The organism is Mesorhizobium sp. WSM4989 (genome assembly GCF_029625795.1).
Lineage (GTDB): Bacteria > Pseudomonadota > Alphaproteobacteria > Rhizobiales > Rhizobiaceae > Mesorhizobium.
On record NZ_JARTVN010000001.1, the window covers coordinates 1,821,524 to 1,877,681 of the forward strand.

Here is a 56,158-nt window from a genome sequence, read left to right on the forward strand (position 1 = left end):
TATCAGGACCGCGACCGCGCCAGCCATGACGTACGCGAAATCGCCAGCGCCCATGTCAGGGCGATCGAGGAAAAGGTGCGCGAACTGCAGTCGATGCGCGCGACGCTGCAGAAGCTGATCCACGCCTGCCACGGCGATGACCGGCCGGACTGCCCGATTTTGGATGACATGGCGGGGGCGGCGTGAAGTCGCCGAGCCGGAGCTAGACAAGCGGTCGGGTGATCGTCGTGGAATTCCCGTCATTGGAAGCTGCCAAGGCCTGCTATGACGACCCGGCTTACGAGGAAGCGAAGCGGTTTGCGCTGCAGGCGTCGAACCGCGTCCTGCTGATCTTCGAAGGGGATCTGGGGGAGGCTGGATGAGGCGCTCTACAATGAAGCGTCAATCATCGGCATTAACTGGGCGATCACCGATTGGCCTGTAACGCTGATTGCGTTCGGCTTAGGATTTTTTTGGGGTTCATACTGCGGATGCAGCAGGGTAGCAACACTCTCAAGTGTTGCGGTGGTCTGTGAAATATATAACCGCCCGCGCCTTTCGCCCTCGTTTAGGTGGGCGACGGAGTTGCCCGGGTCCGTATTATCTGGGCCGAAATAGCGCCATTTGATTTCGCCTGTGACGCCATATTTGGTCTTTATCCTGCGCACTTCGTCTGCAATGCCATGCCATTGGGCCTCATGCATGATAAGACCGGCTATGACAAAATAGGGCCTATTGCCCACGCGGCAGGGTTTGGGCGGGCTACCACTCTCGTCAATAAAGCAAAGGTGCATTCTGCAATGTCAGGCAAACCCGCTGAAAAGAGTCAAGTTGAGAAGTTCCGCGAACTGGCGCGGGAGATCGAAACCGTCGATTCCGAAGAGCCGTGAACGCGGCGATTAAGAAAGTAGCAAAGTCCCCGCCGCCGCCTAAGCACGACGAGAAAGCGGGAAAGAAGCCTCGCTAGCCCCTTGGTCGTCATCATAAGACTTCCACCAAGTGCCGCGCAGGATGCTGGCGATATCCCGATCCTGTGTGGGGTGACGCATCCGGTGAGGATCGAGCAACGGTTCGGTTTCTATGAGCCGCCGTCGTGAGCGTTCGATATACTCTCTCGATCTGGCGATTAGAATGCTGTCCTGATTGGAATAAAGCGCGCGATGGGGATTGTTGGGAGACATAGCGTGGCTCCGGTCTTATGCAGACGGGAGCGCTAGATCGCTGTCTCTCAGCCGCCGATGTCCGTTGGGTCGTTACCGGCGATAGTGGTCAACATACCGGAACCCAATTCGGTTCCCCAATTAATTGTGCGTCTGGGTCTGTCAAATATACAATAGGCGATTATCTGGTTGACAAACCAAGAGTGCGATAGGAATATAATCCGGGACAGGCCGGCATTCATTAGGACTCGCGAAATTGGTCGTGTAGAGATATAAATCCCCCGTTTGCGGGGAATTGTCTTCGCCCCCGCTTATGTGAGGGCAGCATGGCGAATTCAAAATCCTTGTCGGCGATGGATGCCGAAATCATAAAATCCGTGTTCCACAAAGAGGTCCGGGAGAAGAAAACCCCCGAGAGCCAGTGGCGTGATTTTGCCGCGCAACTCGTCCAATCCTATACCGGCTCTCAGTTCGTTGACCCCGACATGCTCGAATGGATCATGCGCAAGCCCTAGCGGCGCTTACCTTACGTTAGCGGGCGCTAATATCGTGAACGAATGGTGAATACCCCCAAAAGGCGGCTCGTTGGAGTTTACCTTTGAAGGTATCGTTCATTGACATTTAACCGTTGTAGGGTCATTTAGATGGGAACTAGATCGGTCTAGACCGGTTTTAGATGCACTTAGAAAAGGAGGCACCTATGCGATACGCAGTTCCTGCGCCCGTTATGCAGGCGCCTCAAACTCTTGAAGCTCGTCCTCAGAAGGACGTTGACGTTCGCGCTCTTGCGATCGCCTCAATCAAGAAGTTTCCTAGGATTCTGGCTAAGCTCGCAGAGTGAACGAGCCTAACTGGCTTACAAGCCAAGACATTATCGATATAAACAAGCTTGTTGTCGCGGAGACAAGGGAAAATCATGCCCTTGTCCTCCGCGATAATCTTGATGGCGCGGTGGCTAGGCCCCGGCAAATCCATGCCTACGAATCTCACGACATGCTCGACTTGGCCGTCGCGCTTATGGTCGCGGTCGCGCGAGCCCACGTGTTTGAACAGGGGAATAAGCGAACAGGCTTTATCGCAGCGGACGTTTTCCTAAAGGCAAACGGCTACCATTTTACAGAGGACTGGGATTACCTAGCTTCACTGCTGATTGATGTGGTTGAGCACCGCGCTCAAGAGCACGATCTGATTGAAGCGTTGGTACTTTTCATCGAACCATTTCCCTGATCAACCTGGGTCACTTCTCACGCTTCCGCCGCGCCAGTTCCTTTATCTGCTCATTGGTGAGCTTGGGCGCATGGGCGATCTTGCCTAGAGCGGACTCGAAGGCTTCGTCGGACTGGTCCGTTCCAAGTTCCCGCGCGGCTTTGCGAAACTTCTCGACTTGCGATTCCTCCGCCCTTGGGGCGGGCTTCTTGGTCACTGGAAAGCATCTCCCTTGTCGCTGTCGTCCTCATAGACCAAATCAAAGCTATTTTCGAGGATTTGAAGCCAAAGCTTTCGCTTCGCCTTTGGCCAATGCGACCCAGCCGGGGGAAGCCTGCCGATCAAGCCACGGATGATTGGGTCGATAGAGGGCGGCTCATTCCCATTGCCGTCATCACCGCCCCCGGCTCGCCTTTCTTGAGGCGGAACTGATGTCGAACGTTCTGCTGCTACGGGCGCTGATTCCGAAGCGGCGGTCTGTTCCATGCGAGGACGCACGAGGCGGTCTTTTCCGCTATCAGAGAAGCCCGCATATTGTGCGGAGCGTTCGAACGCTTGCCGTGCGCGGTCGGTTTGTTTGGCCGGCACTCCCAACGTCTCCATTTCCCTTTCGAGCGCCTTCATCGGAGGCAGATTATGCCCCCGAAATTTTTCATAAATCTGATTGTAGAGGGGTACGGCCAAAAACGCCTCGACGCGCGCTGACCGTTCCGTTTCTGGCGCGACGATGCGCTTACCAATGTCGGACAGCCGAAAAGCGCTGCGGCCATCCTTCTCGACTAGTGCAAATGTCTTTGCCGCGCCAGTCTTCATGCGGAATGCTCCGCTAAGGGTTTGGCCCATCTCGGCGGCTAGTTCGTCCTGATCGCAGGAACTGAAGGCGCACCGGCTGTAAATAGCTCGGGCCACCTCTACCGCTCCCTCAAGCGATACGTAGGGGAAATCGATCAGGGACCGCTCACGCTTACTCTTGTCGTCGCCAGCTTCGCGCGCCGCGTTGGCTGCCTCGCTGAAATCAACCTTCTCGCCTGTCATGGAGACACCTCGCGCCTTCTAGATGGGCGGGACATTAACAGAACATGTCTCCCTGCGCAAGTTGGGCGCATAACGAACGCGCAAATCGAAGAGGCGCGATTGCAAAATCCCGAATCGTTCGTTATACGTGTTGGCGCCTACAAGCGGGCCAACATGATTCATGGAGGATAGGCAGTGAAGAGAACTAGTAGCCCCTCGCGCCACGGTCATCGGCGCTTGAGGGGAGACTAAGGAAAGGCCGCCAAACCGACTGCAGCGGTGAGGCGGCCCAGATGACCAGCAGTCGAAAAGGGCGGTAGAGGCCCGCGACCACTAGAGCGTCACAGCCTAGAATCGCATCTCTGCCGCCTCTTTTCAAGGCCCACGCTCTGAAAAGAGGGTGTTGCGATGGTATGGGTCAATCCCTACACGCGCTTCCGTTTCGGACGCATCGAATCCGTCTGCGGCCATTTTCGCAGCCGATAAGACGGCGCTAGCGGCGTAGCCGCCTAGCCGTTCCGATCAACCAAACTGCCGGGGACTAGATCCCCGGCTTTTTCTTGCGGTGCCTTGCATATCGCCAGAGCGGCAATTCGAGTTGCACCGGCTTGCGGTAGTGTCGTCGCTTATCGTCAAGCAGGTCTGCGATAGGTGAGGCGCTTACCGGCGACACCCTTCAAGGCGATGAAAGCGCGGGTGCCGTCATCGACGCCAAGCGCGACGCGGTTCGAATAACGGAAATCGAATTCGGCCAGATAGCGGTGCAGGTGGTGTTCGCTGCAATGCTGATAGACGCCCTTCATGCCGCGCTTGAAGATCGAGAAGAAGCCTTCGACGGTATTGGTGTGGACGTTGCCGCGAACGTATTCGTCCTTGGAATGCGTGACGAATTCATGCGAGGCGAAATCCTGGCTGGCGCGCCGATAGATACCACTCTCGTCGGTCATCAACGCGCTTTCCTTGGCGATGTTGGCGCGAACGATAGGCATGACATTGCCCATGCGGGCGGTATCGACATGGAAGGAACGGGCCTTGCCGCCGCGCTCGACAAGCGTAACGACCGTGTTCTTGTGCGCGCTGCCGCGCTTGACGGGCGAGCCCTGCAAACGACCGATATACGTCTCGTCGGCTTCGACGGTCTTGCCGCCGCCGCCCATCGGGGAAAGCTCGCCAGAGGCCATGGCAAGGCGAATGCGATGGCAAAGGAACCAAGCGGCCTCATAGGTGCATTCGAGTATGCGGTGCATCTGGTGGGCGCTAATGCCCTTCTTCGAGGCGCACATAAGGTGGATAGCCTGGAGCCACTTGGTGAGCGGCAGATGGCTTTCCTCGAAGATCGTGCCCATACGAACGGTGAACTGCGAACGGCAAGCGCTGCACTTGTACAGGCCATGACGCTCGACGCCGTTCGGGTTCTTTTTGGAGGGCTTGGTGCGGACGCCCTTCAAAGCGTAGTGGCGATCAACGCTACCGCACTTCGGGCAAACGGGACCGTTCGGCCACAGTATGGATTCGACATGCTCGAAAGCCTTGGCTTCGTCATGGAATTCGGGGCGGGACAGAACGGACATAGCGATAACTCCTTGGAATCGTTATCGCAGTTCCATTTGGGTTTGTCAACCAGATAATCCCCATACAATATCGGGTTCAAACCGTGAACAAAATCTGGCATGGTGCTTGCCATGCCTATCGTTTCCGCGATTCCCCTCAACCCGCTGATCGACGGCCGCCAGTCGGAGCGCGCCATGCTGGTGCGGCGCGGCGTGCAGCGCCTGCTCACCCAAATGGGCGCGCATGTGCTGCCGGAGCTATCCCTGGCCACCGGCCGGCGGGCCGATCTTGTCGCGCTGACCCGGCAGGGCGACATCTGGATCATCGAGATCAAATCCTCGATCGAGGATTTTCGCGTCGATCGCAAATGGCCGGACTACCGGCTGCATGCCGACCGCTTCTTCTTCGCCACCCATCCCGGCGTGCCCGCGGAAATCTTTCCGGAAGAATGCGGCTTCATCCTCTCCGACGGCTATGGCGCGGAGATCTTGCGCGAGGCGCCGGAGCACCGCATCGCGGCCGCGACGCGCAAGGCATTGATGCTCAGGATCGCCCGCGCCGGCGCGGCGCGGCTCTTGGCGGCGGAGCTTGCCGGCGTGGCGGTGCCGGCGCTGGATGGCGAGAGTGAATAGCACCCATGTCCTCGCCCCCCGCGAAGGCGGGGAGAGGAACGGGGCATTGCGGTCTGGCCTACTCCACATCCTCTTCCGCCCCACCCGTCGCTGGCGCCATCAGCAGCACCGCCGCGCCGACCAGCGCGGCGATCAGCGAGCCGGCGAGGATGCCGACCTTTACCGCGTCCTGAAGGGCCGCGTCATTGGCGAAGGCGAGCAGGCCGATGAACAGGCTCATGGTGAAGCCGATGCCGCACAGAAGCGAAATGCCGATCATGTGCAGCCAGCCGGCATTGGCCGGCAGGTCGGCGAAGCCCAGCCGGATGGCGAGAGCCGAGGCGCCGAAGACGCCGACCAGCTTGCCGACGACGAGGCCGGCGGCGACGCCCAGCGTCAGAGGCTCGACCAGCGCGGCAACGCTCAGGCCGCCTAGCGAGACGCCGGCATTGGCGAAGCCGAAGATCGGGATGACGATGAAAGGCACGAGCTTGTGCAGGCCGTGCTCCAGCCGGTGCAGCGGCGAGTGTTCGACGTCGTGACCGATGCCGGGCGAACGCTCGAGCGGAATGGTGAGCGCCAGCGCCACGCCGGCAAGCGTCGCATGCACGCCCGATTTCAGCACCAGCACCCAAAGCAGCGCGCCCAGCACGAGATAGGGCAACAGGTTCATCACCCGCATGCGGTTGAGCACGATCAATACGGCGATGACCGCGAAGGCGGCGCCGAGATAGGCGAGCGACAGGCCGCTGGTGTAGAACAGCGCGATGATGATGACGGCGCCGAGATCGTCGATGATGGCCAAAGCGGTAAGAAACACTTTAAGCGAGGCCGGCACGCGGCTGCCGAGCAGCGACAGCACGCCGAGCGCGAAGGCAATGTCGGTGGCGGTGGGGATCGCCCAGCCGGAAAGCGCCGCCTGGTTGTCGCGGTTGACCAACACATAGACCAGCGCCGGAAACACCATGCCGCCGGCCGCGGCGATGCCCGGCAGCACGCGGCGCGGCCAGGTTGAGAGCTGGCCGTCCAGCATCTCGCGCTTGATCTCCAGCCCGACCAGCAGGAAGAACACCGCCATAAGCCCGTCATTCACCCAGTGCGAGACGCTGAGCGGACCGAGATAGGCGTGGAGGGCGGCGAAATAGGTTTCGGCGAGCGGCGAGTTTGCGACGATGAGCGCAAGGGCGGCGGCCGCCATCAGGATGATGCCGCCGGCCGCCTCGCCGTCGAGGAATTCGCGAAGCATCGATTTCGGCCGCTCGTCGCGCATGCCCCCTCCGTCACATGGCCCGCCGGCCGGTGTCCTTCGCGATGATGCTCAAACGCGCACGACGGGGCAAGCAATGGACCGGTCGGCCACCGTCGCCCTCCTTGCAAGCGCCGGCGCCGCCCCTCACCTGCCTGCCGGCATCCTCTCCCCGTATGACGGGGAGAGGGGCGCTCTCATCGCGGTTTTCGCCAATCGCCAGCGTTGCTAGGCGGCAGCCAGCGCTGCCTTCGACACTCGCCATCGGCAGCACCGTACGCGCGTTTAAGCAGGTTACCGCGGCGCCCGCTTTGCCAGAATCCGCTGCAGGGTGCGCCGGTGCATGTTGAGCCGGCGCGCGGTCTCGGAGACGTTGCGGTCGCACATTTCATAGACGCGCTGGATATGTTCCCAGCGCACGCGGTCGGCCGACATTGGGTTTTCCGGGGGTGCTGCCCGCTCGCCCGCGGTGCGGGTCAGCGCGGCGAAGACGTCGTCGGCATCGGCGGGCTTCGACAGGTAGTCGACAGCGCCGAGCTTCACCGCCGTCACCGCGGTGGCGATGTTGCCGTAGCCGGTCAGGATGATGGTGCGGGAATCGTCGCGCTTCTCGCGGATGGCGGCGACCACGTCGAGGCCGTTGCCGTCGCCGAGCCGCATGTCGACCACCGCATAGGCCGGCGGGCGGGCGCGCGCCTTGGCGACGGCCTCTTCCACGCTTTCCGCCGTCTCGACCGCGAAGCCCCTGGTTTCCATGGCGCGGGCAAGCCGGGTGAGAAATGGCTTGTCGTCGTCGACGATCAGCAGCGAGGTGTCCTCGCCTTCTACCATTGCGCCGGTGGGTTCTTCTGCGCTCATTTGCGTCAGCATCCTACTGCCTTACTTTTACGCAGATACAATTCTGCAACAGCAATGTCCAATTTTTACACCCGGCAACAAAGCTGCCATGCGCCAAATGCATAGGCTCACGCATTGTCGAATGCGGTGCCCGGGGCATGCTCGGGATTGAGGAAGACGCCGCGAGGCCAGGTGATCTGCACCACCGCCCCCTCGCCGAGCCCGCTCGAATTGCGAAAATCGATCGTCGCGCCCGAGCGCTCCAGCAACGTCTTGGCGATGAAAAGCCCGAGCCCGAGGCCGCCGCCGGCCTCTGTCCCCTGGCGCGTCGACATATAGGGCTCGCCGATGCGGTCGATGATTTCCGGCGGGAAGCCCGGCCCGTCGTCAATGATCGAGAAGGAGACCTCCTCACCGTCCCAGTTCCAGCTGACGGTGACCGTGTTCTTGGCGAAGTCGACGGCGTTCTCGACCAGATTGCCGAGCCCGTAGATGACGCCGGGGCTGCGCTGCCCGACCGGCTCCGGGCCGATGCGCTCGCCGGGGCGCAGCCGGATCGAGATGCCGAAGTCGCGGTGCGGCGCCGTCACTTCCTCGACCAGCGAGGTCAGCGGCAGGCGCGAAAGATGCGCCTCGCCTTCCGAGGACAGGCTGGTCAGCCGCTTCAGGATCTCGCGGCAACGCTCGCTCTGCGAGCGCAGCAGCTTCACGTCCTCGCTGAATTTCGGATCTTCTCCCAGCGCCTTTTCCATTTCCTTGGCGACGACGGTGATGGTGGCCAAAGGCGTGCCGAGCTCATGCGCGGCGGCCGCCGCGAGGCCATCGAGCGCCGAAAGATGCTGCTCGCGCTGCAGCACCAGCTCGGTGGCGGCGAGCGCGTTGGCGAGCAGGCGTGCCTCGGCCGCGACGCGGAAGGCGTAAATCGCGGTGAAGGCGATCGAGGCGAACACCGCCATCCACATGCCGGCGACATAGATGAAGGGCATCGACAGCGGCGCGCCTTCGTACCAGGGCAGCGGCAGATGGAAGAACACAAGCAGCGTGGCCGCCGCGATGACCAGCGCGCCGAGCACCGCGGTGAGGCGCAGCGGCAGTGATGCGGCGGAAATGACGACGGGCACCGAGAGCAGGACCGAAAACGGGTTGGTCAGGCCGCCGGTCATATAGAGCAGGCCGGCGAGCTGCAGGCTGTCGATGGTGAGGATGACGAAGGCCGAGAGCGGGGTCAGCCGATGCGCCGCGGGATAGCGGAAGGTGAGCCAGAGGTTCATCCAGGCCGAGCAGGCGATCAGCGCGAAGCACAGCGAGACCGGAAGCGGGAATTTCAGCCCGTAGCCGACGACGAGCACCGCGATGCTCTGGCCGACAATGGCCAGCCAGCGCAGGCGGATCAGCGTGTTGAGCCGCAGCCGCTGGCTCTGCTGGGAATCGGGCGCGCGCAAAATATTGATCATCGACTTACGATTATAGCCGCAGGAGGGTGAGCGCTAGTAGCGCTGTGACTGCGACTTGACCGGTCAGCGGCCGTTGTTTCGGTTCACCATCATGAGGGCTTGATGATTGGCCTAGGCCCCTCGCGACTTCGTCATCCACGGGCGGAGCGACGCGAAGCGGAGCGCAGGCCCGAGGAGATCCATTCCGTGACTTCGAAGTTTTGCGATGGTTCAGAATTCTGTTCCGCTGCATTTTACGGTCAAGGTAACGGAATGGATCCTCGGGTCTACGCGCGTCGCTTCGCTCCTTGCTCCGCCCGTGGATGACGAAGTGATGGGCGTTTGCGCCAATCGCCAACGCACGTTGCCCACTAACGCGAATGGCCCGCCGAAAGCGGCACGAACCTATGTCCCGCGCGGCTTGGCGCGGCTGGTGGCGGCCGCCAGCAGCGGGTTTTCCGGCCAGACATGCTTAGGATAGCGACCGCGCATATCGGTGCGCACATCCGCCCACGAGCCGCGCCAGAAGCCGGGCAGATCGCGCGTCGTCTGGATCGGGCGATGCGCCGGCGACAACAGCTCCAGAGTCAGCGGCACCGTACCGCCCGCGACCGAAGGATGGCGATCGAGGCCGAACAGCTCCTGCACGCGGATCGCCAGCACCGGCCATTCGCCGTCATAGCGGATCGGCACATGGCTGCCCGAGGGCGCGTCGAAATGGGTCGGCGCCAGCGCGTCCACCTCGCGCTGCAGGTCGTGCGGGACCAGCGACATCAGCCCCGCCGCAAGCGCCGTCGGCCTGATCGCCGCGAAGGAGGCCTCGCCGGCAAGGAAAGGCAGCAACCAGTCGTCGAGACGGTCGAGAAGCGCCTGGTCCGAGACGTCGGGCCAGGGAGAACCGAGGCCGCGATAGAGCCAGCCGAGCCGCTGGCGCAGCGTTTCCGCCTCCTTGCCCCAGTCGAGCAGCGACAGGCGGTGCTCGCGCAGGGCGTCCAGCATGGCCCGATCGGCCTCGGCACCGGAAGGTGCGGGCAGCATGCGCTCGGAAAGGGTGATGGCGCCAAGGCGAGCGGTCTCGCGCACGCGCACGACGCGGCGCTCGCGGTCGAAACTCGTCTCGCGCTTCGTCTCGATGCGGTCGGCAAGCGCGGTGCGGATAAGGGCCTCGTCGACGGGCGCGGCGGCGGTGATACGGGCATTCTGCGCCTTGCCCTGCAGATCGGCGACGACCAGCCAGCTCTCGCCGGCAAGCGGATCGGCAGCATCGACCATCGCGCCGGAACCGTTGGCGAGCACGAAGCGGCCGCGCTCGCCGCGGGCTCTGGCGACACGATCCGGCCAGGCATGGATCAGCAAGGCGCCGGGCGCGGCTGGCGAGTCTGCCCTTGCCCCGCCTGCCTGCTTGGCCAGGCGTGCGGCAAGTTGCCGGGCGGCACCGGCGCGCGGCGATTTTTCGGCGCGGAAGCGGATCAGCCGCCGTTCCAAATCTGCGCTGTCGCCGCCAAGCCCGCGCTCCGTCAAAAGCACGGCAAGCATCGCCGCTTCCTGCGCCTGCCCGATCTCAGCCGCTTCGGCCACCATGTGCGCGAGCCGCACGGGCACAGCGAGCTTGCGCATCGCCGCGCCCGCCTCCGTCAAGCGGCCGGCGTCATCGATTGCATGCAGCGCTTTGAGCAACACCCTCGCTTCGTTGAGCGCCGGCGCCGGCGGCGGGTCGAGGAAGGACAGGCTCGACGGATCGGCGACGCCGAAAGCGGCGCAGTCGAGCAACATGCCGGAAAGGTCAGCCTCGAGGATTTCCGGCGGTGTGAAGGCGGGCAGCGCCGCCGTCTGCTCGGCACGCCACAATCGGATGGCGACGCCCGGCTGCGTTCGTCCGGCCCGGCCGGCCCGCTGATCGGCGGAAGCCTTGCTGACGCGCACCGTTTCCAGCCGGGTCAGGCCGCTTGCCGGCTCGTAGCGCGGCAGGCGCGACAGGCCGCAATCGATGACGACGCGCACGCCGTCGATGGTGATCGAGGTCTCGGCGATCGAGGTCGCCAGCACCACTTTACGGCGGCCAGGCGACGCCGGCTTGATCGCGGCATCCTGCGCCCTGTTGTCCAACCGGCCATAGAGCGGAACGATGTCGGTATCGGCACCGAGGCGATCTTCTAGCCGCTCTGCGGTGCGCTCGATCTCGCGCTGTCCGGGCAGGAAAGCGAGCACGCTGCCCTGCTCGGCGGCTAAAGCCGAGCGAACCGCCTTGGCCATCGCGTCCTCGACCGCCATGCCGGCCGGCCGCTCGTCATAGCGGATGTCGACCGGGAAGGCGCGGCCCTCGCTTTCGACCACCGGCGCCCCGGCCAGTAGTTTTGCGACGCGCGCGCCGTCGAGCGTCGCCGACATCACCAGCAGGCGCAGATCCGGCCGCAGCGCGCCCTGAACATCGAGCGCCAGCGCGAGGCCGAAATCGCCGTCGAGCGAACGCTCGTGGAATTCATCGAAGATTACCGCCGCAACGCCGGGCAGTTCGGGATCGTCGAGGATCATGCGCGACAGCACGCCTTCGGTGACGACGAGGATCTTTGTCCGCGCTGAAGTGCGGTTCTCCATGCGCATCGCGTAGCCGACTGTACCACCCGGCTCCTCGCCGACAAGCTCGGCCATGCGACGGGCGGCGGCGCGGGCTGCCAGCCTGCGCGGCTCCAGCAGCACGATCCTGCCTTCGCCGAGCCAGGGCGCGTCGAGCAGCGCCAGCGGCACCAGCGTCGTCTTGCCGGCACCGGGCGGCGCCACCAGCACGGCGCTGTTGCGCCCGGCGAGCGCCTCGCCGAGCACCGGCAGCACGGCGGATACCGGGAGTTCCGGCAAAATTCCTCTGTTCATGGCGTCCGCATATCAGCGGCCACGGTGAGCGCGCAACCTGTCCCGGAATTGCCTAAAGCCTGGTGCGCGTGAACGGGTTCCAGCGCACGGTGCCCAGCCGTACCTCCTCGCGAACCATGGTCAGCAGGCCCGAGGCGCCGAGCACTGCAAGGCCGGCCAGCGTCAGCAGGTCGGGATCTTCCTGGAAGAACAACGAGCCCAGCACCACCGCCCAGACGATCTGCGAATAGTGCGTCGGCGCGATCCGGTTGGCAGGCGCGTATTTGGCCGCGAGAAGCTGCAACAGCTGACCGCCGGCGGTGAAGGCGCCGGCCATGACCAGCCAGATCAGCTGCCTGCCATCCGGCAAGGTGAAGGACGTTGCCGCCACGCCGAGGCCATTGAACAGCAGGCCATAGCCGACAAGCACGCCGAGCATCGTCGTGCGCTTCTCCTGCTGCGCCAGCGACCGCATCAGGATGACGCTGGTAGCGGCAAGAAAGGCGATGGCGAAGGCCGCGAGGTGGCCGAGATGAAGTTCGCGGAAACCCGGCCTGACGACCAGCATGACCCCGGCAAATCCGGCGACCACGGCAAGCCATCGCCACGGCCCAACCTTCTCCCTCAGGATGAGAGTGGAGAGGATGGTGACGAACAAGGGCGCCAGGAAAATCAACGCGTAGACTTCCGCCAGCGGGATGGTGGTGAAGGCATAGACGCTGAGCACGCCCGATGCGATGCCCGCCCAGGCGCGGGCCTGCACGGCCCAGGGCCGGCTGGTGCGCCAGAAGTCGCGCCAGCGCTCATCGGCAGGCCTTGTGAAGAACAGGAAACAGCCGGCAAACAAGGTTACGAAGAAGCCGATCTCGAAGACGGTGAACTGCCCGCCCAGGCTCTTGATGACGGCATCGCTCCACGAATAGCTTGCATAGGCGATGAGGGCGAGCAGGATTCCGTTCGGCACGTTCCAATTCCGGGAGAAAAGAAGTGAAGATACTGGCGCTGGGGGCTCATCCCGACGATATCGAGATATTCATGTTCGGTACGCTGGCCGCCTATGCCGCGCTAGGCGCAGAGCTGACTTTTGCGATAGCCACGGACGGAGCCAAGGGCGGCACGGGCGATCCGAAGGCGCTTGTCAAAGCGCGGCGCGAGGAAGCGACCGAGGCGGCCACCCTGCTCGGCGTCACACCGCGTTTCCTCGATTTCCCCGACGGGGCGCTGGTTGCGGATGCCGCATTGATCGGCACACTCAAGGCGCTGATCGGCGAGGTGCAACCCGACCTCGCGATCACGCATGCGCCGAACGACTATCACGGCGACCACCGCGCGCTGTCGGATGGCGTGCGCATCGCGGCGTCCTTCGAGGTACCGGTGCTGCATGCCGACACACTGGGCGGCACAGGTTTCTCGCCGTCGCATTACGTCGACATTTCCAGCCACTGGGACCTCAAGGCGCAGGCCATTCTCGCGCATCGCTCACAGGGGCCCGAGCATTATCTCAACGGTGCACGCATGCAGAACGCGTTCCGCGCCGGCCAATGCAACGGCGCGCCCGGCGCGCTGGCCGAGGCGTTCCGGTTCGAGCCCCTCTTCCCCTTTGCCGACATCCGCGAGCTGCTGCCTCCGGCGCCGCGGATCCGGCCGGTCACGGTGGGCCCGAAGACCGTCAGGTAGCCGGCTGAAGCACGAGCCGCCAAGCACCAACAGTTATTTCCCAACGATTTCAAGCACCGCTTTCGTCATGCTGCGGCGCAGCAACGAATTCGCTTGCGTTGTTTAGTAAAAAGAGCATCACTAAACAAATTACTAAACATCGGCGACGCGGCGCGCGCCATGTTCAGGCCCTCGGAGGAGCGAGGTTGAGGCTTTTGAAACCGTCATCCGGACGCGTTTCGCAAATGGGAGGTAAGGCATGAAATCGACCTTGAAACTGGCGTTGGGACTGGCCTCGGCGGCACTCGCGTCGACCGCCGTCTCGAACGCGGCGCATGCGGAAGACCTGACGCTTTGCTGGGCGGCCTGGGATCCGGCCAACGCGCTCGTGGAACTGTCCAAGGACTTCACCAAGGAAACCGGCATCGGCATGAAGTTCGAATTCGTGCCGTGGACCAACTATGCCGACCGCTTCCTTAACGAGCTCAACTCACACGGCAAGCTCTGCGACCTGATCATCGGCGACAGCCAGTGGATCGGCGGCGCGGCCGAGAACGGTCATTACGTCAAGCTGAACGACTTCTTCGACAAGGAGAAGATCAGCATGGACGACTTCGTGCCGGCGACCGTCGTCGGCTATTCCGAATGGCCGAAGAACACGCCGAACTACTGGGCGCTGCCGGCCATGGGCGACGTGGTCGGCTGGACCTATCGCAAGGACTGGTTCTCGCGGCCGGAACTGCAGAAGGAGTTCAAGGAGAAATATGTCTGGGACCTCGCCCCGCCGACGACCTTCGACCAGCTGAAGCAGATCGCCGAGTTCTTCCAGAAGCGGCAGATCGACGGCAAGACCGTCTATGGCGCCTCGATCTACACCGAGCGAGGCTCGGAAGGCATCACCATGGGCGCCATGGACGTGCTTTACAGCTACGGCTTCCAGTATGAGAACCCGAAGAAGCCCTATGAGATGGACGGCTTCGTCAATTCCGAGAAATCGGTGAAGGGGCTGGAATTCTACAAGGCGCTCTATGATTGCTGCACGCCGCCTGGCGCCTCCAACAGCTACATGGGCGAAGGCGTCGATGCCTTCAAATCCGGCCAGGTGGCAATGCACATGAACTTCGCCTTCACCTGGCCCGGCCTGCAGAAGGACGAGAATGTCGGCGGCGACAAGATCGGTTACTTCGCCAATCCGAAAGGTCCCGACGGCGACCAGTTCGCGCAGCTCGGCGGCCAGGGCATTTCGGTGGTTTCCTACTCCGACAAGCAGGAATCGGCGCTGAAATACATCAAGTGGTTCGCCAACAAGGACGTGCAGGCCAAGTGGTGGTCGCTCGGCGGCTATTCCTGCCTGAATTCCGTCGTCAAGGATCCGAAGTTCCCGTCCAGCCAGCCCTATGCGCAGGCCTTCCTCGACTCCATGGCGATCGTGAAGGACTTCTGGGCAGAGCCGAGCTACGCGCCGCTGCTGCAGGCCTCGCAGAAGCGCTTCCACGACTATGTCGTCGCCGGCCAGGGCTCGGCCAAGGATGCGCTCGACGGCCTCGTCAAGGACTGGACGCAGATCTTCCAGGACGACGGCAAGATGTAAGGCTCCTCCCGAGCAGGTGCGTCCCGTGCCGCCTAGGCACGGGACGCAGTTCAGATAAATTCCAGCGCCGAGGCTGACCAGTGACCGATGCAGGACTAACCATGCTCAATCGGACTGCGGACAACGCTGCACGGGCCACACCCGGGCCGTTGGCCAAGAAGATCCGAGGCATCAGCGACAAGGGCCTCGCCTGGCTGTTCATTTCGCCGACGATCCTTCTGCTTTTAGCCATCAACATCTTCCCGCTGTTCTGGGCGATCTACCTCTCCTTCACCAATTACCGCGCCAACCGCCCGAACGAAGTGGTCAAGAATCTCGGGCTTTCCAACTACAGGCGCATCCTCGGCGACCAGGATATCTGGATCGCGATGCAGACGACGGCGCATTTCGTCTTCTGGACCATCCTGCTGCAGACGGTGATCGGCTTCGCGCTTGCCTGGCTGATCGACCGGAAATTCCGCGGCCACGCCATCTGGACCACGATCATCCTGGTGCCGATGATGCTGTCGCCGGCGGTGGTCGGCAATTTCTGGCGCTTCCTCTACGAGCCGCAGATCGGACTGTTCGCCTACGCCGTCTCGTTCCTCACCGGCATCCCGCCGACGAATGTCCAGATGCTGTCCAATGTCGAGCTGGCGCCATGGGCGATCATCATCGTCGACACCTGGATGTGGACGCCTTACGTGATGCTGATTTGCCTCGCGGGTCTGCGTTCCATCCCAGAATACATTTATGAAGCGGCCGAGGTCGACCGCGCCTCCAACTGGCGGCAGTTCTGGTCGATCACCCTGCCGATGGCGCTGCCCTTCATCATGCTGGCGGTGCTGTTTCGCGGCATCGAGAACTTCAAGATGTTCGACATGGTCAACCTGCTCACCGGCGGCGGACCGGGCTCGACCACCGAGGTCGCCTCGATCACGCTGAAGCGGCAGGCCTTCGAAAGCTGGCGCACCGGCTATTCCTCGGCCTTCGCCATCATCCTGTTCGTCGCGGTGTTCGGCCTTGCCAACATCTACGTCAAGGCACTCAACAAGGTGAAGCAGAGATGAGCCTGACCACCGCCCATTCCGTCGTCGCACCTTCGACGAACTCGAAGCGGATCGCCGGCGTGCTCGTCGTCGGCTACGCGCTGATCTCGATCGTGCCGCTCTTGTGGATCTTCGCCACCAGCTTCAAGACGCCGCCGGATTCGATTGCCTATCCGCCGAAGATCGTCTTCCAGCCGAGCATCGAAGGCTACTGCAACCTGTTCACGACGCGCACTAGGCAGACGCCGGAATATATCAACGCGCTCGGACCGGCGACCGGCTTCTGCGACGAGACGGTGCGCAAGCGAAACATGGTGATCGCCGGCCCGTCGAACTTCCTGCCGCGCTTCGTCAACTCGCTGATCATCGCCTTCGGCTCGACCTTCTGCGCGGTGTTCCTCGGCACGCTCTCGGCCTATGGCTTCTCGCGCTTCAAGGTGCCTTTGGCAGACGACCTCCTGTTCTTCATCCTGTCGACGCGCATGATGCCGCCGATCGCCGTCGCGATCCCGATCTACCTGATGTACCGCGAGCTCGGCCTCTCCGACACCGCGCTCGGCATGATCCTGCTCTACACCGCGGTCAATGTCTCGCTGGCGGTCTGGCTGCTCAAGGGCTTCATCGACGAGATCCCGCGCGAATACGAAGAAGCGGCGATGATCGACGGCTATACGCGGCTGCAGGCCTTCTGGCGCACGGTGCTGCCGCAGGCGACCACCGGCATTGCCGCGACCGCCATCTTCTGCCTGATCTTTGCCTGGAACGAATATGCGTTCGCCGCGCTTCTGACCTCCGGCACGGCGCAGACGGCGCCGCCCTTCATCCCGACCATCATCGGCGAAGGCGGCCAGGACTGGCCGGCAGTCGCCGCCGGCACGACGATATTCCTGGTGCCGATCCTGATCTTCACCATCCTGCTCCGCAAGCAATTGCTGCGCGGCATTACCTTCGGCGCGGTGCGCAAATGAGCACGATCCAGCCTGCAAAACGCAAATCGCGTTGGCCCGTCTGGGCAAGACGCGGCCTGATGGAAAACATCGCCACGGCGATCATCGCCATCGGTTTCCTGATGCTGTTCCAGTCTTTGGCGCTGTCGCTCTACAGCTATTCCTTCGTCACCATGCTCGCCGGCACCGCCATGTTCATCGTCGTCTCGAAATTCCCGGAATAGAAATGGCCGAGATCCGTGTTCAGAACCTGAGGAAAGCCTTCGGCGAGTTCGTTGCCGTGCAGGATTCCAATTTCGTTGTCGAGGACGGCGAGTTCTTCGTGATGCTCGGGCCGTCGGGCTGCGGCAAGACGACGACGCTCCGCATGATCGCCGGCCTCGAACTGCCCACCGGCGGCAAGATCCTGCTCGGCGGCGAGGACGTCACCATGCGCCGGGCGCGCGAGCGTGACATCGCCTTCGTCTTCCAGCTCTTCGCGCTCTATCCGCATATGAATGTGCGCAAGAACATCGGCTTCCCGCTGCTGGCGCAAGGCATGGCGTCGGCCGAGATCCGCGCCCGCGTCGAGGAGACCGCGAAGCTGCTGCGCATCGACCACCTGCTCGACAAGTCGGTCTCCGGTCTTGCCGGCGGCGACCGTCAACGCGTCGCGCTCGGCCGCGCCATCGTCAGGCGACCGAAATGTTTCCTGATGGATGAGCCGCTTGGAACCCTCGACACCGAGTTCCGCGATTTGATGGTGCATGAGCTGCGCGAGCTGCACAACCGCATCCACGCCACCACCGTCTATGTCACGCACGACCAGATGGAAGCGATGTCGATGGCCGACAAGATAGCGGTGATGAACCACGGCGTCATCGAGCAGTTCGGCAGCCCGCGCGAGATTTACGACCGGCCGGCCACGATGTTCGTCGCCGATTTCATCGGCTCGCCGCCGATGAACTTCTTGCGCTTCGGCGGTGGGCTCGCGAAGGGTGCGAAGGAGATCGTCGTGCAGGGCGCCAGGGTGACGGTCCCGGAAGTGCGCGAGGATATTGCGCCGGCCGACATGGCGCTTGGCATCCGCCCCGAGCACATCCGCTTCGATGATGCTTCGAAGCTGCGCGGCGCGATCTACGGCACCGAATATCTCGGCACCACGCAGATCGTCGCGGTGGAGACGGCTGACGGCATCATCAAGGCCCGGGTGCCGGCCGGAATCCATCTAAATACGGGCGAACAGGTAGGGCTGGCATTGAGCAGCACGCGGCTGTCGCTGTTCGAGAAAGGCACTGGACGCGCGGTGAAAACCGCCATGTACGATCAGGCAGTGGAGGCGCGCCATGGCTGACGTCCAGATTCAGGGTGTGACCAAGAGCTTCGGCGAGACAGTCGCGGTCAGCGATCTCGACCTGCAGATCAAGGACGGTGAGTTCGTCGTGCTGCTCGGGCCGACCGGCGCCGGGAAGACGACGACGCTCAGGCTGATCGCCGGGCTCGAGCGGCCGGACAGCGGCACGATTTACATCGGCGGCCATGATGCGACGGCGCTGTCGCCGGCCGAGCGCGATACGGCCTTCGTCTTCCAGCAATATTCGCTCTACCCGCATCTTTCGGTCTTCGACAACCTCGCCTTCCCGCTGCGCTCGCCGGCGCGGCGTTTTCCGGAGGAAGCAATCCGCCGCCGCGTCGAGGAAGTCGCGCGGATGGTGCGCATCGACCACAAGCTCAACAACCGCTCGACCAGGCTTTCGGGCGGCGAGATGCAACGCGTCGCCATCGGCCGCGCGCTGGTGCGAAAGCCCTCGATCTATCTGATGGACGAGCCGCTGTCCTCGCTCGACGCCAAGCTGCGCGCCGATCTCAGGCTCGAGCTGAAGCGCATCCAGTCCGAGCTCGGCGCCACTATGCTCTATGTCACGCACGACCAGATCGAGGCGATGACCATGGCCGACCGCATCGGCATCCTTTCCGAGGGCGTGCTGGTGCAGATCGGCACGCCGCGCGCGATCTATTCCGAGCCGGCAAACCTTCATGTCGCGGCTCGCCTCGGCCAGCCGGCGATCAACCTTCTGCCGGCAGGGTTGCTGCCCGACGGCGCCGCGCCCACCGGTACGACGACGATCGGCGCGCGCACCGAACATCTCGCGATCGAAAAGGCGGCGAACGGCCATGCCGACGGCGTCGTCGACTGGGTCGAGCATCTCGGCGACCAGAACCATCTGCATGTCACGGTGGGCGCCAAGAAGCTGGTGACGCTGACCGATCCCGACACGCCGCTCGCAAAGGGGGACAGAGTGACGATCCGCTATCGCTCGCCGCTTTATTTTGGGTCGGACGGTCAAAGATTGATGTAGCCGGCGCATCCGCACTTTTTGACGACCCGCAGATACGGACTGGACGAAATCCATGAAGCACTTTTTCAACCGCAAGGACTCGATCGTTACCGAAGCGCTGGACGGTTATCTGGCCACTGCCGGCTCCGGGGCGCTGGCGCGGCTCGACGGCTATCCGGAGATCAAGGTGGTGTTGCGCGCCGACTGGGACAAGGCGAAGGTCAGCGTCGTTTCGGGCGGCGGCGCGGGGCACGAGCCGTCGCATGCGGGCTTCGTCGGCGCCGGCATGCTGACGGCGGCTGTCTCCGGCGAGATCTTTGCTTCGCCGAGCGTCGAGGCGGTGCTGGCGGCGATCCGCGCGACGACCGGGCCGGCCGGCTGCCTGCTGATCGTCAAGAACTACACCGGCGACCGCCTCAACTTCGGCCTCGCCGCAGAAAAGGCCCGCGCCGAGGGCTTCGCGGTCGACATGGTGATCGTCGGCGACGACATCGCGCTGCCCGACATCGCACAGCCGCGCGGCATCGCCGGCACGCTGTTCGTGCACAAGATCGCCGGACATCTTTCCGAATCCGGCCATGACCTAGCCTCGGTCGCGGCGGCAGCGCGGGCGGCGGCGAAGGACATCGTTTCGCTCGGCATCTCGCTCTCCTCCTGCTCGATCCCCGGCCAGACCCACGAGGACCGCTTCGGCGCCGGCGATGGCGAACTCGGTCTCGGCATCCATGGCGAGCCGGGCGTGGAGCGCATAACCCTGCAGAGCGCCAGTGCGCTCGTCGCCATCATGGCCGACCGCCTCGCGGCCCGGCTCGATGCCGGCAGCCGCTATGCCTTGCTGATCAACAATCTCGGATCGGTACCGCCGCTCGAAATGTCGTTGATCGCCAATGCCGTGCTGGCCTCGCCGCTGGCAAAAGCGGTGACGCTGACGATCGGTCCCGGACATCTGATGACCGCGCTCAACATGAACGGGTTTTCGCTGTCGCTGATCAGGCTCGAGGCGGAGCGCGAGGCGGCGCTGCTGGCGCCGGTCGGCCCGCATGCCTGGCTGCCGGCCAGGCCGGTTCGCCCGCCGGTCGTGGTGGCCACAGCCCAGCCGGCAGGTCGCGACATCGCCAAGGCGGCCAGCCGTGACGCCGGCGCCGAGCGGCTCATTGCTGCGGTCTGCGAGAAGCTGATCTCGCTCGAGGAGGCTCTGAATGGCCTCGACGCCAAAGCCGGCGACGGCGACACCGGATCGACGGTGGCGACCGGCGCACGCAGCGTGCTCGACCGCGTCGACACGCTGCCGCTTGCGGACAAGGCCGCAACGCTCGCCACAATCGGCGATACATTGGGAACTTCTATGGGCGGTTCCAGCGGCGTGCTTTTGTCGATCTTCTTCACGGCTGCCGCGCAGTCGCTCAACGGCGGCGCGCCGCTCAGCAAGGCGCTGCTCGCCGGCCTTGACCGCATGACCTTCTACGGCGGCGCGAAGCTCGGCGACCGCACAATGGTCGACGCCCTGGAGCCGGCTCTGAAGGCGCTCGACACGAACGGGCTGGAGGCGGCTGCTTCGGCCGCGCGGAGCGGCGCGCAGGCGACGGCGGCGATGCAGAAGGCGAAGGCCGGTCGCTCGGCCTATATCGGCCGCCAGCTTGACATAGCGGATCCGGGCGCGTTTGCAGTTGCCGAGGCGTTCGCGGCCGTGGTGGCCATGTTCGCCCCGGCGTGAAGGACAGGCGATGGCCGCATCCGATTTCTCACAATTGATCGCGGCAACTACGGATACGATCGCGGCGCATGCCGACGAGCTGACCGCGCTCGACCAGGCGATCGGCGACGGCGACCATGGGCTGAACATGAAGCGGGGCTTCGAGGCGGTGCGCGCCGAAAAGGCCGCAATCGCGGCAAAACCGCTGCCGGACGCGCTGAAGGCGATCGGCACCAAGCTGGTGATGACCGTCGGTGGAGCCTCCGGGCCCTTGTTCGGTACTCTGTTCATGGCGCTCGGCAAGGAACTGTCCGGCACGCCCGACCGCGCCGCGCTGACAGCGGCGCTGGGTAAGGCGATCGAGGCGGTTTCGGCGCGCGGCAAATCGCAGCCGGGGCAAAAAACGATGCTCGACGTGCTGCAGCCGGTGTATGAGGCACTGGCGCAGGGCAAGACGGCTGGCGCAATCGCAGACGCCGCCGACAAGGCGGCCGAGGCCACCGTGCCGATGAAGGCCTTGCGTGGGCGCGCCTCTTTCCTGGGGGAGCGCTCGATCGGGCATATGGACGCCGGGGCGCGGTCGACCGCGCTCTTGGTGCGCGCAGTCGCTGAAGCAATCGAGGGTTCTTGATGAGCAATGTCGGTATCGTCATCGTCTCGCATTCGCCGCTGGTCGCCGAAGGCACGGCCGACATGGTGCGCCAGATGGTGGGCGACGAAGTGCCGCTTGCATGGTGCGGCGGAAACGGCCATGGCGGGCTGGGCACCAGCGTCGAGGCGATCATGGGCGCGATCGAAAAGGCCTGGTCGGAAGCGGGCGTCGCCATCCTGGTCGATCTCGGCGGCGCCGAGACCAACAGCGAGATGGCGGTGGAAATGATCGGAGAGCCGCGCTCCCGCAGAATAGTCGTCTGCAACGCGCCGATCGTCGAGGGCGCGGTGATGGCGGCGACGGAATCTTCCGGGGGTGCCTCGCTCAAGGAAGTGGTGGCGACGGCGCATGAATTGTCGCCGTCGTGAGTGAACGGGAATCGACTGAATGTCCGCATCCGCCGAAGCCACGGTTCTGATCACCCACGAGGTGGGCCTGCACGCGCGCCCTTCGGTGAAGTTCACCAAGCTCGCCAAGTCGTTCGCGGCCGAGGTGGAGGTGGCAGTCGCCGCCAACGGCCCCTGGTTCGATGCCAAGAGCATCGTCAAGGTCATGGCGGCCAAGGCGCCGAAAGGAACCGTGCTGCACATAAGGGCGCGAGGCGACGGCGCAAGCAACGCGGTCGAAGCGCTGGTCGGCCTGGTGCAGCGCGATTTCGACGAGGATGCGGATCATGCCCGCTCCGCTTGAGCCGGGTCTGCCGCCCTCTCAATCCGCAAGGAATGCGGGCCATGCGGATTGAGGGCATCCCTGCCTCTCCCGGCTACGCCGAAGGGCCGCTGTTCAACCTCGACCGTCCACCGGCTGCTTATGTGGCCAAGGCGAGCGAGGCGGAGGAGAAAGCAGCGCTGAAGGCGGCCATCGGCAGGGCGGTGAGCCGGCTGACCTCGCTTGTCGAGACGGCCGATGGCGATGCCGCCGGCATCCTCGAATTCCACATCGCCATGCTGGAGGACGTCGCGCTGAGCGCGCCCGCCTTCGCGGCGCTCGGCTCCGGAGAGCCGGCCGACGCTGCCTGGCGGCAAGCACTGGATGCCGAGATCGCCGGCTATGAGGCGTCCGACCAGGACTATTTCCGGGCACGCGCCTCGGACTTGCGCGACATCCGCGACCAGGTGCTGCGAGCGCTGAGCGAGGATAGCGAGACCGCGGCGCCCCTCGGCGCCATCCTCTATGGCCTGGACATCGCGCCGACGCGTTTCCTCGAAACCGACTGGAGCAGAGGCGGCGGCATTGCGCTCGAGGCCGGCAGCACCGCCAGCCATGTCGCCATGCTGGCACGCTCGCGCGGCGTGCCGATGGTGGTGGGGATTGGTGCCTTTGCGGACGAGCCCACCGGAAACGCGCTGCTCGACGCCGAGCATGGCGGCATCGTGTTCTCGCCCTCGCCGAAGGAGATCGAGGCGTTCCGGCAATCATCCTCCTCCTTCGCGGCGCGACAAGGCCAGGCGCAGACTTTTCTCGCCCAGCCGGCGGCGACCAAGGCCGGCACGTCGGTGCGGGTGCAGGTAAACATTGCCTACCCTTCCGATGTCGACGGCATCGACATTGCGACCTGTGATGGCGTCGGGCTCATGCGCACCGAATTCCTGTTCGGCAAGGCCCTGCCGGACGAGGAGACACAGTACCAAGCCTACCGCAAGGTGCTGGAATGGGCCGGAGAAAAACCGGTGACCATCCGCACCATCGATGCCGGCGGCGACAAACCGATCCCCGACTTCACCGTCGAGGAGACCAACCCGTTTCTCGGCCTGCGCGGTATCAGGCTGTCGCTGGCGCGGAGCGACATCTTCCGGGTGCAAATCCGGGCATTGCTGCGCGCCGCCGTACACGGCAATCTGAAGGTGATGTTTCCGATGATCGCCATGGCCGAAGAGTACAGGCAGGCCGCCGCGTTGTTTGCGGAGGAAGAGGCCGCTCTCGTGTCGCGCGGTGTTGCGCACAAGCTGCCGCCGCTGGGCATCATGGTCGAGGTCCCTTCGGTGGCCATCGCGCCGGAGGCTTTTGCCGACGTTGCCTTCTTCTCGATCGGCTCCAACGACCTGACGCAATATGTGATGGCAGCCGCGCGTGACAACGCCGCCGTTGCACATCTCAACGCTGTCCGCCATCCGGCTGTGATGCGGCTGATCGCTTCGGTCGCGGCCTTCGGGCGCGAGAAAGGAATTCCGGTCAGCCTCTGCGGCGATGCCGGCGGCGATCCGGCCGCCATTCCGGCGCTGATTGAGGCCGGCCTGCGCGACCTATCGGTGGCTCCGGCGCAACTCGCCATGGCCAAGGCGGCCATAGCGGACGTTCCGGTGTAAGCACAGCATGGCCAAGCCTGCCAAGATACAAGAAGCCGGCGCGGAAGACGCGATCCGCGCGTATAAGACCATCCTGTCGCAAGTCATCGACCAGCGGCCTTCCGGCATGCGCCAGCGACTTGCCGATGCGCTCGGCAAGCATCGCAGTTTCGTCACGCAAATCTCCAGCCCGGCCTATTCGATCCCCATCCCGTCGAAGCATTTGCCGGCCATCTTTTCCGTCTGCCATTTCAGCCCGGCCGAGCGCGACCAGTTCCTGGCCGCCTATCACCAGGCGCATCCGGGCAAGCTGCCGGCGGCTTCGGGTCCGCGCAAGACGCGCCACGTCTCGCTCATCGTGCCGGATTTCGGCGACGACAAGCAGAACGCAGCGCTCGACCGAGCGATCAACGAATTCATCCAGAAGATCACCAGCATCGCCGGCAGGGGCAGCGGCTGAGCGATCTCTATTCGGGAGGACTGCCATGAAGAAGTTTCTGAATTCGGTGGACACGGTCCTCACCGAAAGCCTCGATGGCTTCGTCGCTGCGCATTCCGACATCCTCGCGATCGGCGACGAGCACAAATTCGTTCGCCGCAAGACGCTGAAACCGGGCAAGGTGGCGCTGATCTCGGGCGGCGGCTCGGGCCACGAGCCGCTACATGGCGGGCTGGTTGGCCATGGCATGCTGGACGCCGCCTGCCCCGGCCAGGTCTTCACCTCGCCGACGCCCGACCAGATGCTCGCGGCCGCGCAAGCCGTCGACACCGGCGCCGGCTGCCTGTTCATCGTCAAAAACTATGAAGGCGACGTGATGAATTTCGACATGGCCGCCGAAATGTCGGACGGCGTTCTGCAGGTGGTGACCAATGACGACGTCGCGGTCGAGAATTCATCCTACACCACCGGTCGGCGCGGCGTGGCCGGCACGCTGGTGGTGGAGAAGATCGTCGGCGCCGCGGCCGAGCAAGGCATGCCACTGCCCGAGCTCAAGGCGCTGGGCGACCGCGTCAACGCCGCGACGCGCTCGATGGGCGTGGCGCTCACCAGTTGCACGGTGCCGGCTGCTGGCAGGCCGACTTTCGACATTGGCGACAACGAGATGGAATTCGGCGTCGGCATCCATGGCGAGCCCGGCCGGCGGCGCGATGAGCTGAAGAGTGCCGACGCCATCGCCGAGGAGATCTGCACGGCAATCCTCGGCGATCTTGGTGACCGCGCCAGGGGACCGGCGCTTCTTTTCGTCAACGGCTTCGGCGGCACGCCGTCGATGGAGCTTTATTTGATGTACAACAACGCGCGAAAAATCTTTGAGAAGAGAGGCGTGACGGTGACCCGCTCGCTGGTCGGCTCCTATGTCACCTCGCTCGACATGGCAGGCTGCTCGATCACGCTGACGATGCTCGAGGATGAGACGACGGCGCTTTGGGACGCCCCGGTGCACACGGCGGCGCTGCGCTGGGGGATGTAGCGTCGCGCGGGCTTTTCTGCGACCATGGTCGCCTGTTGTTCGAGATATTGCCCGGTTGATGCTGCTCCCGCTTTCGCCTGCCGAAGAAAAACTGCTGCTCGAATTTGCCGATCCGGAGGCGCCGCCCGAGCGGGGCGGGGCCCTCTCGGCAAGCAGCCTCATTGCGCTGCTCGCCAATGCCGAGTTCCACGGCGTGCTGTCGATCATGCTGCGCAAGCTTCGGGAAATCGGCGAGGCCGATCTGCCGAACGATGCCGCCCTGCGGCAAAAACTCTCCGGGCTTCGCGATCAGGCGACACTGGCGACCGGGCAGTCGATGCTGCTGCAATATCACGGCGACCGCATCATGAAGGCCTTGGCCGCGAAAGGCGTTGCGGCTCGCATCGTCAAGGGCCCGGTGTTCGCGCGCAAGCTTTATCGCCATGCTGCCGATCGGCCGTTCACCGACATCGACATACTTGTCGATCCGGCCAGCATCGGCGAGGCCAACAACGTGATCGCCGAATGCGGCTTCACGCTTGGCAGCGGCGAGGTCGAATCGCATGAGTTGCAGGAGTTCAAGTGGCTGGAGAAGGAGAACTCCAGTCTGCTGATCGAGCTGCACGGCAATCTGGTGCATGACACCGGCATGCGGCGGCGCCTGTCGCTCGGCTTCCGCGAGTTGCAGATCATTGACGGCGGCGAGGCCGACACGCCGGCGTCGCTGCTCACCATCGCCATCGTTCATGCCGCCGGAGGCCACAAATTCCACCGGCTGCAGCTCTGTATCGACGTGCTGCAAGGTGTGCGCGCTCTGCAATCGCCGGAATCCGAAGCGCGCCTTCTCGATGCCGCGCGTATGACCGGCATCGAACTCGAGCTGGCGACCGTGCTCAATGTGACCGGGCGGCTGTTCGACGAGCCGCGCGCGATCGCCCTTGCCAACCGCATCGAGCCCGATCTGTCGATACGGCTCGCCAAATGGCTGATCACCGGCAACATGCTGATCAGGGTCAATTCGCGGGACAAGATGCGCTCGCGCCTTAGCCGCGACGCCTTCCGCTGGGTCCAGCGGCTTGCCCGGCCAAGGCCCAATCCGGCCTGAAGGCCCGTTTGGAGATCTACTCCTCCACCGCGCCGCGGATCAGCCCCGCTGCATCGGCCGGGCTCGAGCCGACTTCCAGGGTGAAAGTGGGGACGGCCCTGACCAGTGCCGCGATCGACGCCATCCGCCGTTGCTGCATCGGCAACAGGCCGGTCAGGCCGGTCCTGACATTGTCGGTGGCAAGCGCGACCATCGCATCGGTCCTGGCCAAGCGCGTGAGCCGGGTGTGGCCGTCGGTCGAGCGCGCCAGATGCAGCAGCGCCGAGACCGGCCTGGGACGGACGTCCTCGATGCGAATGATCTCGGCGAGACGCTCCAGCGAGACGGCCTGCTCGCCCTCGGCGTCCCATCTGTCGCCAAGGCAGGGCGAGAGGAATGGCAGCATCGCCGCGGTGTTGCGATGGATTTTCACCTTGCGCGGCATGCCCCAGGCCAGGGTGCCTTCAGATGTTGCGCCGAGGATCATCACATCGTCCGAGCATAGGCCGAAGCCCTGCGATGCCAGCGCCATTGAAGTCGTCGACTTGCCAGTGCCGCTTGGCGCATGGATCAGCACGAGCGCCCCACTATCGGGCAGCGCCAGACCGGCGGTATGGAGCATGTACTGCCCGCCGGAATCGAGCGCGGCATCCAGCACCATCATCAGCAGCGTCCATTTGACCTTGCTGTCGGGATGAACGCGGATTTCGGCCGAGCCCTCGTCGGCACGGATCGAGGCCGTCTGGAGGCCGGGAAAGACCAGATGGACGACGTCGCCGGCGTCGATGATGCGGCAATGGCCGTCCAGCGGCACTTCGCCGTCGAAGGCGAGCTTCCCCTCCGGGTTTTCGGGCAGCGCCGACGTTTCGAGGATATCGATGCGAAAGCCGGGTTCGACCGCTTCATTGACGCGCAATGTGCCGAGCATCAGATCGAAGCTCGGCCAGAGCTCGGCGCGCTCTGCCGATATGCCGATGACCCGGCCGTTGAGGTCATAGCAAACGGTGGCTGCGGCGCCGGTCAAGCGGCGCGCGCCTTCACGCTGCCGCCGGGGTGGCGATAGATTTCAACCATGTCGGGAAGGCTGTCGCTGACCACCGGCTTGCCGTCGAGGCAAACCCAGCAATGCGCCGAAAGGCGCGGCTCATGCATCGATTTGGCATCGACACCGAAATGGAGGTCGGGGTTGAAACCCGCCATCCGCAGGAAGCGGAAACCGAGCAGCCCTTCCCTCAGGCATCTGCGATCACGCATCACCCAGGGATGCCGAACCGTGCGGTTGACGCGGCTGACGACGTAGCTGCATGGCAGGCCACGATAGGGTGTGGGCAATTGCAGCGGCGCCAATTTCAGCACGCTTTCGAAATCGCGCCGGGCGACCAGTACCGGTATCAGCCGGGCGCTGAGCCACAGATGAGTGCGGAACAGGGCGCGCAGGAACGGTCCGCCGGCCATCACGCGCCCGGGTCGGCAAGGATGCCTTCGGCCACCAGCTCGGCGGCCAGCGCCGTCATGTCGTCGCCGAGCGTCGCCTTGTCGACCTCGAATTCTTCCGACAGCAGATCGACGATGTGGTCGAGGCTGCGGGCGCCGTCGACCTTGTCGAGGAACGCTTCGGTGGTGGCGTTGCAGGTGTAAAGCTGGCCGCTGCGCGCCAGAAGCACCACGGCGCCGTCGCCGACATGCTGCACGGAGGCGTCGTCCGCCATCCGCAGAACCGTTTCAAAGGCGATTTCAGCCATACGCCCGCTCCCTATGCCGAACTGCAATTAGCGCGGCATGCCGTCGCTGTCCATTGCCAAGCGGGCAACGCTGCGTGTCAGACGGCCGGGCTATCGGGCCGCTCGGGCCCGCAACGATGCTCGACAGCTTCCCGCGCCTGACCGGAACCGGTTTTTCGTAAGTTCTTTTCGTCAAAACTTCCCCGGAAAGACTATCCAACTCGCGCGAGAATGATGGTGGGCTGGAACCACTATCAAGCCGCCGTTCGCGCCAGGGTTGCCATCTTTCCCATAAGTAAGCTAAGAGTCTGCCGGCTTTTTGGGGAGTGGACAGTATGCGTTACAACTGGGATCGTGCTCCGACGGCATTCGAACGCCATCGGAAGGCATTGGCGGCCGCCATTCTAATAGCCGGCGGTGTCGGGCTGATGCTGGCAGCACTGCCGCTCTAAGCCGAATTCACTTGCTGACGTCATAGCGCGCTCCGATCCGGGAGCGGCTGGATCCGTTTGCCGGCAACGCCGACCAAAATGCGAGGAGACATGGCCGGCCAAAGCGGCTTAGGCTATTGCCATACGACGGAATGTTCCTGGGGAGGAAAAGTCGATGGCCTCACGTTACCACGAAGTCTATGAGGGCTGGAAACGCGACCCCATAGCGTTCTGGGCCGAAGCGGCCAAAGCGATCGACTGGTATTCGCCAGCCGAAAAGGTCTTCGATCCGGCGGCGGGCGTCTATGGCCGCTGGTTCACAGGCGCCACCTGCAACACCTGCTTCAATGCCATCGACCGCCACGTGGCGGGGGGGCGCGCCGACCAGCTGGCGCTGATCCATGACAGCGCGATCACCGGCACGATCCGGAAATTCACCTATGCCGAACTGAAGCGCGAGGTGGTCGCGCTCGCCTCTGTCCTCAAGAACCGTGGCATCGGCAAGGGAGATCGGGTGATCATCTACATGCCGATGGTGGCGGAAGCGGCGATCGCCATGCTCGCCTCGGCCCGCATCGCCGCCGTGCATTCAGTGGTGTTCGGCGGCTTCGCCTCGCATGAGCTCGCGACCCGCATCGACGACGCCAGGCCGAAGCTGATCATCACCGCTTCCTGCGGCCTGGAGCCGGGACGCGTCGTCGCCTACAAGCCGCTGCTCGACAAGGCGATCGAGATGTCGAAGCACAAGCCCGATGCCTGCCTGATCCTGCAGCGCGAGCAATTGCACTGCGAGATGAAGGACAATTACGACATCGACTATGCCGATGCGGTCGCCCGCGAGCGCGCCGCCGGCGCCAATGTCGACTGCGTTCCGGTCTTGGCCACCGACCCGCTCTACATCATCTACACCTCCGGCACGACCGGGCAGCCGAAGGGCATCGTGCGCGACAATGGCGGTCACATGGTCGCGCTGAAATGGACGATGGAAAACGAGTTCGGCGTCAACCCCGGCGAGGTGTTCTGGGCGGCCTCGGACGTCGGCTGGGTGGTCGGCCATTCCTACATCGTCTATGGGCCGCTTCTGCATGGCTGCACCAGCGTGCTCTTCGAAGGCAAGCCGATCGGCACGCCGGACGCCGGCACCTACTGGCGGGTGATCTCGGAACACGGTGTGGTGGCGCTGTTCACGGCGCCGACCGCCTTTCGCGCCATCAAGGGGCAGGATCCGCGCGGCGAGTTCGTGCCGAAATACGATCTGTCGAAATTCCGCACGCTGTTCCTCGCCGGCGAGCGCGCCGACCCCGAGACCATCAAATGGGCAGAGCAGAAGCTCAACCGTCCGGTGATCGACCATTGGTGGCAGACCGAGACCGGCTCGCCAATGACCATCAACCCGGCCGGGCTCGGGCTTTTGCCGGTGAAATACGGCTCGCCGGGCGTGCCGATGCCGGGCTACGATATTCGCATTCTCGACGATGCCGGCCACGAGGTGCCGCGCGGCACGCTCGGCAATGTCGTGGTCAAGCTGCCGCTGCCGGCAGGCTGCCTGCCGACGCTCTGGAACGCCGACGCCCGCTTCCGCCAAGCCTATCTCGAGGAGTTCCCCGGTTTCTACAAGACGGCCGACGCCGGCATGATGGACGAGGACGGCTATCTCTACGTCATGGCCCGCACCGACGACATCATCAACGTCGCCGGGCACCGCCTCTCGACGGGCGCGATGGAGGAGGTGCTGGCCGCGCATCCGGACGTCGCCGAATGCGCCGTGATCGGCATCGCCGACGCGATGAAAGGCCAGGTGCCGCTCGGCTTCGTCGTGCTCAACGCCGGTGTGGCGCGCGACACCGGCGCCATCGAAAGCGAGGTCGTAGGCCTAGTGCGCGAACGGATCGGACCGGTCGCAGCCTTCAAGACGGTGGTGACGATCAAGCGGCTGCCGAAGACGCGCTCCGGCAAGATCCTGCGCGGCACGATGCAGAAGATCGCCGACAAGGAGGAATGGACGATGCCGGCGACCATCGACGATCCTGCGATCCTCGACGAGATCACGGCGGCGCTCAAGGGGCGCGGCATCGGGATCTAGCCGTCTCGCGGGATCGCAACGCGAGGCGGCCTAGCGAATTCATCCTGCGCTGCAATCGACTGTTGTGCAATGCAGCAGCACCCCCTAGAAGTCTGCCCGGGGGGCCGTTCCGAAGGCACGGCATGGCTCAGCACAAGACCACATTCGGCGGCGTCGACATTTTGCGTTTCTTCGCCGCCGTCATGGTGATGTTCTATCACTACGGCTTCTGGGTATGGGCGTTTCCCGACGGCGTGTCGGCGCGCTCGACCGGCGGCATCCCTGCCCATCCCGAAATGGCGTTTGTCGGCTCCGGCTGGGTCGGCGTTCAGGTGTTCTTCGTCATCAGCGGCTTCGTCATCGCATTCAGCGCCGAGAATTCGACGCCGCTGAAGTTCTTCGAGGCCCGTGTCAGACGGCTGGCGCCGGCGGTCTGGGTCTGCGCGCCCATCTCCGCGATCGTGCTGCTCATGGTCGGTCTTTCCTGGCCGACCGATGCCGTGGTGCGACTTGCCCGCACGGCGCTGTTCGTGCCGCTCGAGCCATGGGTCGACAGTGTCTACTGGACGCTCGGCATCGAGATCGCCTTCTACGCCATCGTCTGGACCCTGCTGCGGTTCGGCCGATTCGACCTGATGGAAGCTGTCGCCGTCATCATTGGCCTGGTCAGCACGCTGTTCTGGTGTCTCTATTTCGCCTTAGGCTGGACCGATCTCGCGGAGGCGCGCTGGCTGCAGCTCACCCTGGTGCATCACGGCGCGTTCTTCGCGGTCGGCGTGCTCATCTGGCTGATGCGCTTCAAGGCGGTGACAGCGGCACGGCTCTGCTTCTCGGCGCTGTTTCTCGCCGGCGGAGCGCTGCAGATCGTAAGCTCGGTCGACGTGCACAGCATCAAGGTGGAAGCGGCGATGCCCTATGCGCCGCCGATCATCATCTTCCTGGCCGCGGTAGCGCTGATGGCTTGGTCGCTGCGCCTCAACCTTTCCTGGGGCGGCTGGCGCCGGATCGGGCTGATGACCTATCCGCTCTACCTCATCCACGATGTCGTCGGCGCGGCGCTGCTCGGCGTCCTGATCCGCGCCGGCGTGCCATATCTGGTTTCGATCCCGATCGTCGGCATGGCCATGATCGCGGCAAGCTGGCTGGTGGCGGCCGAGGCCGAGCCGCGCGTCCGCATGCTGCTCGACCGCACGCTTTTCCGCTATCGGCTCAAAGCGGCCTAAAGCGCATCGCGCTGAAACGCGGTCAGGCGACGCTTTTCGGGGTATTGATGCACGTCGTTTTGCCAAGACCGCTGCGCCTTTTTGGCGATGTGCATCGAGCAGCCCGGTGTGGAAATGCTTGCATTCGACATGATATCGAGGCTTGGTCCACGCTGCGTGGCATGACCCTAGCTTGAGTACCGAGCCTCAATCCGTGAGCCTGTTCCAACGATCGAGACGACCCCGGCCCTTGCCGCGCGAACGGCTGATGATGGACATGCGGGACACGGTGGTCTACGCGATCGGCGACGTGCATGGCTGCTACGACGAGCTGCGCACGCTGGAGCGAAAGATCGAGCTCGACGCGCTGCAGTTCCGCGGCCGCAAGATCATCATCATGCTCGGCGACTATGTCGACCGCGGGCCCAATTCGCGGCGCGTGGTCGAGCATTTGATGGCACCGCCGCCAGAAGGTTTCATGCGCGTGTGCCTTGCCGGGAACCACGAAGTGGCGATGCTCGCCTATCTCGACGGCCATCTGTCACTGGAGCCGTGGCTCCGCGTCGGCGGACGGGAAACGCTGTTCTCCTACGGTATCGATCCCGACCGCCTGGCCGATCTCTACGGATCGAGCGAAGAGGTAGACGAGCGTATCCGGGAGGCCATTCCGGCCACCCACGTCGCCTTCATGCGCACGCTGCCGGTGATGATCTGTTCGGAGCGGTTCCTTTTCGTCCATGCCGGCATCCGGCCCGGCATCGCGCTCGAAGCGCAGGACGAGGCCGACCTGCTCAACATACGATCCGAGTTCCTGGCGGCGGCTCACCGCCTCGATCGCTGGGTCGTGCACGGACATACGATCGTGGACGTTCCGACGCTCGACGGGCGCCGGCTCGGCATCGACACCGGCGCCTTCCAGAGCGGCCGGCTGACCGCCCTCAGGATCGTCGGCAAATATGGGCGGCTGCTGTCGACCGGAGAATAACCGCCGCGGCTTTTCGTCGGATGAACTGCTTTAGGCGGCCTGCTTGGCGCGCGATTCCGACTTCTCGAGGTAGTAACTCGAATAGCGGTCGAAGAACTTTTCCGAACCGCCGAGAGAGCCGTATTTCGCCAGCTTCTTCAGCTCGACCTTGTTGAGCACCGCGCCGGTGATCTTTTCGGCGATGTAGGGTTCGGACTCCAGCATCGAGCGCACCATGGCGCGTGGCGTGCGGCCCCACTCGGTGACGAGCACGAAGCCGTCGACCAACGGCGCGAAGGCCTTGGCGTCGACCACCGGGCCGAGCGGCGGCAGGTCGACGATGATGTATTCGAACGTCTCCTTGGCGTTCTCGATGAAACGCCGCATGCCGGCGGAGCCGAGAAGCTCGCTGGTGTGCGAGAACTGACCGCGCACCACCGCCGGGATGATCGCCAGCTTGGTCTGGCGGTCGACCTTGCCGACCGACTGCCAGGTCTGTCCATTGACCACCGCCTCCATCAGCCCGTGCTCCGACTCCATGCCGAGGCTGCGGCTGAGGCCCGGATTGCGCAGGTCGCCATCGATCAGCAAAGTCTTGGCGCCGTTGGCGGCGAGCAGACCGGCGAGGTTCGCCGCAACCGTCGACTTGCCTTCGCCGGGCAGGACGGAGATGACGCCGATCACCCGGCTGCCCTTGTCTTCCATCACCACGTCGAAAGCGATCTTGGCGTTGCGGAGCGTCTCGGCGAACATCGAGGCCGGCGCATCGAGGCTCACCCGCATGCGCGCCCGTTTCTCGGCGGCCGACAGGCTGGTGACCTTGCCGTCGGCCGGCAAGTCGTCCGGCTTCGACTCCTTGGCCTTGCCGCCGCCGATCGTCGGCAGATAGCCGAGGAACTTCAGGCCGACACGGTCGCGAATGTCCTCGCCTGTCCGGAAGAAGCGCTCGTTGAATTCGTTCAGGCCTCCGCAGCCGGCGCCGAGCATGAGGCCAAGCACCAGCGAGAGCGCCAGCACGCGCAAGGTGCGCGGAGCCGAGGCGGTGAGAGGCATCGACGCGTCAGAGATGATGCGGACCTTGCCGACCGGGAATGACTGCTGCTGCGACGCTTCCTCGTAACGGCTAAGGAAAGTCTGATAGAGCGTGGTCAGCGCCTGCGCCTGCTGATCAAGTTCCTTCAGCCTGACCTGCGACTGGTTGTCGATCGAGCTCTTGCCTGCCTGGGTGGCGATCTTCTCCCTAAGCGCGGTCTCGCGCGCCTGCGCCACCTGATAGTCGTTTCGGTAGCTCTCGGTGATCTGTTTCAGCTGTCCGAAGATCTGCGCCGAGACGTCGGCCTTCTCCTTGGCCAGCGCAACCGCCTGCGGGTGATCCTTGCCGAAGTTGTTCTCGACGTCCTGCAACCGTTTGGCGATCGCGAGATAGCGGGTTTTCAGCGCGATGATGACCGAGCTGCTCGGCTGATCGGCCGCTATCGCCGAATCGTTGAAGGCGCTTTCGGAGCCGCTGTCGACGATCGCCTTGTACTGCTGGTAGCGGGCGCTGGCGCGGGCTGTATCGGCCTGCGCGACGATGAGCTGGGCGTTCAGGTCGGCGAGTTGCTTGTCGCTGAGCAACTGGCCGTCGCTGTTTGCGGAAAGCCCGTGCTCGGCCCTGAACTTCTCGACCGCCAGCGCAGCTGCCTGCGAGCTTTCGCGCAGTTCGGTCAACCGGCCCTGCAGCCAAACGGCCGCGCGCTCGGTGGCGTCGAAGCTGGCGTTGAGCTGGTCGGCAAGGTAGGCGTCCGCATAGGCCTTGGTGATGGCCGTGGCCAAAGCCGGATTGGTCGACTGATAGCCGATGCTGATGACATTGCTGCGGCCGTTGCGATCCGCCATCAATCCGGTTTGCAGCACGAGGACCGCGTAGTCATGGGTTGCCGCCTTCATCATGGCTTCGCGCGTTGCGGCATCGACATTCTCGATCCCGGGGATTTCGTTGCCGCCGCCGCTGCGGAAATAGCCGACGATGCCGCGCAAGAATCCGATTCCCTGGGCCAAAGCCGATTGCGGCGGGTTCATGAATTCCTGGTTCTGGTCCAGCTTCAGCTTGTCGACCACCTCCGATGCCAGCCGCGCCGAGTTGAGTATCTCGATCTGGCTGAGGATCGTCGCGTCCGTCTGCTGCGTGGCACTGACAGCCGAAATGTCGTCCACGACCTTGTTCAGGCCGTCGTCGATCAGCACGCTCGCAAGGGAGGTGTATTGCTTGGGCGTCGTCTGGAGATAAATCACACCCAGGAACAGACCGATGACGGCGCAGACCGCCACCACCTTGGCCTGCCGGGCGGCCATGCCAAGCAGACGCTCGATGTCGATGAAGTCTTCACCCTTTTCCGGTTCGGTGCTGGGCAATGGCATCCTCTTGTCGAGAGGAAAGTTGGCATAATTCATCGTCGGTCCAATTCCAGGTTGCAGGCGCTACCGGCCTTCGAAGAGTGTCGTCGTTACCAGAAAAGGCCACGCAACATTCGTGCCACGGAGCGCCCGGCCAAGAAGGCCAAGCGCTTGCGCGGCTGTCGCGCCATCGCGATTTCGCATATGCACCCAAAATTTGGGCATTATGCGGCTACTTCCCGGCGCTCGTGCGACCGGACGAATTGCTGCAGCATTTCGAAGACAGGTCCTTTCATGTCGTCGCGCGCCAGAGCAAAGGCGATGGTGGCCTCGATGAAGCCCTCCTTGGAGCCGCAGTCGAACATGCGGCCGTTGAAGGGCTGGGCATAGAAAGGCTGGCTTTCAGCCAGTCGAACCATGGCGTCGGTGAGTTGGATCTCGTTGCCGGCGCCGCGTTGCTGGGTGCCGAGCAGGGCGAAGATCTCCGGCTGCAGGATATAGCGGCCATTGATGTAGAAGTTCGACGGCGCGTTGGCGGGGGCCGGCTTCTCGACCATCGCGGTTACTTCGAAGCCCGAGGCCAGCTCGGCGCCGCGGCCGACGATGCCGTATTTGCTGGTTTCCGAAGGATCGCAGCGCTCGACGGCGATGACGTTGCCGCCGGTCCGCTGATAGAGGTCGACGGTTTCCGCCAGGCAGCCCGGCGCGCCGAAGGACACCATGTCGGGGAGCAGCAGCGCGAAGGGCTCGTTGCCGATCACGTCGCGTGCGCACCATACGGCATGGCCGAGACCGTGCGGCGACTGCTGGCGGATGAAGGAGGTGGCGCCGGCCACCGGCAGCAAGCTTTCCAGCGATTGGAGCTGCGCCTTCTTGCCAGTCTGCTCGAGCGTCCCGATCAGTTCAGGGTGCAGGTCGAAATAGTCTTCGATGACCGCCTTGTTGCGCCCGGTGACGAAGACGATGTGCTCGATGCCGGCCTCGAAGGCCTCGTCCACGGCATATTGCACGACCGGCTTGTCGACGACGGGCAGCATTTCCTTCGGCATCGACTTGGTCGCCGGCAGGAACCGCGTTCCGAGCCCCGCCACCGGTATGACTGCCTTCCTGACTTTCTGCATCGCTTATTCCTTCTGAGGATATCGCTTTTTTACCTATCGCTGGCTATGAAACCGCATTCCATGCGCCTGCATACTTCACCTCCCCGTGCCCACGGCAAACTGTGCCGCAACCCTTCTCAGCCGAACCGCGATCGGCATCGACATATGCCGGACCGCGGCCGGATCGCTGAGCGCCGTGCGTATCGCCTTCAGCGGCGCACGCGCCTTGATGTGCTGCACCAATGACAGGAACGAGGCCGCCTTGCGCAGGCTGCGGCCGCGTCTGGCGAAAGCCGCCTTGGCGCCGTCGTCCATGAAATGCGCGGCCGCGAACGCGGCATCGGCCTCGGCCATCGCCTCGACATGATGCAACTCGAGCACGCGCGAGATCGAGCCGGTGCGGATATGGTAGACGTAGCCGACGGTCGGCTCGACCACACAGCGGCCGCCTTTGGCCAGCGCGCTCGCCAGAAGAATGTAGTCTTCGCCGATGCGCAGCTTCTCGTCGTAGCGCAGTTGATTGTCGTCCAGGAAATGGCGCTGGAAGATCGGCTTCAGATAGCCGAGGTTGAAGCGCGACTCGAAAACGATGTTGCCGGCGATATAGTCGGTCAGCGAGATTTCGCCGAGCCCTTCGAGGTACCTGGTCGGGAACATGATGTCTTCGGGCGTGCCGTCTTCGCCCACGACCTGGACATTGTCGACCGCGATCTCGGCACCCGCCTTCTCCGCCCGCGCGATCATGGCCGCCAGTCTGCCGGGCAGGACGGCATCGTCGGAATCGAGCACGGCGACCCAGCGGCCGCGGGCCAGATCGAGCCCGGCATTCCTGGCGCCGCCGGGGCCGCGGTTGGCAGGAAGCGCGACTACCTTGACGATGTCCTGAGGATAAGCGCGCGCGACATCGAGCGTGCGGTCGCTCGACCGGTCGTCGACGACGATGACTTCGATCGCGACATCGCGCTGCGCCATCGCGCTGGCGATCGCCCGGTCGAGAGTTGCCTCGGCGTTGTAAGCGGCGATGACGAAGCTGACGTCAGGCTGCACGCTTTTCCCCTTCCTGCGGAGTGATGCCGTACTGGCGGATTTCGCGGACTCCGACCAAACCGCTGACGACGCCGAGATGCATAATGCCGCGCAGCATGCTGCGGTTCCGTCGCACCGGGCTGACTGCGGCCAAAAGCGCCATACCGAAGCAGTAGCCCGCCTTCGCCGAGGCGAGACCGACCTGGCAGACGCGACGCAGGCCGCCGGTGTTGCGCCCGATGAGATGACCATGCGTCTGCCCGAAGCGGAAGCGGCGGCGGCGCAGCCAGTCGAAGGCGGCCCTCGAACTCGGCACCACCTCGTCGACAAAGGCGTGCGAGGCAAAGGCGATGCGCCCGCCGGACTTGACCACTGAATCGAAGAATTCGGTGTCCTCGCCGCCGGTCTGGCCACGCGCCAGGCTGAAGCGCCGGTTGCGCAGGCTTTCCTCGGTCATCCTGAGCAGGACGTTGCAGGTGTAGCCGGTGCGGATCTCGCCGCGCACCCAGACGGGCAAGGTCGAGTGGAAATCGCCCTTGCGCATCCAGTCCGGCGCGTCCTGGCGATATGTCGCGCGGACCGGCCCGAGCACGGCCGTCGCGCCCGTCGCCTCCGCGGTCGCCACGAGTTCGACGAGCCAGCCCGGCGAAGCCGTCTCGTCGTCGTCGATGAAGGCGATGAGGTCCGAGACGCTGGCATCGAGGCAGGCGTTGCGAGCGATCGAGATGTTGCGCGCCGGCGCGTGGCGATAGCGGATCGGCAGCTTAAGTTCCTGCGCCAGCGCCTTCACCAGCGGCTGCGCGCTCGGCTCGTCGTCATTGTCGGCGACCACGATGCCGATCTCGAAACCGGCGGGGTTCTCCAGCGCGGCGATGGAGCGCAGCGTGTCGGCAAGCTCCGGCCTGCGGAAAGTGCAGATGCAGATGTCGATGCTGCCGCTCTTCTTCGCAGCCATCACGCCGCCTCGCGCGACGGCTGCGGGCCGAAAAGTTGCAGCCAAAAGCCCATGGACCAGCCCAGATGCATGACCATCACCGACACGCCGGCCAGCGCTATGGCGGGATTCCGCTGGCTGATCGCGGTCCGGACGCCGTAACCGAGGCAGACACCCGCCCACACCAGAAACGGCACGGCCGCCAGAACAAAGATCGGAGACAAGAGCGCCATCAGGACCACCGGAAACACCAGCAGCGGGATCATCTGCCGCAGCTTCGGCATCATGCGATGCTTGAGCACGTTCCTGGCGCGGCCGCGGCCATAGCCGAGATATTGGAAAAACAGGCTCTTCAAGGTGGAGCGCGGATAATAAACCATCTGCGTCTTGCCGCTCATCCAGATGCGGTAGCCGGCCAGACGGAGGCGGTGATCGAGCTCGGCGTCCTCGTTATGGCTGAAGCTCTCGTCATAGCCGCCGACCGCGCGGAACGCGGCAATGCGCATCAGCGCATGGTGGCCGTGGTCGACCCACTCGCCGGCCGACATGTGGCGGTGCTTGGAGCCGCCGGTACCGAGCCTGGAATTCTGCGCCGCCGCCACGGCCTTCTGCACCGCGCCCGTGCCGCTGGTCAGCATCGAGACGACGACCGAATCCGCACCCGTGGCTTGCGCTTCCTCGACCAGCCTGTCGCAATAATCGGCCGGATACCCGCCATGCGCATCGATGCGGATGAGATAGTCGGCGTCGTCGCCGAAGGTCGCCACCGCAAGGTTGATCGCCGCGCTCTGGATGCGCTTCGGATTGGCGATCAGGATGACGCGTGGATCCTCCGCAGCGAGTTCTTCGACGATGCCTTGTGTGCCATCGGTGCTGCCGCCGTCGGCCACGACGATGCGCGCGCCGAGCCGCGCCGCGGCCGGCCGCAGCCGCTGGAGCAGCCCGCCGATATGAGCGGCCTCGTTGAGGCACGGGATGACGATCAGGCTCGATGCCGTCGTGCGCGTCATCGGGTTTTGTCCATTCTTAGCCATCCTATGCCAGCGCCTCGGTCGCAAAGCTCCCGCGACCGGCGGTCAGGCCGCGCAGCTTGTCGACAAAAGCCAGGCAATCGCTGCGGTCGTAGCTCCAAGTCCGCGGATTGCGTGCCAGCACCCGCGACTTCAGCTTGCCGTAGTGTTCCTGACCCATTCGGCCGAGCGCGGTGTCGAGTCCTTCGGACGTCGCCTCGGACAAAAGCACACCGATGTCCTGCTGCTTGAGGAACCGGCCGGTTTCGGTGCTCGCCATCGAGATCGGCACGGCGCCGAAGCGGCAGCCTTCGTAGAGGCGGTTGGGAAGCAGCCATTCGGAATTCTGGCCCTGCTCGAAGAAATCGATCGCCCAGGAGAAATGCACCTCGCGGTAGATCGCCGGCATGTCCTCCGGATTGCGATAGGGACCGCGGAAGGAAAGCCAGGGCTCGGCTTCGACAAAGGCATGAAAATCCGGGAATTCGGAGAGCGCGGGACGCCCCCTGAGCACCACTTCAAAGCGTCCGTCTTGCCGGCGGGTGAACTCGGCCAGGAGTTCCAGCGAGCGCCGGCAGCGCAGCGCGCCGAACCAGCCGATGCGCCAAGGCGGCGCCGCCGGACTGTCGTCCTCGCGGCGATGATCCGCCGGCACGGGCATGGTGTCGAAATATTTGTTCTCGATCAGCTCGACCGGCGCCGCGATTTGCCCGAACGGCTTGAAATAATTGGCGACGAAGGCGGGAGAGCTGGTCACCAGAAGCTTGACGTCGCGGGCCAGATGGCGTTCGGCGCCGCGCAACGTCTTGCCGATCAGGTCGTTGCGCAACACCAGCCGATGGATGTCGAGGCACTCGTAGACGATCGGCACGCTGGCGCCGAAAGCGCGCCTGGCGCGGCTGGCAAGCGCCAGCATCTCGAGATTGCGCGCGATGATCAGGTCGGGTCGCGCCAGGCCCGCGAATTTGGCGCCGATCGACATGGCGGCCTTGGCAACTGCGCCGATGCGCTGGGCGAATCGGCCATCGCGCGTCGGTCCGAGGTCGACGGGCCTGATGCCTTCGATCTCGGCGATCGGATTGGAGGTGCGACGGAAGCCCGCCAGGGTTATCCCGGCGCCGCCTGCCCTGAGCATTTTTATCCTCCGGCGCACCGCCGGGTCGGATATGTCATGCACAAGGTACAAGACATGCAGCATGAAACTCGACCGCTTTTGGGCCCGCCACCCAAGAGGGGATGCTAGTACAGCTTTTGCTGCATCGCAACATTTTTGGTGCAGCGTAGCAATCGGCGCACATTTTTTGTTGCGCTGCAAAAACTTCTTGCGGTAGTTTGTGCATGGCGGCGGGCGCCGGTCGCGACGATGACTGGCGCAAAATCAGGAATCCAGAATTTGGAAACCAGTGCATTCGATCCGCCCGAGGGCTCCCTGCGCAGATCGGTCGGGCGCGGCGCCGTCGTCACCGCGATGGCGCAGGGCGTGCGGGTCGCCACCCAAATCGTGTCGGTCATCGTGCTGTCGCGGCTTTTGTCGCCGCAGGATTTCGGCGTCGTGGCGATGTGCGCGCCGGTGCTCGCCTTCATCGCGCTGTTCCAGGATTTCGGCCTGACCCAGGCGACGATCCAGAAAACCGGCATCCGGCACGAAGAGGTCAACTACCTCTTCTGGATCAACACGGCGGTGAGCGCGATCCTGGCCTTCGTGCTTGCTGCGGCGGCTCCCCTGGTGGCCGCCTTCTACGGCGAGCCGCGCGTCACGGGGCTGGTTGCCGCCTTCGGCCTGCAGATCATGGCCTATGGTCTCGGCGCCCAGCATCTGGCGCTCATGACACGCCGCATGGAATTCAGCCGGCTCGCCGTCATCGACGTCGCCAGCGCCGTTACGGGCCTTGTGGTCTCGATCGCCTGGACCTTCATCGACCGCTCCTATTGGGCGCTTTTTGCCGGTACGCTGACCGGCGCCGTGTTGCCGACGCTTTGCTACTGGGTGTCATCGCGCTGGCGTCCGGGGCTGCCGCGCAAGGTCGAAGGCATCAGCCAGCTGATCAATTTCGGCGCCGGCATCACCGGCTTCAACTTCGCCAATTTCTTCGCCCGCAATCTCGACAATGTGCTGATCGGCAAATATTGGGGCGAGGCGCAGCTCGGCCTCTACGACCGCGCCTACAAGCTGCTGCTTTTCCCGCTCAGCCAGATCACCAACCCGCTGTCGAAGGTGATGGTGCCGGCACTTTCGCGGCTGAAGGACGAGCCGGACCGTTATCGCAGCGCCTATCTGCGCGTGATGCCGCTGATCCTCCTGGTGGCGTTGCCGGGCGTGGCCTTCGCCACCGCCATGTCGGATACGCTCATTCCTTTCGTGCTCGGCCCGCAATGGCGGGAGAGCGCCAACATTTTCCTCGCGCTGGGCTTCGCCGGCCTGCTGCAGCCGCTCAACAATCCGGCCGGATGGCTGTTCGTCAGCCAGGGCCGTTCGGGCGATTTCATGCGCTGGGGCATCATCACCGCCGTCACCTCGGTGCTGGCCTTCGCCATCGGCCTTCCTTATGGCGCGCTCGGCGTCGCGGTCGCCTATGCGGTCAGCGAATATTTGCGGACGCCTTTCCTCTGGCTCTATGTCGGCAAGGCCGGGCCGCTGCGGGCGAGCCATGTGCTGCACGCAGCCGCCCCCTTCGTGCTCGGCGCGCATCTGGCGCTGGCCCTGGTCTGGGTCGCCAAGCCGATGCTGCCGGCGCAGCCCATCATCGCTCTCGTAGGCGGCGCGGTGCTGTCCTATGTCGTCACCATCATCGTCGCGCTCGCCTTCGGCGCCGGCCGCGAGGCGCTTCGGGAGGCCCTGCGGCTGATCCCGGCGCGCGGGTTTTCGCCCGCGCCCAGCGAGGCGAAATGACCTTGCCGGCGCAAACCGCCAGGCATTCCGGCCGCGGCCGGACAGCCCAAAACTGCTGATTCTTGAGGGTTAGGCAACAGCATGAATTACCGATCGATCTCAGACATGAACGACGCGATCGCGCGGAACCTGCACCGGCTGCCGCGCGACATCGACCTGGTGGTCGGCGTGCCGCGAAGCGGCATCCTCGCCGCGACGCTGGTCAGCCTGACGGCGAATATCCCGATGACCGATCTCGACAGCTTTCTCGCCGGCAAGATCTACACCTCGGGGATCACCAAGCGGCGTGCGGCGCTCGATCGGCAGCATTCCGAAATGCGCAAGATCCTGGTGATCGACGACAGCGTCAGCGGCGGCAACGCCATGCGCGACGCGCGCAGCAAAATCGCGGCTGCCGGCATCCCGGGCGATTTCGTCTACGCGGCCGTGTTTGGCCTGCTTTCGCAGCACAACGAAACCGACATCGTCTTCGAGGTCGTGCCGCATCCCAGGATGTTCCAGTGGAACTTCATGCACCACGTCTTCCTCGAGCAATGCTGCGTCGACATAGACGGCGTGCTTTGCCTCGATCCGACGGCGGACGAGAATGACGACGGCCCAGCCTACGAGAAATTCCTCACCGAGGCGCGGCCGCTTCTCGGGCCGACGCGCAAGATCGGCTGGCTGGTGACCAGCCGGCTGGAAAAGTATCGCAAGCTGACTGAAGCCTGGCTGGCCAAGCACGAGATCAAATATGACCATCTCGTCATGCTCGACCTGCCGAGCAAGGCCGAGCGGCAGCGGCTTGGCGCGCATGGCAGCTTCAAGGCCGAGTTCTATCGCAAGTCGGACGCCATCCTGTTCATCGAGAGCGAGCACGAGCAGGCGCTCAAGATCGCCAAGCTATCGGGCAAGCCCGTGCTGTGCGTCGAAACCAACATCGTGAGCTTTCCCGACGCGTTTTCCCTGCCGGCGCTGGAGCAGGCGGCCCGCAACCTGCCGGCACGGCTCAGGCAGATCAATTCGCCCGAAGGGCGCAAGAAGGTCATCAAGACCGCCGCGCGCGCCCTGCTCGGTGAACGCGCCTATGAAATGCTGAAGAGCCGGGTCAAAAGGCCAGCGTAAGCAAAGCCTTACGCGGAACTAAGGTGCCTCGCGCCGAATCGAATTCAGTCGACGCGCTTTTCAGTCGCTGTTTCGATGCCTGTCGCGCCCAGAACCGCTGCATACTTCTGGGCGAAATGCATTAAGCAGCGCGCCGGGCGCGCTGCCGGGCAGCCCTGTCCAGCAAGGCGAAGAAGGTGGCGAATTGGCGCTCGGGATCGAGTTCCGGGCGCTGCGAGAACGTGAGCGCGGCTTCCGAGACCCGCTGATACTCCTCGCGATCGTTCCACAGCCGCCTGAGCGCCGCGACCCAGTCCTCGAGCGGCGCGTCATAGTCCAACACGACGCCGCCGGAGCCGATCGCTTCGGGCAGGCCGCCGCGCCGCGAGCCGACGACGGGAATACCGCTGCAATGGGCCTCCGAGGCAACGCGACCCCACGCCTCTTCCCATTTGCTCGGCGCCAGCAGGATCCTGGTGCGGCCGTAGAGAGTCTTCATGTCGTCGGTGCGGTTTTCGAGCTTGATATTGGAGAACGGCGCGATCGTTTCCGCGATGCGGGCGCGGTGATCGTCATCCAGCTTCCAGCTCTCGACGAACAGGAAAGGGATCTCCCTGCAGGCGGCCGCGATCCGCACCGCCAGCTCGAAACCCTTTTCCTCGTAGGGATTGATAAAGGTGACGTACGCGCCCGTCGTCGGCGTGCTGTAAGAGGCCGGATTGATCGTCGGCGGGATCACCGTGGAATCGATGCCAAACTCGCGCTTGTAAGTGCGCGCCGTGAAATCGGAATTGGCGATGTAAGACGCCGAGTTCAGCTCGCGCAGATCGCCCCCGAGTTCATGGAATTCAACATTCCTGAGATAGACCACCAGCGGGACGCCCTCGGCCTCCAGCGCCTTGCCGAGCGGAACCGATTTGTGACACTGCACCACCGCTACGTCCGGCTGCAGCTTCTTGACGGCAAAGGCGGCCGCTTCCCAGGGGAACCAGGCGCGCACCACCGGATAGCCGGGGAAATTGTCGATGACGGCGCGCTGACCGAGGAGCTTCATCTTGGCGCGCGCCTTGTATCCGAACATGCCCTGCCCGAACAAGGCCGCAAGCACCGATGCCTCATGACCGTGTTCGATCAATTGTTCCGCCAGATGATGGGTGCTCGACTGGACGCCGCCGCTGAATTGCGGCGGATAGCCGTTTCCGCCTGCGAAGAGAACTTTCATGGTTCGGCTCCTTGTCACATTTTTCTTGGCCAGTTTTCCTGGCTTGCCGGCAAATATGCCGGCGGGCAGTGTCAGGCAGTCTGCTGCTCGAGATTGGCGAACGGATTGGTGCATGGATGCCAGCCGGTGAAGCGGATCGGATCATGGGGCGAGCTGCGCCAGGCATAATCGGTCAGCATGTGGAACTCGGCAATGACCCAGCGCTCGAAATTCCCGACATCCTGCTGCTTGCGCCTGGGCAGCAATTCGCGCGCCCTGTCGAGCCTCACGGTCTCCAAAAGCGTCACCGCGTCCGCCAGCTTTTCGCTCGGGAATATCCACGGGTTGCGGTTGCGGAATTCGAGCACGAATTGCTGCAGGTGCTCGATGCGCATGTTGAGCGGGCCGAAGTATTTCTCGAGCGTGATGCGGACCAGATCCTCATCCGAGAAGGACGATACGGCCGCAGCGGCGATGCCGGTCGAAGCAATGCCGCCGGCAACAACGGCCAATGCGGTGCGTCGCGTGATCTTCATCGACCCCTCCTTCATGCCAGCCGGCTCGCCGCCCGCAGCGAAAGCGCCGCGGCGGTCAGGCTTGGGTTGGCGCAGGAACAGCTCGGATAGGTGCTGGTGCCGACGACGACGAGGTTCCGGAGCTGGTGGTGGATCATGTCGCGGTCGACCACCGAGTCGGCGGGGCCGGTGCCCATCCGCAAGGTGCCCTGCACATGCGATTCGGTCGGCCTTATGCCGCGATCGAATATCTGCTCGACCGGAAGAGGCTTGAGCAGCGCCGGCAGCCTCTCGAGCGCCTTGGCCATGCCCTTGGTTGCATAGTCGGAGGCTCCCTTGAAGCTGACGAAGGCGTTCTCGTTCTTGTCGAGGATCACCCGGTTTTCCGGGTCGAGCAGGTTTTCGGTGACAATGACCAGCGGCAGCGCCTGCCGCAGCCGCCCCTTCTCGGCTCGCATGCCGTGCTGCCAGCGGTTCTCGAAATAGACCAGCGCCGCCGCGTGCTCGGCGCGATGCGGGCCGTCATAGAGGCCGAAATTCAAGCCGGTGGTGATGGTGCTGCCGTCGAAATTGTCGACGCCGTCGAGATAGACCTCGTAGTTCCAGCCATAGGATTCGTGCAGGCCGAGCCCGACGAATTCGCCGCCGAGCCCCGAGCGCAACATGATTGCAGGGCTCTGGATGGCGTTGGCGCCAAGGATGACGAGTTCGCCGCTGACCGAATATTCCTTGCCGTCGCGCAGGAAGGCAACCGAACGCACCGAGCCGGCTGAATGGTCGAGCCGCCGCACTTCGGCGCCCAAGCAAACCGACACGTCCGCGTGCTGGAAGACGTGCATCAAACCATTGTTGGCGGTGAACTTGGCGTCGGCCGGACACAGCCAGCATCTGAGGTTGGCGCAGCATGAGTTGCGCTGCGCCGTCGCGACGCGGGCGCGGGCGGTCGGCATGACGAAATGCTGCTCCGGCTGCGCCGCCTTCATCATCCGGTCCGGCGTCGACATGCGGTGCGGCGGCTGCGGAAACGGCCGCGAACGCGGCAGCATCCGGGCCATGTCGGGGTCGCCGGAGATCGACATGACCTCCTCGGCGTCGCAGTAGAACGGCTCCAGCTCGTCATAGCTGATCGGCCAGTCGTTGCCGACGCCGTATGTGCTCTTCAGCCTGAAGTCGTTGGGATGGAAACGCGGCGTCTGCGCGAACCAGCAGTTGGTGCCACCGCCGAGGCCGATCGTGTAGTTCCACGGCTTGTCGGCATTGTCGGTCTTATAAGTGCTCTCGTCGTCTATGTCGGTGTTGGCGTTCTGGTCAAGCTGCCATTCATGCGTGTTGTGGCGGCCCCATTCCAGCACCAAGACCCGGGCTTTGCGCCGCTTCAGGAACTCATGCAGGAAAAAGGCTGAACCGAACCCGGAACCGATGACGACGAGGTCGAAATGCTCGTTGGCGATTTGTTCGGGCTGAACGTCCATCACCATCAGATCGAATCTCCCGAAACGCGCACGATCATTATCGACCCTCCATCATTGTCGGTCCCACTGTCGTTCGCCGGAGCCATGCGGCGGGAAGCTGGCGGCGGACACTGTCATGCCGCCATCCTGCCGATCGAGTGGTATTCGATGCCGTAGCGGGCGATGACCTTCGGGTCGTAGAGGTTGCGGCCGTCGAAGATGACCGGTGTCGTCAGCGCGTCCTTGAGCGCGTCGAAGGAGGGAGCCCTGAAGCTCTTCCATTCGGTACAGATGAGAAGCGCGTCGGCGCCGCGCAGGGCCGCTTCCTTGGTGCCGCACAAGAGAAGGTCCTCGCGCTGGCCGTAGATGGCCTGGCACTCCTGCATGGCCTCCGGATCGTAAGCCTGCACCTTGGCGCCGGCGGCCCAAAGCGCCTCCATCAGCGTGCGCGACGGAGCCTCGCGCATGTCGTCGGTGTTCGGCTTGAAGGCCAGGCCCCACAGCGCAAATGTCTTGCCCTTGAGGGCGCCCTGGAAATAGCGGTTGACCTTGTCGAACAGCACCGATTTCTGCGCGTTGTTGCGCTCTTCGACGGCGCGCAGCAGCTTGGCGTCGAACTTGACGCCCTCGGCGGTCTTGATCAGCGCGCGTACATCCTTGGGGAAGCAGGAGCCGCCATAGCCCAGGCCGGGATAGATGAAATGGTAGCCGATGCGCGGATCGCTGCCGATGCCCTTGCGCACCTCCTCTATGTCGGCGCCCAATTGCTCGGCGAGGTTCGCCATCTCGTTCATGAAGCTGATCTTGGTCGCCAGCATGCAGTTGGCCGCATACTTTGTGAACTCGGCGCTGCGGACATCCATCACAATCATCTTCTCGTGGTTGCGGTTGAACGGCGCGTAAAGCTCGCGCATCACCGCCTCGGTGTCCTCGCTCGACGTCCCGACGATGATGCGGTCCGGCTTCATGCAGTCGGCGACCGCCGAGCCTTCCTTGAGGAATTCCGGATTCGAAGCAACGTCGAAGGTCAGGTCCTCGCGGCCGCGCGCCTTCAGCGTCTGGGCGACCCTTTCCTTGATCTTCTCGCAGGTGCCGACCGGCACGGTGGACTTGCCGACGACAATCTTGGGCGCGTCCATCTCGCGGCCGATGGCCTCGGCGACGGCAAGCACGTATTTCAGGTCGGCCGAGCCATCCTCGCCAGGGGGCGTGCCGACCGCGATCATCTGGATCTGGCCATGCTTGACCGCCGCGGCCGCGTCGGTGGTGAAGCGGATGCGGCCGGCGGCGTGGTTCTCCTTGACGAGAGCTTCCAGTCCGGGCTCGAAAATCGGGATGAAGCCCTGGTTGAGCCGGTCCACCTTCGCTTCGTCGATGTCGACGCACACCACCTCGTGCCCGACTTCCGCAAGCACCGCGGCCTGGACGAGACCGACATAGCCAATTCCAAACACTGTCAAATTCATTTGGTTCTATTCCTGTTTAAGGCCGGGCCGCAAAGACGGCCCGGCCAGTTAAGATGTCCCCCAGGCCCTGTATGAGGCCTAGATATTCGGCATGATCCGCATCCCAAAACCAGTTCCTACTTTGGGGGACATGCCTAGTTGCTGTTGGTTATGGTGCATGCCAGCGACTCCGGGAACTGGCACGGCTGGCCGAGCGCCGTGAAAGCGATGCGCTTGACCTGCATGGTCACCTTGCGGCCGGGATCGGCAAAGGCGCCCATCCAGTTGGTCAGCTTGTCGCTGCCCCACAAGCTGAAGAATATTTTTTGCGGATTGGTCGGCAATTCGTCCGGGTTGGTCACCTCGTTGACCAGCTTGCCGTTGACATACCAGCGCAGCCGGTCCTTCTCCCAGACGAAGCCATAGTCGTTGAACCCCTTATCGGCGCCGCCTTCGACGTCGACCAGCTTGCCGTTCTTCGGCTTGCCTTGGATGTAGCTGTTCACCTGGACTTTGGTCGGATCCTTGGTGAGGACCTCGAAGTCGATCTCGTCCCAGGGCTTTTTGTCCTGCGGTCCGATATAGGTGAAAAAGGCGGCATTGAGGCCGGATCCGGTATCGGTCTTCATCCGCGCCTCATAGACGCCGTAGCCATAGCGCTGCTTGGTCTGGACCTCGGCGCAGGCGAAGTCGCGATCCTTCAGCTTGCGCTTTTCGAAGCTCAGCGACAGCACGCCGTCCGAAAGCCGGACAAGGTCCTTCGACCATGTGCAGTTCTGATGATTGCCGTTGCTCCAGCCGTCGGAGACGAACCAGCGCGAACGGTCGAAATTCGAAAAATTGTCGACGAAGGACGGCGCGCTCTGCATCTCCTCGGCATGCACCGAATGGGGTGGTGCCACAATAGCGGCCGCGGTCGCAAGCAATGCGCCGGCGAGCCAGAGCTTAAGCGTCTTCGACCTGTTCGAATTCGCGCGCGGCATGCTGCAAGCAGCCGCGGTGGAGGTGTCGTTCGGATATGCGTTCATGACAAACTTACCTTTGTGCTGTCCGCCCCAACCCAAAGTCATTCCTGGCCCGCCTCCAGAGAGCCGCTTCTGATCCTCCGCCTCTTACTCCTCTAATGTTTTGCAGCTATGACCGCGCCTGGACGTGCTGTCAGCCTCTGCCCGCAGACCTTGCCTGTGCGCCCTGCGAACCGGGTTGCCCGACACTTTCGTCGACAATCGCGTCGAGCGAATGACGCAGTTCCTTCATCAGACCTTTCTGGCGCGTGAGTTCGGCGATGCGCCGCTCGTAATTCAGGATCGCGCCGGTCATCGTGTTGACATCCGACGACTTGTCTGTCGACGCGGAGCCGTTCTCCATTGCCTCGACCAGGAAAGCGGCGTTGGTCGCCGTCGACCGATAGCGGTTCTCCAGCCCGGTCTTTTCCGCTTCGATCTCGGCGGAGATCTGGTCGAACAGCTTCGCCAGACGGTCGAGCCGCTGGAGATCGGTCTCCCGGTCACGAGCCGGATCCCTGGATCTGAAGCCAAAAATCGAAGCCATTCGATCGGCCTTTCGAAATTGCTGCACCGCAGCATAGCTTGCCATTCTCGGGGCAAGTAGGCAACCTCGTAGTTTCGGAAAGCGGATTTTTTTGGGAACGGCGCCCGCGCTGACCGCCTTTGTCGGATCATTCTGTTGCGGCACTTGTTGCCGGCAACAGGAAGCGCATCGGCGGCACCTGCTGCTTCGCAGCAATGCCGGCGCGGCGGAGCAAGGCGTCCAGCTTGTCGGCCGCCACGCCGCGAACGATCGGGATCAGATTGGACTGGCTGGCCAAGGCATAGGCGGCGGCCGATGCCAGGCCGCGCTCCGCCTTCACGTCAAGGAAATTCCGCAGCCGGTATTTGTCGCGCACATGGCGCTCGTGGCGCCGCAACGCGGCCTTCGAGCCCTCCGGCAGGTTGCCCAGCGCCAGCAAGGCCAGGTCGGCATCGGCAAGCCGCTTCAGATCCTGCGTCCTGTGACGGCCGCTCAGCGAATCGGCGCGAACGATCGCACCATAGCCGCAGGTCTTGATGATCTTGAAACGCGCGCCGCGGGCGACCGCGCGCGCATAGAGCTCGTAGTCCTCGCCGAGCCGCAGCTTTTCATCGTAGCTCAGCCCGTGACGATCGAGGAACGCCCGGCTGATCACCGGCTTGAGGAAGCCCAGTTCGCCGCGCAGCACGCGGCGACGGGAAATGTTGCCTTCGATGAAACGCTCGAAGTCGAGGAATTGCGGTTCTGGCGCGAAGGAGGGAGCCGCGACCTTGGTGGGGTCGGTCGCGGCATCGTCCCTGATCAGCATGATGTTGTCCGCCGCGAAATCCCAGTCGGGGCTGGCAAACAGCCGGCGGAAACGGCCTTCGAGGAAGAAATCGTCGGCGTCGAGGATGCTGATGAAAGGCGAAACGGAGGCTTTGATGGCGGCGTTGCGTGCAAAGGACGGCCCCCGGTTGACGTCGAGACGCATCACCTTGAGCCGGCTGCTGCCGTCATCGGCGGCGCGCGCCACATTCTGTGTGTCGTCGGTGGAGGCGTCGTCGACCACGACGACTTCCGCCACCTCCGGCTCGCGCAGAGCCGAAGCGATGGCGACCGGTATGGTCCGCGCCGCGTTGCGGGCAGCGATGATGACGCAGACCCTTGGGGTCGTCACGGCCATGATTCACCTTTCGATTGCGTGAGTGACAGCCCGCCTATGAATGCAAAACCGATCTTCATGCGTTGCCCCGCACCGGCGCGGCCGCGGCCGGCCGCTCGAAGATCCGCCGGCTGAGATCGGCGGAAGCCGCCCAGCCGGCCTCCGCCAGATAGCGCACCGGCTCGCGACCGCAGAGCTCCCACAGCACCGTCCGCCGCTGCGGCCAGCGCAACGAGGACAGCCAGGGCGCGATCACCATGTGGAAGAGGTCGGCATTGTCGATGCGCGCCAGGATCCGGGTGGCGCGGTCCGAAAGCAGCGTGCCGGTACCGCCAAGCAGAACATCGGCCGCGCGCAAAGCAAGTAGCAGCGTGTCGGCGAGGCCCTGCTCAGCGGCATGGTCGAGCAGTTTCTGCTGCTCGGCTTCGTTCAGCCGGCCGGCCGCGGCTCTGACGTCGCAGACATAGCCGGCGCAGGGCTCGCGGTTGAAGAAGGCTTTGGCGACGCTGATGCAGGACAAGAGCAACGTGTCGGACGCCGATATCAGGGGCATGGAGGCGCCCGCAACCTTGACCTCGCGCTTGCGGCGCAGGAAGCCGTCGATGTCGCGCGGGCTCGGCGAGCCCGGCTGCTGCAGCCGATAATGGAGATCGACCGTTGCGGCCCGCACGCCATCGTCGCGGACCATGTGCTGCTCGCCGAGGAAACGCACCCACCAGACCGACCGGGACTTGCCGGCGACCTCGTAGCCGGCCGAGCGAAGGGCTTCGCGGGCGGCAGCGAAGCCGGACGGGCAAACCAGAATATCGACGTCGCCGGACGGCTTCATGAAATGGTCGCCGTAGAGCAATTGCTGCTGGAGCGGTCCCTTCAGGAAGACGAAGTCGATCTGCCTGTCCTGCAACACCTGATGGATGGCGATCGAATCGCCGATGCAGGCGGCATTCATCGACATGGTACGCCGGCGATAACCATCGAGCCATGCGAGCAATTCGGGAGGCGTCGCGCCGGTGGCCCCATGCGAGAGAGCCTTGAGCATAAAGACGGCGACCTTGTTCAACCTCGCAATGTCGGCAATGTCGGCCACGCAGATTGCCGGAGCCGGCATACCGCCATGGTCGACCGCGCGCGCTGTCGGATTGAAGAACAGCCGCAGACAGGCCTGCACATAGGCGACTTCGTCGGCACTGCCGGTCGCACGCAGCCTGTCGTAAGAAGCATCCTGCACGGTCATGCCCGTTGTCGTCTCTCCGCAAAACCGCCCGCGGCGGCGTTTATACCGCAACTGCGAAGAAAAGCATCGCCAAAAAATCAGGAGCGCCATCCAGCGCCTTCCCAAGCCGCCTCGCGCCTGCAACCTGAGCGTTCATATTCGCTCATGGCCGATCACTTTTGAAGACAAATCCGGTGGCGGCGAGGCGAGCCGGCATTCGCTATTTTCTGAAGTATTTTCTTCGCGATTCCCACATAGCCACTTAAGCTTACGGACTTATCCCAATCAAATCATACGCTTACTTAGACGGCAAAAAGGCGATGTTGAACGTTCGAGCGGTGTTCGCCCGAGATGCAAAAGCCGGCGGCGTCATCACTGACGCGGGCCTGCGCAACCAAGAATTGATTACTGCCTGGTAAATCAGGCTTGACTCATAAATGTTGCCGTGCAGCAATTGCGATGCAGCATAGCAATATGCTGGCGGGATTCCGACGCCGCTTCCAGTCTTAATTGGAGAATAGAATGGAACAGAATGTTGAAAAGCAAGAGTACGAGACCCCAAGCCTGACGGTTCACGGTTCGATCGAAACGATCACGCAGGGTGCCTCCGGGACGACGGCGCTTGACGCGGCATTTCCCGCGCACACACCGGTCGGTGAGCTCACCTTCTCCTGAGCTTGTAGCGCCCGGAGTTGTCACAGTTGGGGCTCCGGGCGTTCCCTTTCTTCGAACACTGAGCCGGGGCCTCCTGCCCGGGCTACCTGGACTCCCTAAGGATCGCAGGCAACCGATCCCGCTCGAGGTCACGCAAGCGTTCAACAATGAGGTTTTAGGATGCACTGGAACCCATCGAACCATGACCGCGTGGTCGCGAGCGGCGATGCCGTGGCTTGTGAATTCGGCAACGGACTGGCGCTGCTCCATCTTAAATCCAACATCTACTACAGCCTGAACGGCGTCGGCGCCTACATTTGGGAGCTGATCCAGGAGCCACGACCGATCCCCGACATAACAAGCGCGGTGCTCGCCCGCTATGATGTCGATACAGAACGCTGCAAGGCCGATGTCGAGGGCTTGCTCAAGGGACTGATCGAAGCCGGGCTTGCGAGGGTCCACCATGAGGAACTGGCCTAGGGTCCTCTCGCTTAGCGGGCCGGAGGCGCTGTTTCTGGCGCGCTGCCTGGCAGTGGTCAGCCTCGTGCGGCTGGGGCTTACGCTTTCGTCCTATAATCGCATGCGCGCTCTGGTGACTCGACTGGAAGCGAGGAATGACGCTGCCATCGCCGATCTGCGGCGCGTTGCATGGGGCGTTGCCGCTGCTGCGCGATACGTGCCGGGCGCCAGCTGCCTTACCCAGGCGCTCGCCGGACAGTATCTGCTTGCCCGCCAGGGCAAGGCCTCCACGATCAGCATCGGCATCGCGCGCGACCCCGGCGCCGATCTCAAGGCGCATGCCTGGCTGATCAGCGGCGACCACATCGTGCTTGGCGGCTCCATCAACGGGTTTGCCCATCTTGTCGATCACGGACACTAGGCGATGAGCGGCGTCGCCGGAATTCTGCTCAGACAGGATGGCAGCCCAGCGGCGGCGGCCGACATCCAGCAGATGCTGGCGCGCATGCGCCACCGGGCGCGCGACGGCAGCTCATGGTGGACGGACAGACACGCAGCACTAGGCCATGCCTGGCTCAACACGACCGGCGAGCAGGGCCCTGGGCCGCTGACAATGGCCGGCGGCAAGCTCGCCATTACGGCCGATTGCCGGCTGGACAACCGCGAGGAGCTTCTGGCGCGGCTCGGTGTGCGCGACCGATCGGCCGCCGACGCCATACTGCTGATGCACGCCTATCTCAAATGGGGCGAGGCCTGTCCGACCTACCTGCAAGGCGATTTCGCCTTCGCGGTCTGGGACGCCGAGCGCCGGGCGCTGTTTTGCGCGCGCGACCATTTCGGCGTCAAACCTTTCTACTACCACTGCGCCGACAGGCGCTTTGCCTTCGCCTCGGAGATCAACCCACTTCTGGCGCTGGACGGTGTCGGCAGGGCGCTCAGCGAGCATCAGATTTCCGGCTTCCTCGCCGGCCTCCCGGACGATCCGCAATCCACGCTCTATGCGGAGATCTTTCGCTTGCCCGCTCGGCACAGCATGACGGTGACCAACAAGCAGGTCGTGCTGAGCCGCTACTGGGAGATTGAGCCGTCACAAAGGCCGCTGCGTTCGGATGCAGCGGACGAGTTCCTGCATCTTTTCGCGCGATCGGTTGAAAACCGGATGCGGGGCAATCCGTCCGTCGGTGCCATGCTGAGTGGTGGGCTCGATTCGTCCTCGATCGCCTGCATGGCCGGACTTCAAGCTGCGGCGACGCAGAAGCCGAAGCTCAAAACTTTCTCGCTGGTCTTCGAGAGGGGGTCTTCGATGGACGAGCGGCCCTTCATCGATGCAGTGCTGGAGCAATATGGGCTCGACGGCACGCTGATCGCGGTCGGCGACTATGCGCCCTTCGCCGAGTTTGATCGCATTCTGGAGGAACAGGAAGGGACCTTCCTGGCGCCCGGTCTGTCCTTGACCCGCAGCGTCTATCGCACCGCGAGCGCCAAGGGCGTCACAGTGCTTCTCGACGGCCACGGCGGTGACGAGGTCGTATCGCAAGGTCATGGGCATCTGCATGAGCTCGCCCATCGCGGCAGGTGGCTGGCGCTGTGGCGCGAGCTGCACAGTGCCGCCAACACCTATGGCGACGGGATGCTGCCTCTTTACTTCAAGTTCCTCGCCGCCTACGGGCCGGCCTGGCGGATTGCCAGGATGAGGGCGAAGGCCAGGCGCCTTCTCGGAAAACTGCGGCGCAGACGCTTCGATGCACCGCGCGCGGCGTGGGCAGGACTGGTCAATCCGGAGCTTGCCAGGCGTACTGATCTCACCGAACGTTTCCATCGCGCGGCCTTTATGCCCGCCAATGTCAGCACCAGCGAAGCGCTCACCCATCGCTGGCTTTTGTCCACCGGGCTGGTGCCCCATGCTTTCGAGGTTCTCGACAAGGCCGCCGCCAATTTCGGCATCGAGCCGCGCTATCCGTTCTGGGACAAGCCGCTGGTCGAATTCTGCCTGGCACTGCCGGGCGAGGAAAAGCTGCGCAACGGCTTCGGCCGCCATGTGCTGCGCCGGGCGATGGAAGGCGTGCTGCCGCCGGCGGTGCAGTGGCGGCGCGACAAGATCGATTTCACCGCCAGCCTGGTCAAAGGCATGATCGTCAACCATCGCGATCTGCTGGACCGGCTGCTGGTGTCGGACAACGACTTGATCGCCCCCTATGTCAATCTGCCCGAGGTGAACGCGGTCTATGCGCTCATGCTGCAGCGGCCCGAGCAGGCGACGCTGCCCGACGTCCAGCATATCTGGCGTTCGGCCTCACTGTCGCTATGGCTGCGGCAGGTCCAACAGCATGGAAGCCCTGCATGAACTCTCCAGCCGCTTCTCTTGCCGCGAGGCCCGGCTCCGCCATCGAAGCGGCCCCTCGAAACGGGCGTGCCCGTCGGTTCTACAAGGCGTACGGCCTGACGATCGGGTCGGAGGTGGCTTTGCCGGAACTGGAACCGACCGCGCCGGCAACATCGGACATCGAGATCGCTGTTGGGCCGATCGATTTTCCGGAGGCTGCATTGCCGAACGCCGCGGCCTTTCGCTTCGAGCCGACACGCCAGTACCTGTCCTGGCAAGCCGTCGGCACCTTCCTAATCAGCGATGCCTCCAGGATCGATGTCGATCCGGCGCCGGGCGTCGATGATCCGCTGCTTGCCTTTCCGCTCCTCGGTCCGGTGCTGGCGCTCACGCTGCATCAGCGCGGTCTGCTCGTCCTGCACGCCAGCGCGATCGCCGTTGGCGGGCAAAGCGTGATCTTCATGGGCGACAAGGGTGCCGGCAAGTCGACGACGGCGGGCGCGATGATCCGCGCCGGTCACCTTCTGCTTACCGACGATGTCGTGGCGCTGGACCTGTCCGCCCCCTCACGGCCGATGATCCTGCCCGGCTTTCCGCAGCTCAAGCTTGCAGCGGATGCCGCGAACGCCATCAGGATCGGCCGAGCGGAGGTGCGGCCGCAGGTACATCCGCAGATCGAGAAGGCGCAGCATCGCCTGCAGGAAGGGTTCTCCGGCGAGGCCGTGCCGGCGGCCCGGATCTATGTGCTGGAGCGCGACGGGCAGGCGGCGATCACGCCGCTAAAGGGCGCCGCCGCCCTGCCGGCGATCATCAAGTTCTCCTATGTCACGCGGTT

Annotated in this window: 57 protein-coding genes (2 of these 57 cut by a window edge); 31 read left to right on the forward strand and 26 right to left on the reverse strand. The window is 63.9% G+C overall.

Going from position 1 to position 56,158, the window contains the following annotated elements; genetic code table 11:
- Positions 1–186, forward strand: partial view of a Cu(I)-responsive transcriptional regulator gene (gene cueR / locus P9217_RS08775; RefSeq protein ID WP_067003523.1) — the end only. It extends 204 nt beyond the left edge of the window; only the last 186 of its 390 coding nucleotides appear in the window; the start codon falls outside the window, past its left edge; the stop codon is at positions 184–186.
- A 32-nt stretch (positions 187–218) separates the two neighbouring features.
- Complete coding sequence (locus tag P9217_RS08780; RefSeq protein WP_278086203.1) at positions 219–362, forward strand: DUF1330 domain-containing protein; 144 nt, start codon at positions 219–221, stop codon at positions 360–362.
- A gap of 6 nt (positions 363–368) precedes the next feature.
- On the opposite strand, the gene P9217_RS08785 is transcribed toward P9217_RS08780, so the two are convergent.
- Complete coding sequence (locus tag P9217_RS08785) at positions 369–722, reverse strand: hypothetical protein (protein ID WP_278086202.1); 354 nt, start codon at positions 720–722, stop codon at positions 369–371.
- On the opposite strand from P9217_RS08785, the gene P9217_RS08790 reads away from it, so the two are divergent.
- The 3 genes from P9217_RS08790 to P9217_RS08800 all read left to right on the forward strand — a co-directional run bounded on the left by P9217_RS08790 (position 678) and on the right by P9217_RS08800 (position 2,366).
- A complete protein-coding gene (locus P9217_RS08790) occupies positions 678–869 on the forward strand; it encodes a hypothetical protein (RefSeq protein ID WP_278086976.1) in 192 nt (63 codons plus the stop codon). The two genes, P9217_RS08785 and P9217_RS08790, sit on opposite strands and share 45 nt — an antisense overlap.
- 596 nt (positions 870–1,465) lie before the next feature.
- Complete coding sequence (locus P9217_RS08795) at positions 1,466–1,654, forward strand: hypothetical protein (RefSeq protein ID WP_278086201.1); 189 nt, start codon at positions 1,466–1,468, stop codon at positions 1,652–1,654.
- A gap of 322 nt (positions 1,655–1,976) precedes the next feature.
- Positions 1,977–2,366, forward strand: a complete 390-nt coding sequence (locus P9217_RS08800; RefSeq protein WP_278086200.1) for a type II toxin-antitoxin system death-on-curing family toxin — start codon at positions 1,977–1,979, stop codon at positions 2,364–2,366.
- Between the two features lie 10 nt (positions 2,367–2,376).
- Here the strand turns inward: P9217_RS08800 and P9217_RS08805 are convergent, their stop codons facing one another.
- The 3 genes from P9217_RS08805 to P9217_RS08815 all read right to left on the reverse strand — a co-directional run bounded on the left by P9217_RS08805 (position 2,377) and on the right by P9217_RS08815 (position 4,930).
- Positions 2,377–2,562, reverse strand: a complete 186-nt coding sequence (locus P9217_RS08805; protein ID WP_278086199.1) for a hypothetical protein — start codon at positions 2,560–2,562, stop codon at positions 2,377–2,379.
- Positions 2,559–3,380 carry a hypothetical protein gene (locus tag P9217_RS08810; RefSeq protein WP_278086198.1) on the reverse strand — a complete coding sequence of 274 codons (822 nt, stop codon included), beginning with the start codon at positions 3,378–3,380 and terminating at the stop codon, positions 2,559–2,561. Before P9217_RS08810 ends, P9217_RS08805 begins: the two co-directional genes overlap by 4 nt.
- Before the next feature lie 611 nt (positions 3,381–3,991).
- The gene (locus P9217_RS08815; RefSeq protein WP_278086197.1) at positions 3,992–4,930 is read right to left on the reverse strand and encodes an IS1595 family transposase; all 939 of its coding nucleotides are present in this window, start codon (positions 4,928–4,930) and stop codon (positions 3,992–3,994) included.
- 111 nt (positions 4,931–5,041) lie between these two features.
- Here P9217_RS08815 and P9217_RS08820 point away from each other — a divergent pair, with 111 nt between their 5' ends.
- Positions 5,042–5,542 (forward strand): MmcB family DNA repair protein, encoded by a 501-nt coding sequence (locus tag P9217_RS08820; protein ID WP_164746772.1) that lies wholly within the window; start codon positions 5,042–5,044, stop codon positions 5,540–5,542.
- Between the two features lie 58 nt (positions 5,543–5,600).
- On the opposite strand, the gene nhaA is transcribed toward P9217_RS08820, so the two are convergent.
- From nhaA to P9217_RS08845, 5 genes are all read right to left on the reverse strand, one after another.
- Positions 5,601–6,791, reverse strand: a complete 1,191-nt coding sequence (nhaA, locus tag P9217_RS08825) for a Na+/H+ antiporter NhaA (RefSeq protein WP_278086196.1) — start codon at positions 6,789–6,791, stop codon at positions 5,601–5,603.
- Positions 6,792–7,061: 270 nt separating this feature from the next.
- Positions 7,062–7,625: an ActR/PrrA/RegA family redox response regulator transcription factor gene (locus tag P9217_RS08830; protein ID WP_040974834.1), complete on the reverse strand. Its 564-nt coding sequence runs from the start codon at positions 7,623–7,625 to the stop codon at positions 7,062–7,064.
- A gap of 107 nt (positions 7,626–7,732) precedes the next feature.
- Positions 7,733–9,058, reverse strand: coding sequence for an ActS/PrrB/RegB family redox-sensitive histidine kinase (locus tag P9217_RS08835; RefSeq protein WP_095799233.1), 1,326 nt, complete (start codon positions 9,056–9,058; stop codon positions 7,733–7,735).
- Between the two features lie 384 nt (positions 9,059–9,442).
- Positions 9,443–11,905: an ATP-dependent helicase HrpB gene (gene hrpB, locus P9217_RS08840; RefSeq protein WP_278086195.1), complete on the reverse strand. Its 2,463-nt coding sequence runs from the start codon at positions 11,903–11,905 to the stop codon at positions 9,443–9,445.
- 52 nt (positions 11,906–11,957) lie between these two features.
- Positions 11,958–12,848, reverse strand: coding sequence for a DMT family transporter (locus P9217_RS08845; protein WP_095824309.1), 891 nt, complete (start codon positions 12,846–12,848; stop codon positions 11,958–11,960).
- Positions 12,849–12,871: 23 nt separating this feature from the next.
- Here P9217_RS08845 and P9217_RS08850 point away from each other — a divergent pair, with 23 nt between their 5' ends.
- From P9217_RS08850 to P9217_RS08920, 15 genes are all read left to right on the forward strand, one after another.
- Entirely contained in the window at positions 12,872–13,561 is a 690-nt protein-coding gene (locus P9217_RS08850) for a PIG-L deacetylase family protein (protein ID WP_067324285.1), read from the forward strand.
- 238 nt (positions 13,562–13,799) lie between these two features.
- Positions 13,800–15,131: an ABC transporter substrate-binding protein gene (locus tag P9217_RS08855; RefSeq protein WP_278086194.1), complete on the forward strand. Its 1,332-nt coding sequence runs from the start codon at positions 13,800–13,802 to the stop codon at positions 15,129–15,131.
- Between the two features lie 101 nt (positions 15,132–15,232).
- Positions 15,233–16,180, forward strand: a complete 948-nt coding sequence (locus tag P9217_RS08860; protein WP_127324858.1) for a sugar ABC transporter permease — start codon at positions 15,233–15,235, stop codon at positions 16,178–16,180.
- Positions 16,177–17,127: a carbohydrate ABC transporter permease gene (locus P9217_RS08865; protein WP_095799230.1), complete on the forward strand. Its 951-nt coding sequence runs from the start codon at positions 16,177–16,179 to the stop codon at positions 17,125–17,127. The genes P9217_RS08860 and P9217_RS08865 overlap by 4 nt, the downstream gene beginning before the upstream one ends.
- Entirely contained in the window at positions 17,124–17,330 is a 207-nt protein-coding gene (locus P9217_RS08870) for a hypothetical protein (RefSeq protein WP_095799229.1), read from the forward strand. The genes P9217_RS08865 and P9217_RS08870 overlap by 4 nt, the downstream gene beginning before the upstream one ends.
- 2 nt (positions 17,331–17,332) lie before the next feature.
- Complete coding sequence (locus tag P9217_RS08875; protein ID WP_095799228.1) at positions 17,333–18,439, forward strand: ABC transporter ATP-binding protein; 1,107 nt, start codon at positions 17,333–17,335, stop codon at positions 18,437–18,439.
- Positions 18,432–19,445, forward strand: a complete 1,014-nt coding sequence (locus tag P9217_RS08880; RefSeq protein ID WP_127247722.1) for an ABC transporter ATP-binding protein — start codon at positions 18,432–18,434, stop codon at positions 19,443–19,445. The genes P9217_RS08875 and P9217_RS08880 overlap by 8 nt, the downstream gene beginning before the upstream one ends.
- Before the next feature lie 52 nt (positions 19,446–19,497).
- Positions 19,498–21,138, forward strand: coding sequence for a dihydroxyacetone kinase subunit DhaK (locus tag P9217_RS08885; protein ID WP_278086193.1), 1,641 nt, complete (start codon positions 19,498–19,500; stop codon positions 21,136–21,138).
- A gap of 10 nt (positions 21,139–21,148) precedes the next feature.
- Entirely contained in the window at positions 21,149–21,748 is a 600-nt protein-coding gene (gene dhaL / locus P9217_RS08890; protein WP_278086192.1) for a dihydroxyacetone kinase subunit DhaL, read from the forward strand.
- A complete protein-coding gene (gene dhaM, locus P9217_RS08895) occupies positions 21,748–22,137 on the forward strand; it encodes a dihydroxyacetone kinase phosphoryl donor subunit DhaM (protein WP_067003489.1) in 390 nt (129 codons plus the stop codon). Before dhaL ends, dhaM begins: the two co-directional genes overlap by 1 nt.
- A gap of 19 nt (positions 22,138–22,156) precedes the next feature.
- Positions 22,157–22,459: an HPr family phosphocarrier protein gene (locus tag P9217_RS08900; RefSeq protein ID WP_067003487.1), complete on the forward strand. Its 303-nt coding sequence runs from the start codon at positions 22,157–22,159 to the stop codon at positions 22,457–22,459.
- Positions 22,460–22,500: 41 nt separating this feature from the next.
- Positions 22,501–24,075, forward strand: a complete 1,575-nt coding sequence (gene ptsP / locus P9217_RS08905; protein WP_278086191.1) for a phosphoenolpyruvate--protein phosphotransferase — start codon at positions 22,501–22,503, stop codon at positions 24,073–24,075.
- A 7-nt stretch (positions 24,076–24,082) separates the two neighbouring features.
- Complete coding sequence (locus P9217_RS08910) at positions 24,083–24,514, forward strand: hypothetical protein (RefSeq protein ID WP_127247729.1); 432 nt, start codon at positions 24,083–24,085, stop codon at positions 24,512–24,514.
- A gap of 25 nt (positions 24,515–24,539) precedes the next feature.
- A complete protein-coding gene (dhaK, locus tag P9217_RS08915; protein WP_278086190.1) occupies positions 24,540–25,526 on the forward strand; it encodes a dihydroxyacetone kinase subunit DhaK in 987 nt (328 codons plus the stop codon).
- 58 nt (positions 25,527–25,584) lie between these two features.
- Positions 25,585–26,610, forward strand: a complete 1,026-nt coding sequence (locus tag P9217_RS08920; protein WP_278086189.1) for a nucleotidyltransferase family protein — start codon at positions 25,585–25,587, stop codon at positions 26,608–26,610.
- A 16-nt stretch (positions 26,611–26,626) separates the two neighbouring features.
- Here the strand turns inward: P9217_RS08920 and P9217_RS08925 are convergent, their stop codons facing one another.
- Genes P9217_RS08925 through P9217_RS08935 form a run of 3 tightly spaced genes read right to left on the reverse strand, consistent with a single transcriptional unit; the run spans position 26,627 to position 28,331 of the window.
- The gene (locus tag P9217_RS08925; protein WP_278086188.1) at positions 26,627–27,613 is read right to left on the reverse strand and encodes a serine kinase; all 987 of its coding nucleotides are present in this window, start codon (positions 27,611–27,613) and stop codon (positions 26,627–26,629) included.
- The gene (locus P9217_RS08930; protein ID WP_095799223.1) at positions 27,610–28,044 is read right to left on the reverse strand and encodes a lasso peptide biosynthesis B2 protein; all 435 of its coding nucleotides are present in this window, start codon (positions 28,042–28,044) and stop codon (positions 27,610–27,612) included. Before P9217_RS08930 ends, P9217_RS08925 begins: the two co-directional genes overlap by 4 nt.
- A complete protein-coding gene (locus P9217_RS08935) occupies positions 28,044–28,331 on the reverse strand; it encodes a PqqD family protein (protein WP_095828113.1) in 288 nt (95 codons plus the stop codon). The genes P9217_RS08930 and P9217_RS08935 overlap by 1 nt, the downstream gene beginning before the upstream one ends.
- 585 nt (positions 28,332–28,916) lie before the next feature.
- On the opposite strand from P9217_RS08935, the gene P9217_RS08940 reads away from it, so the two are divergent.
- From P9217_RS08940 to P9217_RS08950, 3 genes are all read left to right on the forward strand, one after another.
- The gene (locus P9217_RS08940; RefSeq protein ID WP_278086187.1) at positions 28,917–30,824 is read left to right on the forward strand and encodes a propionyl-CoA synthetase; all 1,908 of its coding nucleotides are present in this window, start codon (positions 28,917–28,919) and stop codon (positions 30,822–30,824) included.
- Positions 30,825–30,946: 122 nt separating this feature from the next.
- The gene (locus tag P9217_RS08945; protein WP_278086186.1) at positions 30,947–32,026 is read left to right on the forward strand and encodes an acyltransferase; all 1,080 of its coding nucleotides are present in this window, start codon (positions 30,947–30,949) and stop codon (positions 32,024–32,026) included.
- A 247-nt stretch (positions 32,027–32,273) separates the two neighbouring features.
- Positions 32,274–32,990 carry a metallophosphoesterase family protein gene (locus P9217_RS08950; RefSeq protein WP_278088280.1) on the forward strand — a complete coding sequence of 239 codons (717 nt, stop codon included), beginning with the start codon at positions 32,274–32,276 and terminating at the stop codon, positions 32,988–32,990.
- Between the two features lie 30 nt (positions 32,991–33,020).
- Here P9217_RS08950 and P9217_RS08955 read toward each other — a convergent pair whose 3' ends face one another.
- From P9217_RS08955 to P9217_RS08980, 6 genes are all read right to left on the reverse strand, one after another.
- Positions 33,021–35,402 (reverse strand): polysaccharide biosynthesis tyrosine autokinase, encoded by a 2,382-nt coding sequence (locus tag P9217_RS08955; protein ID WP_278086184.1) that lies wholly within the window; start codon positions 35,400–35,402, stop codon positions 33,021–33,023.
- Between the two features lie 167 nt (positions 35,403–35,569).
- The gene (galU, locus tag P9217_RS08960) at positions 35,570–36,466 is read right to left on the reverse strand and encodes a UTP--glucose-1-phosphate uridylyltransferase GalU (RefSeq protein WP_278086183.1); all 897 of its coding nucleotides are present in this window, start codon (positions 36,464–36,466) and stop codon (positions 35,570–35,572) included.
- 75 nt (positions 36,467–36,541) lie between these two features.
- Positions 36,542–37,492: a glycosyltransferase family 2 protein gene (locus tag P9217_RS08965; protein ID WP_278086182.1), complete on the reverse strand. Its 951-nt coding sequence runs from the start codon at positions 37,490–37,492 to the stop codon at positions 36,542–36,544.
- Positions 37,482–38,426, reverse strand: a complete 945-nt coding sequence (locus P9217_RS08970) for a glycosyltransferase family 2 protein (protein WP_278086181.1) — start codon at positions 38,424–38,426, stop codon at positions 37,482–37,484. Before P9217_RS08970 ends, P9217_RS08965 begins: the two co-directional genes overlap by 11 nt.
- Positions 38,426–39,415, reverse strand: coding sequence for a glycosyltransferase family 2 protein (locus tag P9217_RS08975; protein ID WP_095824413.1), 990 nt, complete (start codon positions 39,413–39,415; stop codon positions 38,426–38,428). The genes P9217_RS08970 and P9217_RS08975 overlap by 1 nt, the downstream gene beginning before the upstream one ends.
- 25 nt (positions 39,416–39,440) lie before the next feature.
- Positions 39,441–40,613 carry a glycosyl transferase family 1 gene (locus P9217_RS08980; protein ID WP_127247747.1) on the reverse strand — a complete coding sequence of 391 codons (1,173 nt, stop codon included), beginning with the start codon at positions 40,611–40,613 and terminating at the stop codon, positions 39,441–39,443.
- A 195-nt stretch (positions 40,614–40,808) separates the two neighbouring features.
- On the opposite strand from P9217_RS08980, the gene P9217_RS08985 reads away from it, so the two are divergent.
- Together P9217_RS08985 and P9217_RS08990 are read left to right on the forward strand one after the other, a co-directional pair.
- A complete protein-coding gene (locus tag P9217_RS08985) occupies positions 40,809–42,305 on the forward strand; it encodes a lipopolysaccharide biosynthesis protein (RefSeq protein ID WP_278086180.1) in 1,497 nt (498 codons plus the stop codon).
- A gap of 81 nt (positions 42,306–42,386) precedes the next feature.
- On the forward strand, positions 42,387–43,409 hold the full coding sequence (locus P9217_RS08990) for a phosphoribosyltransferase (protein ID WP_127216693.1): 1,023 nt from the start codon (positions 42,387–42,389) through the stop codon (positions 43,407–43,409).
- Positions 43,410–43,530: 121 nt separating this feature from the next.
- On the opposite strand, the gene P9217_RS08995 is transcribed toward P9217_RS08990, so the two are convergent.
- The 8 genes from P9217_RS08995 to P9217_RS09030 form a co-directional block, all read right to left on the reverse strand.
- Entirely contained in the window at positions 43,531–44,610 is a 1,080-nt protein-coding gene (locus P9217_RS08995) for a glycosyltransferase (protein WP_127216692.1), read from the reverse strand.
- 71 nt (positions 44,611–44,681) lie between these two features.
- Positions 44,682–45,125, reverse strand: a complete 444-nt coding sequence (locus P9217_RS09000; RefSeq protein ID WP_095777108.1) for a hypothetical protein — start codon at positions 45,123–45,125, stop codon at positions 44,682–44,684.
- Between the two features lie 11 nt (positions 45,126–45,136).
- Positions 45,137–46,582: a GMC family oxidoreductase gene (locus P9217_RS09005; RefSeq protein ID WP_278052445.1), complete on the reverse strand. Its 1,446-nt coding sequence runs from the start codon at positions 46,580–46,582 to the stop codon at positions 45,137–45,139.
- Between the two features lie 107 nt (positions 46,583–46,689).
- A complete protein-coding gene (locus P9217_RS09010; RefSeq protein WP_095799210.1) occupies positions 46,690–48,021 on the reverse strand; it encodes a UDP-glucose/GDP-mannose dehydrogenase family protein in 1,332 nt (443 codons plus the stop codon).
- A gap of 134 nt (positions 48,022–48,155) precedes the next feature.
- The gene (locus P9217_RS09015) at positions 48,156–49,028 is read right to left on the reverse strand and encodes a glycoside hydrolase family 16 protein (protein ID WP_278086179.1); all 873 of its coding nucleotides are present in this window, start codon (positions 49,026–49,028) and stop codon (positions 48,156–48,158) included.
- Between the two features lie 130 nt (positions 49,029–49,158).
- Positions 49,159–49,551, reverse strand: coding sequence for a hypothetical protein (locus tag P9217_RS09020; protein WP_278086178.1), 393 nt, complete (start codon positions 49,549–49,551; stop codon positions 49,159–49,161).
- A gap of 127 nt (positions 49,552–49,678) precedes the next feature.
- Complete coding sequence (locus P9217_RS09025; protein ID WP_278052443.1) at positions 49,679–50,695, reverse strand: glycosyltransferase; 1,017 nt, start codon at positions 50,693–50,695, stop codon at positions 49,679–49,681.
- A gap of 55 nt (positions 50,696–50,750) precedes the next feature.
- The gene (locus P9217_RS09030; RefSeq protein ID WP_278052442.1) at positions 50,751–51,908 is read right to left on the reverse strand and encodes a nucleotidyltransferase family protein; all 1,158 of its coding nucleotides are present in this window, start codon (positions 51,906–51,908) and stop codon (positions 50,751–50,753) included.
- Positions 51,909–52,409: 501 nt separating this feature from the next.
- Here P9217_RS09030 and P9217_RS09035 point away from each other — a divergent pair.
- The 5 genes from P9217_RS09035 to P9217_RS09055 form a co-directional block, all read left to right on the forward strand.
- A complete protein-coding gene (locus tag P9217_RS09035; protein ID WP_082953851.1) occupies positions 52,410–52,562 on the forward strand; it encodes a lasso peptide in 153 nt (50 codons plus the stop codon).
- Between the two features lie 159 nt (positions 52,563–52,721).
- Positions 52,722–53,021 (forward strand): PqqD family protein, encoded by a 300-nt coding sequence (locus tag P9217_RS09040; RefSeq protein WP_278052441.1) that lies wholly within the window; start codon positions 52,722–52,724, stop codon positions 53,019–53,021.
- Positions 53,005–53,421 carry a lasso peptide biosynthesis B2 protein gene (locus P9217_RS09045; RefSeq protein ID WP_067003435.1) on the forward strand — a complete coding sequence of 139 codons (417 nt, stop codon included), beginning with the start codon at positions 53,005–53,007 and terminating at the stop codon, positions 53,419–53,421. The genes P9217_RS09040 and P9217_RS09045 overlap by 17 nt, the downstream gene beginning before the upstream one ends.
- Positions 53,422–53,424: 3 nt before the next feature.
- Positions 53,425–55,344 (forward strand): lasso peptide isopeptide bond-forming cyclase, encoded by a 1,920-nt coding sequence (locus P9217_RS09050; RefSeq protein ID WP_278086177.1) that lies wholly within the window; start codon positions 53,425–53,427, stop codon positions 55,342–55,344.
- A protein-coding gene (locus P9217_RS09055) for a serine kinase (RefSeq protein WP_278052439.1) crosses the window boundary here: on the forward strand, positions 55,341–56,158 show its 5' portion. 163 nt of this gene lie beyond the right edge of the window; the window shows 818 of its 981 coding nt (coding positions 1–818); its start codon is at positions 55,341–55,343; the stop codon falls past the right edge of the window. The genes P9217_RS09050 and P9217_RS09055 overlap by 4 nt, the downstream gene beginning before the upstream one ends.

Coding starts and splice junctions, on each gene's coding strand:
- P9217_RS08790 (WP_278086976.1), top strand. CDS start 678: ATGCATGATAAGACCGGCTATGACAAAATAGGGCCTATTGCCCACGCG.
- P9217_RS08795 (WP_278086201.1), top strand. CDS start 1,466: ATGGCGAATTCAAAATCCTTGTCGGCGATGGATGCCGAAATCATAAAA.
- P9217_RS08810 (WP_278086198.1), bottom strand. CDS start 3,380: ATGACAGGCGAGAAGGTTGATTTCAGCGAGGCAGCCAACGCGGCGCGC.
- P9217_RS08815 (WP_278086197.1), bottom strand. CDS start 4,930: ATGTCCGTTCTGTCCCGCCCCGAATTCCATGACGAAGCCAAGGCTTTC.
- P9217_RS08820 (WP_164746772.1), top strand. CDS start 5,042: ATGCCTATCGTTTCCGCGATTCCCCTCAACCCGCTGATCGACGGCCGC.
- nhaA (WP_278086196.1), bottom strand. CDS start 6,791: ATGCGCGACGAGCGGCCGAAATCGATGCTTCGCGAATTCCTCGACGGC.
- P9217_RS08830 (WP_040974834.1), bottom strand. CDS start 7,625: ATGAGCGCAGAAGAACCCACCGGCGCAATGGTAGAAGGCGAGGACACC.
- P9217_RS08835 (WP_095799233.1), bottom strand. CDS start 9,058: ATGATCAATATTTTGCGCGCGCCCGATTCCCAGCAGAGCCAGCGGCTG.
- hrpB (WP_278086195.1), bottom strand. CDS start 11,905: ATGAACAGAGGAATTTTGCCGGAACTCCCGGTATCCGCCGTGCTGCCG.
- P9217_RS08855 (WP_278086194.1), top strand. CDS start 13,800: ATGAAATCGACCTTGAAACTGGCGTTGGGACTGGCCTCGGCGGCACTC.
- P9217_RS08860 (WP_127324858.1), top strand. CDS start 15,233: ATGCTCAATCGGACTGCGGACAACGCTGCACGGGCCACACCCGGGCCG.
- P9217_RS08865 (WP_095799230.1), top strand. CDS start 16,177: ATGAGCCTGACCACCGCCCATTCCGTCGTCGCACCTTCGACGAACTCG.
- P9217_RS08870 (WP_095799229.1), top strand. CDS start 17,124: ATGAGCACGATCCAGCCTGCAAAACGCAAATCGCGTTGGCCCGTCTGG.
- P9217_RS08875 (WP_095799228.1), top strand. CDS start 17,333: ATGGCCGAGATCCGTGTTCAGAACCTGAGGAAAGCCTTCGGCGAGTTC.
- P9217_RS08880 (WP_127247722.1), top strand. CDS start 18,432: ATGGCTGACGTCCAGATTCAGGGTGTGACCAAGAGCTTCGGCGAGACA.
- P9217_RS08885 (WP_278086193.1), top strand. CDS start 19,498: ATGAAGCACTTTTTCAACCGCAAGGACTCGATCGTTACCGAAGCGCTG.
- dhaL (WP_278086192.1), top strand. CDS start 21,149: ATGGCCGCATCCGATTTCTCACAATTGATCGCGGCAACTACGGATACG.
- dhaM (WP_067003489.1), top strand. CDS start 21,748: ATGAGCAATGTCGGTATCGTCATCGTCTCGCATTCGCCGCTGGTCGCC.
- P9217_RS08900 (WP_067003487.1), top strand. CDS start 22,157: ATGTCCGCATCCGCCGAAGCCACGGTTCTGATCACCCACGAGGTGGGC.
- ptsP (WP_278086191.1), top strand. CDS start 22,501: ATGCGGATTGAGGGCATCCCTGCCTCTCCCGGCTACGCCGAAGGGCCG.
- P9217_RS08910 (WP_127247729.1), top strand. CDS start 24,083: ATGGCCAAGCCTGCCAAGATACAAGAAGCCGGCGCGGAAGACGCGATC.
- dhaK (WP_278086190.1), top strand. CDS start 24,540: ATGAAGAAGTTTCTGAATTCGGTGGACACGGTCCTCACCGAAAGCCTC.
- P9217_RS08920 (WP_278086189.1), top strand. CDS start 25,585: ATGCTGCTCCCGCTTTCGCCTGCCGAAGAAAAACTGCTGCTCGAATTT.
- P9217_RS08930 (WP_095799223.1), bottom strand. CDS start 28,044: ATGGCCGGCGGACCGTTCCTGCGCGCCCTGTTCCGCACTCATCTGTGG.
- P9217_RS08935 (WP_095828113.1), bottom strand. CDS start 28,331: ATGGCTGAAATCGCCTTTGAAACGGTTCTGCGGATGGCGGACGACGCC.
- P9217_RS08940 (WP_278086187.1), top strand. CDS start 28,917: ATGGCCTCACGTTACCACGAAGTCTATGAGGGCTGGAAACGCGACCCC.
- P9217_RS08945 (WP_278086186.1), top strand. CDS start 30,947: ATGGCTCAGCACAAGACCACATTCGGCGGCGTCGACATTTTGCGTTTC.
- P9217_RS08950 (WP_278088280.1), top strand. CDS start 32,274: ATGATGGACATGCGGGACACGGTGGTCTACGCGATCGGCGACGTGCAT.
- P9217_RS08955 (WP_278086184.1), bottom strand. CDS start 35,402: ATGAATTATGCCAACTTTCCTCTCGACAAGAGGATGCCATTGCCCAGC.
- galU (WP_278086183.1), bottom strand. CDS start 36,466: ATGCAGAAAGTCAGGAAGGCAGTCATACCGGTGGCGGGGCTCGGAACG.
- P9217_RS08970 (WP_278086181.1), bottom strand. CDS start 38,426: ATGGCTGCGAAGAAGAGCGGCAGCATCGACATCTGCATCTGCACTTTC.
- P9217_RS08975 (WP_095824413.1), bottom strand. CDS start 39,415: ATGACGCGCACGACGGCATCGAGCCTGATCGTCATCCCGTGCCTCAAC.
- P9217_RS08980 (WP_127247747.1), bottom strand. CDS start 40,613: ATGCTGCATGTCTTGTACCTTGTGCATGACATATCCGACCCGGCGGTG.
- P9217_RS08990 (WP_127216693.1), top strand. CDS start 42,387: ATGAATTACCGATCGATCTCAGACATGAACGACGCGATCGCGCGGAAC.
- P9217_RS08995 (WP_127216692.1), bottom strand. CDS start 44,610: ATGAAAGTTCTCTTCGCAGGCGGAAACGGCTATCCGCCGCAATTCAGC.
- P9217_RS09000 (WP_095777108.1), bottom strand. CDS start 45,125: ATGAAGATCACGCGACGCACCGCATTGGCCGTTGTTGCCGGCGGCATT.
- P9217_RS09005 (WP_278052445.1), bottom strand. CDS start 46,582: ATGGTGATGGACGTTCAGCCCGAACAAATCGCCAACGAGCATTTCGAC.
- P9217_RS09010 (WP_095799210.1), bottom strand. CDS start 48,021: ATGAATTTGACAGTGTTTGGAATTGGCTATGTCGGTCTCGTCCAGGCC.
- P9217_RS09015 (WP_278086179.1), bottom strand. CDS start 49,028: ATGAACGCATATCCGAACGACACCTCCACCGCGGCTGCTTGCAGCATG.
- P9217_RS09020 (WP_278086178.1), bottom strand. CDS start 49,551: ATGGCTTCGATTTTTGGCTTCAGATCCAGGGATCCGGCTCGTGACCGG.
- P9217_RS09025 (WP_278052443.1), bottom strand. CDS start 50,695: ATGGCCGTGACGACCCCAAGGGTCTGCGTCATCATCGCTGCCCGCAAC.
- P9217_RS09030 (WP_278052442.1), bottom strand. CDS start 51,908: ATGACCGTGCAGGATGCTTCTTACGACAGGCTGCGTGCGACCGGCAGT.
- P9217_RS09035 (WP_082953851.1), top strand. CDS start 52,410: ATGGAACAGAATGTTGAAAAGCAAGAGTACGAGACCCCAAGCCTGACG.
- P9217_RS09040 (WP_278052441.1), top strand. CDS start 52,722: ATGCACTGGAACCCATCGAACCATGACCGCGTGGTCGCGAGCGGCGAT.
- P9217_RS09045 (WP_067003435.1), top strand. CDS start 53,005: ATGAGGAACTGGCCTAGGGTCCTCTCGCTTAGCGGGCCGGAGGCGCTG.
- P9217_RS09050 (WP_278086177.1), top strand. CDS start 53,425: ATGAGCGGCGTCGCCGGAATTCTGCTCAGACAGGATGGCAGCCCAGCG.